The sequence below is a fragment of the Guyparkeria sp. WRN-7 genome, assembly GCF_001641825.1.
GTDB lineage: Bacteria > Pseudomonadota > Gammaproteobacteria > Halothiobacillales > Halothiobacillaceae > Guyparkeria.
In genome coordinates this window covers 1-57,671 of record NZ_LRFH01000015.1, presented here as the reverse complement: position 1 = coordinate 57,671, position 57,671 = coordinate 1, and the positions used below count along the sequence as shown (strand labels likewise).

The window sequence follows — 57,671 nt, the reverse complement described above, 5'->3', positions numbered from 1 at the left end:
GTTGATGCCACCGGCGATCTTGCTGACGATCGTCTCGTAGGAGTTGCCGTACAGCCACGCGTTGTCAGCCAGGTTCGGGAACAGACCGATCTTGCCCTGACCACCCGCACCGTGGCAGGCCGCGCAGTAGTCGCCGAAGGTGCCGTGACCGACGGACATGGCGAACTGCAGGGTGTCCGGATCTTGCTCGATCTCCTCGAAGCTCATGTCCTTGACCTTGTTGACCCACTCCTGCTGGGCGAGGGCCGACGGGCTGGACTGCATGTTCTTGGTGAACAGCGCACGGGTGTTCCAGTGCTCGGTAACGGTCTTCTCTTCACCGTTCTCGCCTTCCACCGTGTACTCGACCGTGCTGATGCCCTTGGTGTAGGTATCGCCGTACGGCCAGGCCGGGTAGAGGATCCAGTAGATCACCGAGAAGATGATGGTGATGTAGAAGGCCCACAGCCACCAGCGCGGCAACGGGTTGTTGTACTCGCGCAGATCGCCGTCCCAAACGTGCCCGGTGGTCTCGACCTGCCCCTGCTTATTTTCCGGTTGACTCATCGTTATTCACCTGTTGTTTCTCTTGTTGCGTGGGGTCGAGCTCGTCGTCGTCCAGGAAGGGAATGTCCTTGTACGACTCCAGGCGCTGCTTGCGCTTCTTCCCGGTGTAGACGTACAGGATGATTCCCACGAAGGCGGAGAAGAACAGGATCAGCGCCAGCGGCTTGCTGTTCTCCATGTCGCCCAACCACGCAAAGATATCGCCTATCAAGAAATCACCTCGATGGTGGCGGTTTTATGTATCAGCGGAACTGGTTGAAATGGCCATCTTCGTACTTCGAGAAGTCGACCATCGTTCCCAGCATCTGCAGGTAAGCCACGAGGGCATCCATTTCGGTGATCTGGCCCGGCTTGCCGTCCCAGTCCTCGGCCGCCGCCTGGTCTTCCAGCACCTGGGTGGCGTTGGAGACGTGCAGCTTGTCGGCCATCTCCTGACCGAACTTCTCGACGTTGGCGTCGTATTCCGCCTGGCTCTGCGAGTACGGCACGCCGACGCGCTTGAGCGCCACCATGCGTTCCTCGATCTGGCTGTAGTCGAGCTCGTCCTCGAGCAGCCAGGGGTAGCCCGGCATGATCGACTCGGGCACCAGCGACTGCGGATCAACCAGGTGCTGCGTCTGCCACTCGTTGGAGTACTTGCCGCCGACGCGGGCCAGGTCCGGACCGGTGCGCTTGGAGCCCCACTGGAACGGATGGTCGTACTGCGACTCGGCTGCCAGCGAGTAGTGGCCGTAGCGCAGCATCTCGTCACGGAACGGACGGATCATCTGCGAGTGGCAGGTGTAGCAGCCCTCGCGGACGTAGATGTCCCGGCCCCGCAGTTCCAGCGGGGTGTAGGGGCGTACGCCGTCGACTTCCTCGACCGTCTCCTCGATGTGGAACAGCGGGACGATTTCGACCAGGCCACCGATGCTGATCACCATCAGGGTGAGGACGATCAGCAGGCCGGAGTTGATTTCAATGCTTTCGTGTTTCATTCACCTAACCTCAATCCTTTAGCGTGCGGCGGCAGCCACGGCGTCACGACCTTCGGCGGCGGCCGGCTGACGGGCCCCGGCGATCGTCTTGCGGATGTTGTAACCCATGACCAGCATCCCCGAGAGGAAGAACGCCCCACCGATGGCACGGACGACATACGGGATGTGCATGAACGACACGGTCTCGATAAAGGTGTAGGCGAGGTTGCCGTACTGGTCGAAGGCACGCAGCATCAGGCCCTGGCCGATACCGGCGACCCACATGGCGACGATGTAGAGCACGACACCGATGGTGGCCAGCCAGAAGTGGACGAACACCAGCTTGGTCGAGTACAGGGTGGTGCCCCAGAGCCGCGGGATCAGGTGATAGAAGGAACCGATGGAGATCATCGCAACCCAGCCCAGCGCGCCGGAGTGCACGTGGCCGACGGTCCAGTCGGTGTAGTGCGACAGGGCGTTAACCGACTTCAGCGACATCATCGGACCCTCGAAGGTCGACATGCCGTAGAACGCCAGCGCGGTGATCAGGAACAGCATGATCGGATCGGTACGCAGCTTCTCCCAGGCGCCCGACAGGGTCATGATGCCGTTGATCATGCCACCCCAGGACGGCAGCAGCAGGAGAATGGAGAAGGTCGCCGCGAGGGTGGAGACCCAGTCCGGCAGCGCGGTCCAGTGCAGGTGGTGAGCACCGACCCACATGTACAGGAACGACAGCGCCCAGAAGTGGACGATCGACAGGCGGTAGGAGTAGATCGGACGACCGGCCTGCTTGGGCACGAAGTAGTACATCATGCCGAGGAACGCGGCAGTCAGGAAGAAGCCGACCGCGTTGTGGCCGTACCACCACTGGGTCATCGCATCCTGAACACCCGAGAACAGCGCGTAGGACTCGAGGCTGTTCCAGGCAACCGGCACCTGCAGGTTGTTGAAGATGTGCAGCAGCGCGGTGGCCAGGATGAAGGCCATGAAGAACCAGTTGGCCACGTAGATGTGCGGCTGGCTGCGCTTGACCAGGGTCATCGCGAAGATGGCGAAGTAGGCCACCCAGGTGACGGTGATCAGCAGGTCGACCGGCCAGATGAACTCGGCGTACTCACGGCCCTGCGTGTAGCCGGCCATGTAGAACAGCACGCCCAGACCGATCGAGAGCTGCCAGCCCCAGAAGGTGAACTCCGGAAGGATCGAGCCGCCCCACAGCCGCGCCTGACAGGTGCGCTGCACGATGTAGTACGACGTCGCGAACAGCGCACTACCACCAAAGCCGAAGATCACCAGCGTCGTGTGCACGGGGCGCAGACGGCCGAAGGTGATCTCGGCAATATTAAAGTTCAAAAATGGCCATGCCAGCTCACTGGCAATGTAGACACCGGCAAGCATCCCCAACACGCCCCAAATCATGGCCATGATGGCGAACTTCTTGACGATGCCGTAATTGTACTGCTCGGTTGCTACCGGCACTGCATTGGTGGACATCGTGACCCCTCCAGACTTTTAGGTTCATCCCGGCCGTGGGACGGCCAGACCCTTTTTCTTCGACCGCGGATGATAATCCAATCCCCCGCGGACAAAAACCTATGAATTTACTTACCTACTCGCGCCACGAGCGGCCCGCCAACACCCTTTCAACCAGTTAGGCGGGCAAGACCCTGTTCCATAAGCAAACCTGATTCGATCGCGGGGCGAGCTGCAGGTGTTGCATTAATGCGACACCCCGGCCAGCAGAGGCGAGCCAGACGCCATCAGGCGCCCACCAACCCGTGAGACGACTGAGAGACGGGCGACACACCCGTCCCCCATGCCAGGCCGTAGACGATTTCATAGGTGAGCGGAATCTGGCCATCGACAGCCTGGTCGGCAAGCGCGTCACGGAAGCGACGCCAGGCCTTCGCCCCGGTCATGCCTCGCGACCGGCCCGACTGGGTATTGCCCACTCCGACCCCGCGGAGATCGCCAAGCAGGGCATCCACCGTCGGATAGGTCACGGTCACCGCCTCCCGGTCCATGACCGGGTCGGCAAGCATGGCGCCGACCAGCGCATCGCCCAGATCGTGCATGTCGAGAAACTGGTGCACGTGGGGCGTCGGGTCCACTTCCGCCCAGGCGCGGCGCACCTCGACCAGGCTGTCGGGGCCGAGGGTGGTGAAGGCAAACGGCGCCCCGGACGACATCACCCGCGCCACCTCGGCAAACAATGCCGCCGGCCGATCGCTCCACTGCACCGCGAAATTCGACACCACCGCATCCATGCTCCCTCCGGCAAACGGCAGGGCATGCATGTCGGCCGCCACACCCAGGCGATGCCGGGACCACCAGCGTCGCCGCGGCAACCGCCGCAGCATCGCCTCGGCCAGATCGAGCCCGATCACCTCGGCCTTCGGATAGCGCTCCCGCATGGCACGCACCATCTGGCCGGTGCCGGCACCCAGATCGAGAACCCGGCTCGGCTCGAGCTTCAGCCAGCCGAAGCGCTCGTCCAGACGGCGACCGATCTCGCGCTGAACCGCGGCATGACGGTCGTAGTGGCCTGCCGCACGGTTGAACCGCTCACGGACGCGACGCTGATCAAAGGAAGGCAAGGAGGACATGCAGAACAAGGGCACTCATTAAATAACTGTGATCGGTCGACAGGACGGCAAAAGGCGACTCTGCATCAGCGCGCCGACAGACGGGCGGCAAGCTCGGCTGGTTCATGCCACCACGACGCGTGCCCGGGGCGGGTGAAGCGATGACAGCTGACCTGCGGTGACAAGGCCAGCCGTGACGGCCAGTCGACCGGCACCAGCGGATCCTCGGGCGCCAGCCAGCACTCGACCGGCGTCGTCACATCCGCAAGAACCGCCCGCAGATCCAGCCGCGCCAGCCAGTCGAGCCCGCTCACATCGGCCACATCGCCCGCCCCTCCCGGTACGTCCGGCAAGGCGAAGCGACGTCGAAACGCGGCCACCGCCGCGTCCGGATGGCGGCGCGCGGCTCGTCGCAGGCCTCGCCACTCGGTTTCCGGCACACCCGGCCAGCCCGGCGCCTCGAGAAACCGGGGTGTGGCATTGACGAGGATCAAGCGATCGGGCGCGATGCGGCCGCGACGCAATGCCTCGAGGAGCAGCGCCCCGCCGAGCGACCAGCCGACCCAGACTGACGGGTGCGGATCGTCAGGCGTCACCGCCGACTCGTCGAGCCAGTCGGCGACGAACGTCGGCCAGTCGCAGGCAAATAGCGAGGCCTCCCCCAGCTTTTGCTGAAGCGGCTGGAACACGGTGGCCGGATACGACCAGCCGGCCACCAGCCCGACACCTCCCGCCGGCGACGACTCGACAGCCGGAGCCTGGTTCACGCCACACCACCCGCGACCTGCATCGGCTGGCACCGACCGGTTTGCCGCCGACCGCTTCCACCGCGATAATGGCCGCCCCATTCAAACACCGGGATCACCTTTTGACTGCCCTCGACTGGCCCACGCTGCTCATCGTCGCCCTCGCCGCCTATCTGGTCGGCTCGCTGTCCACCGCGGTGATCACCGCGCGCCTGCTCGGCCTGCCCGACCCGCGCTCGGCAGGCTCCGGCAATCCCGGCGCCACCAACGTGCTGCGGCTGGGCGGGAAAAAGGCGGCCATTGTCACGCTGGTGGGCGACTTGCTCAAGGGGCTGCTGCCGGTCGTGCTGGTCGCCGCAGTGATCGACGAGCCGAACCGGACCGCCGCGATGGGCGCGGCCGGGCTGTTTGCCTTCCTCGGCCACCTGTTCCCGGTCTTTTTTGCCTTCAAGGGCGGCAAGGGGGTGGCGACCGCGGCCGGCGCCATGCTCGGCATGGCACCGGTGGTCGGCATCGTTGCCATCGTCGGCTGGCTCAGCACGGCCTGGGCGACACGCTACTCCTCGCTGTCGGCCCTGTTCGCCGCCGTCGTCGCCGCAACGCTCGCCACCCTGCTCTCGCCACCGTTCATCGCCCTGGCCGTGTCGGTGATGGCCCTGCTGCTCATCCTGCGCCATCACGGCAATATCCGCCGACTGATCCGTGGAGAGGAACCACGCATCGGCGAGAAGGCAGCGAAGTCCGAACCGACCGAATGACCCGGCGCCGGCGTCAGGCCACCTGACCGGGGACCGCCAACGCATCGAGCGGCCAGCGCGGCCGCACCGAGAACCCCGCCGCGGCGTCGCGCTCCCCCGCTACCAAGCGCAGGTAACCGGCCAGCGCGATCATCGCGGCGTTGTCGGTGCACAACTCGATCTCGGGAAAGAACACCCGGCCACCGCGGTCGGCCATCATGGCCGTCAGCCGTCGCCGCAACGGGCGATTGGCAGCCACCCCACCGGCCACCACCAGTCGCTCCAGACCGGTCTGGTCCAGGGCCCGCCCGAGCTTGATCTCCAGGGTGTCGATCACGGTGCGTTCGAACGAGGCAGCCACGTCGTGATGGTCGTTGCCGGCAGCGATCGCATTGGCCACCGCCGTCTTCAGTCCACTGAAGCTCAGCTCGAGACCGGGACGGTTGACCATGGGACGCGTGAACGGGATCGCTGCCGGATCGCCCTGCTCGGCGAGCTTCGACAGCGCCGCCCCGCCCGGGTAGCCGAGCCCCATCAGCTTGGCGGACTTGTCGAACGCCTCGCCGATGGCGTCATCGATGCTTTCCCCGAGGAGGCGATAATCGCCCACCTCGCGCACCTCGATCAGTTGACTGTGACCACCGGAGACGAGCAAGGCCAGGAACGGAAAGGAAGGCGGCTCGGCGCCCAGCAAAGGCGCGAGGATGTGACCTTCCAGGTGATTGATGCCCAGCGCCGGCAGACCACGCGCCGCAGCCAGCCCCTTGGCGAAGGCCGCACCGGTCATCAACGCCCCGGCCAGCCCCGGCCCGGCGGTGTAGGCGACCCCGTCCAGCGCGTCGTAACCGAATCCCGCCTCGGCCATCGTTTCGCGGGCGAGCATCGGCAGTCGACGCATGTGGTCGCGCGCGGCAAGCTCCGGGACCACCCCGCCGTAGGCGGCATGCACGTCGGTCTGTGAGTGCACCCGGTGAGCCAGCAGTCGCCCCTCGCGACCGTCATAGACGGCCAGCGCCGTCTCGTCACAGGAACTTTCGACTGCCAATACGCGCACGCGCCACACTCCTTATATAGGCTGGCAAGGATAGATCTAGGGACACGGAGGCAACGGCAAGAAGAACACTGGCCTCTTGCACACCTCCGGCAACGCTTTATACTACAACACCTTTTATTTTGGGCCGCACGGGTCCGAAGCCAAACATTTCAGTTTCAATTCAACGAGGTGGAACGCATTCATGCCTTCTGTACGTGTTCGGGAAAATGAGCCCTTCGAGGTTGCAGTTCGTCGTTTCAAGCGCTCCTGCGAGAAAGCCGGCATCATCAGCGAGATGCGCGAGCGCGAGTACTACGAGAAGCCGACCGCTGCCCGCAAGCGCAAGGCTGCTGCTGCCGTGAAGCGCAACCAGAAGCGCCTCGCGAAGGAACAAGCGCGTCGCGTTCGCCTGTACTGATCACTCGCTCGACGGACCTATCCGCATGAGCACGATCAAGGCGCGCCTGACCGCCGACATGAAAACGGCCATGAAGGGCGGCGAAAAGTCGCGCCTGGCCACGATCCGCATGCTGATCTCCGCGATCAAGCAGCGGGAGATCGACGAGCGCCGCGACGTCAGCGACGACGAGGCCATGGCGATCCTGACGAAGCAGGCCAAGCAGCGCCGCGAATCGATCGCCCAGTACGAATCGGCCGGCCGCGACGACCTCAAGGCCGTCGAGGAAGCCGAACTGGCGATCATCGAGACCTACCTACCTCAGCCGCTTTCCGCCGAGGAAATCGAGGCCGCGGTTGCCGAAATCATTGCCGCCGAACAGGCCAGTGATCTGAGTCAGATGGGCGCCGTGATGAAAGCGGCCCGCGAACGACTGGCCGGCCGCGCCGACATGGCGGTCGTCAGCCAGGTCGTCCGCAACCGTCTTTCGGCCTGAGCCGCGGGCGCGGTCACGCCCTCTCGGGCACCCGCCCCGGACGCCGCATTGATCCGAACCATCAATTCGAGAACGAGCCATGGGCGAGACTTTCCAGTTTCTGAACGTTCCGCGACGCGACCCGGAGACCACTCCGGCCGAAGAGCGCGTCCACCAGTTCAATGAAATCTACGGGCAATTCACGCCGGATCACGCCGCCGAGCAGGCGGACCGCTGCCTCGAGTGCGGTAATCCGTACTGCGAGTGGAAATGCCCGGTCCACAACTACATCCCCAACTGGCTCAAGCTGATCGCCGAGGGCAACCTGCTCGAGGCCGCGGAGATGGCGCACAAGACCAACTCCCTGCCCGAGGTCTGCGGTCGCGTCTGCCCGCAGGACCGCCTCTGCGAGGGCGCCTGCACCCTGAATGACGGCTTCGGCGCGGTCACCATCGGCTCGGTCGAGAAATACATCGCCGACGAGGCCTTCAAGATGGGCTGGCGGCCGGACATGTCGGATGTCGTGCCCACCGGCAAGCGCGTCGCGGTCATCGGTGCCGGGCCGGCCGGCCTGGGCTGCGCCGACATCCTCGCCCGCCACGGCGTCGAGGCGGTGGTCTTCGACCGCCACCCGCAGATCGGAGGCCTGATCACCTTCGGCATCCCCTCGTTCAAGCTCGAGAAGCACGTGATGGAGACCCGTCGCGAGATCTTCGAGGGCATGGGCATCGAATTCCGCCTCAATACCGAGGTCGGCAAGGACGTCACCATCGACGACATCCTCGAGGAGTTCGACGCGGTGTTCATGGGCATGGGTGCCTACAACGCCATGCAGGGCGGTTTCCCGGGCGAGGACCTCGACGGCGTCCACGCCTCGCTGCCCTTCCTGATCGGCAACACCAACCACCTGCTGGACTTCGGCGGCGACTACCCCTACATCAGCGTCAAGGACAAGCGCGTGGTGGTCCTCGGCGGCGGCGACACCGCGATGGACTGCACCCGTACCTCGCTGCGCCAGGGCGCGGCCAAGGTCACCACCGTCTACCGCCGTGACGAGGACAACATGCCGGGTTCGCGCCGCGAGGTGAAGAACGCCCGCGAAGAAGGCGCCCACTTCATGTTCAACCTGCAGCCGGTCGAGATCCTCGGCGAAGGCGGCGAGGTCACGGGCGTGAAGTTCGTCGAGACCCGCCTGGGCGAGCCTGACGAGCGCGGTCGGCGCCGCCCGGTGGCCATCGAGGGCTCCGAGCAGGTGATCGAGGCCGACGCGGTGCTGATCGCCTTCGGCTTCCGCCCCTCCCCGGCCGACTGGTTCGAGGACCAGAAGATCGAGCTGGACGCGAGCGGCCGCGTCGTGGTCCACAAGGACCAGAGCAAGCCGGAATTCCAGACCAGCAATCCGAAGATCTTCGCCGGCGGCGACATGGTACGCGGCGCGGATCTCGTGGTGACCGCGGTCTTCGAAGGGCGCAACGCGGCCTTCGGCATCCTCGACTACCTGGACGTGTGATTTGATGACTGCCCCGCTGCAGAACGACCGCCTGCTGCGCGCACTCGCGCGCCAGCCCGTCGACCGCACCCCGATCTGGATCATGCGCCAGGCCGGACGCTACCTGCCGGAGTACCGCGCTACTCGTGCGCGCGCCGGCAGCTTCATGGACCTGTGCCGCTCGGCGGATCTCGCCTGCGAGGTCACGCTGCAGCCGCTCGAACGCTACGACCTGGATGCGGCGATCCTGTTCTCCGACATCCTCACCATCCCGGATGCGATGGGACTGGGGCTGAAGTTCGTCAAGGGCGAAGGACCGGTGTTCGAGCGGCCAGTGCGCTCGGCCGCCGATGTCGCCCGCCTGCCCAAGCCCGACATGGGCACGGATCTCGGCTACGTCATGAACGCGGTGTCCACCATCCGCAAGGCGCTCGACGGCCGGGTGCCGCTGATCGGCTTTACCGGCAGCCCGTGGACGCTGGCGACCTACATGGTCGAGGGCGGCGGCACCAAGGACTTCGCCAAGGTGAAAGGCCTGGTCTACAGCGACCCGAAGGCCGCCCATGACCTGCTCGGTCGACTGGCCGACGCGGTGACCGACTACCTCAATGCCCAGATCGAGGCGGGCGCCCAGGCCCTGATGGTCTTCGACACCTGGGGTGGCGTGCTCGCACCGCACGACTACCGCGACTTCTCCCTGCAGTACATGCAGCGCATCGTCGACGGCCTGAACCGCAAACGCCCGGACGGCAGCTACGTGCCGGTGACTCTGTTCACCAAGGGCGGTGGTCAATGGGCCTCCTGGATCGCGGACACCGGTGCCGACGGCATCGGTCTGGACTGGACCGTCAACCTCGACACCATCCGCGAGAAGGTCGGCGACCGCGTCGCACTGCAGGGCAACCTCGACCCGAGCGTCCTCTACGCCCCGGACGAGGTGATCGAGCGCGAGGTGGCCCGCATCCTCGAGGAATTCGGCCCCAATCCCGGTCACGTCTTCAACCTGGGCCATGGCATTCACCAGCACGTCAATCCGGACAAGGTGAAGGTGCTGGTCGATGCGGTGCATCGCCTCAGCGCCCGCGACTGACAACGCAGTCCAGCACGCATGGCAGAAAAAACGCCCCCGGATCTCGGGGGCGTTTTTCGTGTCAGGCCGGCGCCTCCCCCTCGATCAGAGCCAGCAACTGGCTTCGGGACGCGCGCCGCAGCTTGGCGCCACCGGGACCCAGCGGAGTCTCGCGGATCCGCTCTTCGGGAAACACCTCCAGGACCACCTGCTCGTCCCCCGCGCCGAAGACGAACACCGAGACCCGCTCACTGCGCCCCCCACAGTATTCGTAGGTGGCCTCCGACTCGTCGAAGGGAATATCGCGACCGAACAGCCGCTCCATCACGGCCTCCGGCGTCGGCGCGAACAACTGCAGGACGATGGAGGAGTACTGGTCTGCCGTCCCGGAGAGCACGTCGCCCACCAGCCGGGGGCGAAATTCGGCAAAGAAATCCATCGCCTCGAGCGCTGCACGGCGCAGTTCGAGCAGGCGCTCGCCCTGCTCGGGGCGAAACGTGGCGCGGTAACGGGTCAATTCCAGCTCGAGACGCTCGAGGTCGGCGGCCAGGAATCGACCATCCAGAGATTCACCCAGCGATCGCGCCGCCGCCTCCAGCGAGGCACGCAGCGACTGTCCCGGCGCATCCGCCGCCTCGCGGGCGGCCACGCGCAACACCTCCAGCGAAGCGGGTCCCATCAGCTCCTCCTGCGAAGGCGCCGGCCACTCGTCCACCGGCGCCGTGGCTCAGAATAGACTCTCAATCACCTCGCGCGAGGTCCCCGACGACGCAGCGGGATCCTTCTTGGGCAGCTCGGCATCCGGGTTGGTGGAATCGAAATACTCCCGAATGGCGCCCGGATGACCCTCGGGCACGCGCTTGCCCGTTTTCGGATCGATCCAGGCGGTCACGATGCCCTCGGGCGGCTCCTCGTCGTCGGTCGGCGCCGGCAGCACGTCGCGCATGAAGTCGATCCACATCGGCAACGCGGCGCGCCCGCCGGTCTCGCGGCGCCCCAGTTCGCTGTTGTCGGCAAACCCGACCCAGGCGACGCCGACCCAGCCCGGGCCGAATCCGGAGAACCAGGCGTCACGCTGATCGTTTGTGGTGCCGGTCTTGCCGCCGATGTCGCCCCGCTCGAGCGCACGCCAGGCCCGGCGGCCGGTACCCTGACGCACCACGCTCTTCAGCCCGGAACGCATCAGAAAGGCATTCTGCTCGCTGATCGCGCGCGGGGCGAGGCTGGGGTCGACGGTTTCCACCGAACAGTCGTCACAGGGGCTGACCGCCGGGTGCGAATAGACCACGCCCTCGTCCGGGTTACCCACCTCGGTAACCAGGTAGGGCGACACCCGATAGCCGCCATTGGCGAACACGGCAAAACCGGCCACCTGATCGAGCGGCGTCAGGGTATAGCTGCCGAGCGCCATCGACAGGGTCGGCTTCCAGGAATCCACCGGCAGACCGAAACGACCGGCGTAGTCGAGCACGCCCTGAGGGCTCACGTCGCGTGCCAGCCGAATCGAGACCAGGTTGACGGAATGGGTCAGGGCATCGCGCATGCGCCGCATGCCGCCGAAGCTGCGCCCATAGTTGCTGGGGCGCCAGTCGATCCCTTCGCGCACGCCGTCCTCGACCACGACCGGCGAGTCGTTGATCAGGCTCGCCCAGGTGTAGCCATGCTCGAGAGCAGCCGAGTACAGATAGGGCTTGAAGCCCGAGCCGGGCTGCCGCTCGGCCTGGGTGACGTTGTTGAACTGGCTGTCGTGGAAGAAATCGAAACCACCCACCATCGCGCGAACCGCACCGGTGGCGGGGTCGAGCGCCACGAACGCCCCCGTCACCTCGGGGATCTGGGCGAGCCGATAACGGGGCTCGTCCTCGTCGCCGACTGCCTCGAGCCGGACCATGTCGCCGGGTGACAGCACATCGTCCACCCGTTTGGGCTTCGGGCCGCAGCGATCGACGTCGCGATACTCGCAGGCCCACTTCACCGCCTCCAGGTCGACGCCTACTTCACCGCGTTTCGCCATCAGCAAGACGGCCTTGTCCGCCGAGGCCTCGAGCACGACCGCGGCCAGCAACCCGCCGACCGGATCCGCTTCTGCCAACCGCTCGTCGAGCGCCTCGCGGTCTTCGAGCACGTCACTCCAGTCGGCCTCCGGCCCACGGTAGCCGTGACGCCGGTCGTAGGCGACCAGGGCCGCACGCAACGCACGGCGCGCCGATGCCTGAGCCTTGGCGTCGATGCTGGTATGCACATCGAGACCCATCTGGTAGGCCTCCTCGCCGAACCGCTCCACCTGGTCATGGCGCGCCATCTCGGCTGCATAGGGCGCCTTGGTGGCGATCTCGGCCGAGGTGAACAGCTCGCCCGGCAGCGGTTCGTCCATGGCGCGATCGAAGGTCGACTGATCGATCATGCCCAGCTTGAGCATGCGTCCGAGCACGTAGGCGCGGCGGGCCAGGGCCCGCTCCGGATTCGTGACCGGGTTGGTGGTCGACGGGGCCTTGGGGAGCGCGGCCAGCATGGCGGCCTCGGCGACGGTCAACTCCGGCAGCGTCTTGTCGAAATAGACCTGAGCGGCCGCCTTGACGCCATAGGCCCGATGCCCCATGAAGATCTTGTTCAGATACAGCGCAAGGATCTCCTCCTTGCTGAAGGCGCGATCGATCTTGATCGCCAGCAGGATCTCGTACAGTTTGCGGGTGTAGGTCTTCTCGCGGCCCAGGTAGAAGTTGCGGGCGACCTGCATGGTGATCGTCGAACCGCCCTGCGACTTCTCGCCGGTGCGGACCAGCTCGATCGCCGCGCGCGCCAGGCCGATGAAGTCGACTCCCACGTGCTCGAAGAAACGGTCATCCTCGGCGGCGACGAAGGCATCGACCACGACCGGCGGGATTTCGTCGTAGGAAACGGGGAAGCGCCGCTGGTTGCCATATTCGGCGATCAGGCCGCCATCACGGTCGTGAATGCGCATGGGCATCTGATAGCGCACCTCGCCCAGTTCGTCGACGCTCGGCAGCTGGGTGTTGTAAATATGATACAGGACCCCAAGGCCGGCCAGGCCTAGAATCAGTCCCAAACCAACCAGATAAAAAATAATCTTGATAAGCTTCATTCGGATTGCGAGAACTATGAGCCCCAGTAACCGTTATCAGGCGTGCGCTCGGGAGCCGTTGTCGACAAGCGCGGCGGTTATGCCATAGGATGCATTTCTGGGAGACAAGGTGCGTGTGTGCGAAACCTTAACGCACGCTCAAAAGGAAGGGAATGACCGTGCCACTATTCAGCGCTAAACCCGCTCGCCTCGGGGTCGACATCAGCTCGACCGCCGTCAAGCTGATTCAGCTGGAAAAACGCCGAGGCGGCTATCGAACCACCGCATTCGCCATCGAGCCCCTCCCTCAAGGGGCCGTCCAGGGCAAATCAATCACCGACACAGAGGCCGTCGCCGCCGCGCTGACGCGCGCCGTGCAGCGTGCCCGGGCGAAGAACCGGAACCTCTGCATGGCGGTGCCGACCTCCTCGGCCGTCAGCCGGGTGTTGCATATCGACAACCCCGGCGACGAATTCGAACTCGAGGAGCAGGTCCGCCTCGAGGCCGACCAGTACATCCCCTTCCCGATCGACGAGGTCAACTTCGACTTCGAACCGATCCAGACCGACATTCTCGGCAAGCAGAAGAAGCGTCGCTCCGGTGAAGCGGAAGGCGTCGACGTACTGATGGCCGCGACGCGGACGGACAACGTCGACAGCCGTGTCGCGGTGGCGGAGGCCGCCGGGATGACGGTGGATGTGGTCGACATCGAGTCGTTCGCTCTCCAGAACGCCTTTACCGAGATACTCGCTCCGACACTAGCCCCCGAGGAACGTTCACAGCCAGTGGCGGTTTTCGATCTTGGCGACACCACCACGACGCTGAGCATCTTCGTCGATGACGATATCGTCTACACGCGAGAGCACGAGGGCGGCGGCCAGCAGCTCACCGCCGAGATTGCCGCCCAATACGGGCTGTCGCTCGAGGAGGCCGAGGAGCGCAAGCGCGACGACAGCCTGCCCGAGGACTACCAGCGCAAGGTGCTGCAGCCGTACCTCGATTCCCTGGCAATGAACGTCGAGCGCTTCATCCAGTACTACTACTCCGAATCAAGCGGCAGCACCGTCAACCTGATTCTTCTCGGCGGCGGCGCGGCCAATACCGCCGGCGCCGTCGAGCGCATCAACAACGAGACCGGGGTCGCGACCCGGCTGGCGAATCCGTTCGCCGCACTCGCCAAGGGACCTGGCGTGTCTACCGAGCAGATGGCTCGGCACGGCGCCGCAATGCTTATCGCCTGCGGGCTTGCGTTAAGGAGCTTCGACTGATGAGACGAATCAACCTTCTCCCCTGGCGCGAGGAGCGGCGCCAGAAGCGACAACGCGATTTCGTCGTCCACCTCGTTCTGGCTGCACTGATCGCCGTGGGCGTGTCCTTCGGCATCCACACCTACATGCAGACGCAGATCGAGCATCAGCAGGAGCGCAATGCCTACCTCGAGGGCGTGATCAAGAAGCTTGACCGCCAGATCCAGGAGATCAACGAGCTCAAGAAGCGCAAGGCAGAGCTGACGGCACGCATGCAGGTGATCGAGAAGCTGCAGTCGAGCCGACCGACGATCGTCCACCTGATGGAAAACTTCGTCACCACCCTGCCCGACGGCGTGCAGCTGACGTCGGCCACGGTCACCAACGACGAGAAGATCAGCATCCAAGGCAAGGCCGATGCCCAGGCACGGGTTGCCGCCTATCTGCGCCGCCTGAACAGCGCCGACTACATCGGCAGCGCCAGCCTGGTGGGCTCTGGCATTCTGGCGAAGGACGCCAGCGGTGACACGAGTGCCGGCCAGTACGTGTTCTCGATCGAGGCCAAGATCACGCCGCCCAAGGAAGGCGCAGCGGACAAGGAGAACTAAGCCATGGATCTCAACGAACTGAGAAACCTCGACTTCCAGACGGTAGGGCTGACCTCGCTGGGCACACGCCTCGTGATCTTCATCTTCGTCTTCGTCTTGATCGTCGGCGCGGTCGTCTACTTCGACACCCTGCCGCAGAAAGAGCTGCTTGAACGCGCCCAGCGCGAGGAGCAGTCCCTGCTCGACAAGGTGGACCGCAAGCAGCGCCTGGCGGCCAACCTCGAGAAGTACAAGGCGCAGATCAAGGAAATGGAAGTGCGCTTCGGCGAGCTGCTGCGCCAGCTGCCGAACAAGCGTGAGGCCGAGAACCTGATCGACAATGTCGCCCAGACCTCGCTCTCCAACGGCCTGAAGAACGAACAGATCCGGCCGGGCAAGGAGGTCAAGCACGACTTCTACGCGGAGATGACCTATCACCTGTCGCTGCGCGGCACCTACCGCGAGCTGACCCAGTTCATCAGTGACACGGCCAACCTGCCCCGGATCGTCACGTTGCACAATCCGGCCATGAAGCCGCGGGACCCCAAGGTCGAGGACGACGACATCCCCCGTGAGCTCAGCATGGGCATTCAGGCCAAGACATACCGGTATCTGGAAAGCGGCGAGCAAGGAGGCGGCCAATGAAGACAGCAGCCAAACGCAACGCGGCGCTGCGGCTCGGCCTGATGGGCGCCGGCGTGATCCTGGCCGGCACGCTCAGCGGCTGCGCCCAGGACATGAGCGACCTCAAGCAGGAGGTCGCCCAACTGGAAGCTCGCCCGGGTGGCAAGATCGAGCCGATTCCGGAGATGAAACCGCTGCCCAAATACGCCTACAGCGTTCCGGAGGAAGTGCGCACGCCGTTCATGCCGCCGGAAGACGATCAGGTGGATGATGCCGATGGCCTCAAGCCGGACATCGACCGGCCGAAAGAGCCGCTGGAGCATTTCCCGCTCGATGCCCTGGCCATGCGCGGGATCATCAACCGCCAGAATGCGACCTACGCCCTGATCCGTGACGGCAACGGCGTGATCCACGAGATCATGCTCGGCGACCACATGGGTCGTAACTACGGCGAGGTCGTCGAAATTGGCGAATCCAGCGTGACGCTGGAGGAAATCGTGCCCGATGGACGGGGTGGCTGGAAGAAACAGACAACGGTCGTCAAGACTCAGAGCGGCCGGAGCTAATGATGGGAAGCAGCGATATGGACAACCTCAAGAAACCTTCACGCCTGAGCACGGGACTGCGTCGAGGGCTTGGTCTCCCTGCCATCACAATGGCCGCGGCCCTGGCTCCCTGCCTGGCACTGGCCGGCGACCTTACCGGGATTACCTACGACCGCAGCAGTGACGGCAAGGTGATGGTCAACTTCGACCTGTCCGAACCGTTGGCAGGCGATCCCGGCAGTTTCAAGATCGACAACCCGGCACGGGTTGCCATCGACCTGCCCGAGGTCACGAACAAGACCGGCAGTCGGCAGACGTCGATCGGCCTGGGCGCGGTCGAGTCGGTAATGCTCGCCGAGGCGAACGGCAAGACCCGGGCGGTATTCAACCTGGATCAGTCCGTTCCCTACGCGATCAGCCAGAACGGCGACATGGTCACGGTCACCTTCGACCCGATCCGTCAGGCGACCACGACCGAAAGCGGTCTGGCCGTCAGCTCACCGGGTGAATCCGCGGCCACGGCCATGGATGCCGGCCAACCGATCGACTTCCGCCGCAGCGCGGACGGTGCCGGCCGCCTGCTCCTGGACATCGGCAGCAGCCAGGCGCCGATGGATATCCGTCGCCAGGGCAGCCGGATCGTGGTCCAGTTGCCGGGCACCCGCCTGGAGCAGGGCCAATACAACGTCAACGACTTCGCCACGCCGGTCGAGAACATCACCGTGCGCCGCGAAGGCAACGGCAGCCGCGTGACCCTCAAGACCAACGACGCGGGCGAACACCTCGCTTACCAGACCGGCAACCGCCTGGTGGTCGAGGTCCAGCCGATCCCCGAGGAAGACAAGCGCACCTCGCTCGGCAAGAAGGAATACACCGGCGAACGCCTGACGCTGAAGTTCCAGGACATCCAGGTGCGGCCGCTGCTGCAGCTGATCGCCGACTTCACCGGCAACAACATCGTCGTCAGTGACTCGGTGCAGGGCTCGATCAGCCTGCGCCTGGAAAACGTGCCCTGGGATCAGGCCCTGGATCTGATCATGACCACCAAGGGCCTGTCGGCGCGGCAGAACGGCAACGTCATCTACGTTGCACCAACCGCAGAGATCGCCAAACGTGATTCAGCCGAGCTCGCCGCCCGCGAGCAGGCCCAGCAGCTCGCGCCGCTGATCACCGACATCGTGCAGATCAACTACGCCAAGGCGGCCGACATCGCGACGCTGGTTCGCCAGAGCTCGGGGCTCAGCGGCAAGCAGGGGGGCGAGGCCAAGAGCGACGGCAACTTCCTCAGCCGTCGTGGCTCGATCACCGTCGATGCGCGCACCAACACGCTGATCGTCACCGACACGGCCGACGCGCTCGACCGGGTACGTGGCCTGATCACCCAGATCGACAAGCCGGTCAAGCAGGTGCTGGTCGAGACGCGCATCGTGATTGCCACCGACAACTTCTCGCGCGAACTGGGCGTCCGCTGGGGCGTGCAGGCCGGCTTCGATCGGGGTGGCCAGCGAGTCGGTCTTGGTGGCGCCTCCCCCAGCCCGGGCACTCAGAACCTGCCCATCCGCACCCCGGGCAACCCGGCCCTCAACGACCAAACCTATGCCACTTCCGCGAGCGACTGGATGGTCAACACGCCGATCGCCGGCGACCCGACCGGCTCGCTCGGTCTGGCCATCCTGGGCTCGAACGTGCTGCTGAACCTCGAGCTGCAGGCGATGCAGAGCGAGGGCACCGGCAAGATCGTCTCCAACCCGAAGGTGATCACCACCAACGGCCACAAGGCGGTCATCTCGCAGGGCGTCGAGATCCCCTACCAGTCGCAGACCGCCTCCGGTGGCGGCGCGATCGCGAACATCGAGTTCAAGGAAGCGCTGCTCAAGACCGAAGTGACGCCGCAGATCACGCCGAACGACAACGTGATCATGGACATCCTGGTCATGAAGGAGGAGCCGGACTACACCCGCGCGATCAACGGCGAGCCGCCGATCAACACGCGTGAGGTCCAGACCAAGGTCCAGGTCCAGAATGGCCAGACTGTCGTGCTCGGCGGGATCTACGAGTTCGAGAACGTCACCCAGATTGAAAAGGTACCGTTCTTCGGTGACCTGCCGGGACTGGGCAACCTGTTCAAGAACCGCATCAGCGACGACTCCCGCTTCGAGCTGCTGATCTTCGTCACGCCGAAGATCGTCGATCGGGACAATCTCGCCAACTTCAATCGCGGCACCCTGATCAACAACTGATCAGACCGGACCGCGACTCACCAACCCCGCTTCGGCGGGGTTTTTTCGTTATTCGAGCCGGTATAATCGCAAGTCATGCGCAACATCATCCTGATCGGCCCGATGGGGGCCGGAAAGACCACCATCGGCCGCCTGCTCGCCAATCGACTCGGCTGGCAGTTTCGCGATTCCGACCGTGAAATCGAGAAACGCACCGGCGCGAACATTCCGCTGATCTTCGACATCGAGGGCGAGGCCGGCTTTCGCCAGCGCGAGCACGACATGCTCGCCGACCTGACCGCCGGCAACGGCACCGTTCTGGCGACCGGCGGTGGTGCCGTACTACGCGAGGACAACCGTGAACTCCTGCGCGCCAACGGCCTGGTGGTCTACCTCTACACCAGCGTGGAGCGACAGTTCGAACGCACGCAGCACGACACGCAGCGGCCGCTGCTGCAGACAGGCGACCGGCGGGCCACGCTGCAACGGCTGATGACGGAGCGGGACCCGCTGTACCGGGAAACCGCCCATGTGATCCTCGAAACCGGCGGGCAGACCCCTCGCAGCATGGCCGACCGGATTCTCGCGGCGAGCCGCGAGGCCGGCGACCCGCCGGACGCTACGTCCTCGGGTTGATGTAAACTCCCCGCAGGGCGAGCCGGCGAACCGTTGCCGCCCACCCGTCTTTCACTCGACAGGGCCGTACCGATCCATGAACGATCCAGCCGCCACCAACGCTCCGCAGCCGACCACGGTCAACGTGGACCTCGGCGAACGCAGCTATCCGATCTTCATCGACAACGACCTGATCGACACGGACCTGATCGCGCCCTTCATTCCCTCCAGCCGCGCGGTGATCGTCAGCAACACGACCGTGGCACCCCTGTATGCCGAGCGTTTCACCCGCTCTCTCAAGGCCGCCGGCAAGAGCGTCGAGCTGCTCGCGCTGCCGGATGGCGAGCAGTACAAGACCCTCGAGACGCTGGGGCAGGTCTACGACTTCCTGATGGAGAAGCAGGTCGACCGCAAGACCACGCTGATCGCGCTTGGCGGTGGCGTGATCGGCGACATCACCGGCTTTGCCGCAGCCAGCTTCCTGCGCGGCATCCCGTTCATCCAGATGCCGACCACCCTGCTCGCCCAGGTCGACAGTTCGGTGGGCGGCAAGACCGGGGTGAATCACCCGCGTGGCAAGAACATGATCGGGGCCTTCTACCAGCCTCGCTGCGTGCTGGCCGACACCGGCAGCCTCGACACCCTGCCCGACCGGGAGCTCTCGGCCGGGCTGGCCGAGGTGATCAAGTACGGACTGCTGTGGGACGAGGACTTTCTCGAGTGGATCGAGAAACACGTCGCCGATCTACGCCGTCGCGACAAGGCCGCGCTCACCGAGGCCATCCGGCAGTCCTGCCTGATCAAGGCGGAAATCGTCCGCCAGGACGAACGCGAAGGCGGCATTCGCGCCCTGCTGAATCTCGGCCACACCTTCGGCCACGCCATCGAGGCCGGCATGGGCTATGGTGTGTGGCTGCACGGCGAGGCCGTCGGCGCCGGCATGTGCATGGCCGCCGACCTCTCCCGTCGACTGGGACTGATCGATGCGGCCGCCACGCGCCGCATCGAGACCCTGGTCGCGGCCGCCGGCCTGCCCACCCGAGCCCCGGCCGAATTGTCGGCCGCGCGGCTGCGCGAGCTGATGGACAGCGACAAGAAGGTCGAGAACGGGCGCCTGCGGCTGGTGCTCCTCGGCCGCCTCGGCCAGGCACGCCTGGTCGACCGGGTCCCCGAGGAGGTCATCCTCGAGACCATCGCCGCAACCGGCGCCACCCCCTGAAACACCCAACCCCAGCCAGAAGGACTCTGACATGACCGACGCGACGGACCACGCCCTGGAACAGGCCGAACGAATCGTTCAGTACGCGAAGTACTCTGACCGCTTCATGGTCGTCGAAGGCGACTCCACCGCGGAGCGCCGAGCGTTCGTCAAACTGATCGGCCAGAAACTCCCTCGGCAGGTGCGCCCGGTGCTGCTGCGCGCCGATGCCGGCAACGGCTCGAGTGCGCTGATCGAACAGCTGAGCACGCTGCTGCAGCTCTCTGCGGGCATCGAGACCATCGAACAGCTGATCACGGCGGCTACCGCCGCCCTGGACGGACAGGACCGCCTGCTGATCGTGGTCGAAAATGCCGATCACTGGCTGGATTCCGACGGGGCGAACGCCCTGTTCGAGCTGATCAACCAGGCCCACGACCTGGCCCGCGAGCGGGTGCTGTTCCTCCTGGTCGGGGCGACCGGCCTGTGCGAGCAGGTGGAAACGGCCCAGCCTTTGGCGGGCTTGGTCGCTGACCTGCATTGCGCTCAACTGCTCGGCGCCGCCCAGAAGCCGCACGCATCGCCCGCGGCCGCGGGCGTCGCGCCTCAGGCGGATCAGGCCGGCGCGACCAGCGAAACAGCGGAAGCCCCCGCCGCGGCCACTCAGGCCCCGACACCGCCGGCCCGGCGATCGGCCCTGGCCAGCCCCACCCTCCTGATCGCGGCTGTGGTGAGTGTCGCCGTCGTCAGCGTGGGCGCCTTCGCCCTGCTGGAGCGTTCCGAGCCCGCCGCGACCGAATCGGCACAGACCGGCACGGACACCAACGAACCCGAGGCCGGCGCCGAGACGAGCAGTGATTCGGTCGCCGAGCAGGCCGCCGAGCCGGGCGACACGTCCACCGAAACCGCCATGGCCGAACCGGAGGTCGAGAAGGCGCAGACAGAACCTGCCAGCGGGGCGCCGGATCTCAGTGGCATCGACCATGGCCAGCCGCCGCACGTACCCTTCCCGACCGCCGAGGCGACGCAGGCGCCTGCCGACGAACCGGCGACACAAGCGGAAGCTCAAGCCGAGTCGGCCCCGGCGGACTCGGCCCCTGCCGAAGCGCCGGAGGCCGCGAGCGTGGATGCCGAGCCCGTGAGCGAAGAGGCCCGCGGCATCGCCGCCGCCACACCGCCGGCGGACGTCGACAACGACTGGTACCGCGACCAGCCCCGCGCCCGGGCTGCCATCCAGATGGCCGCGTTCGGCAATCTCGATGATGCCAACAAGATGATCGAGCGATTCGCTGGCGAAGGCCAGCCGCGCGACGAATGGCGGATCTACACGCAGCGGATCGACGGCAAGATCCTCTACACCGTCACGCTGGGCAACTATCCCTCCGCCGAACGGGCACGCCATGCGATCGACGAACTGCCGACCGATCTGACGAATCTCAAGCCCTACCCGCGTTCGGTGGGCGCGATCCAGGACCGGCTCGCCGACGCGACCCCCTGATCGGCTCGTCGGGCGTCATGCGCGCCGTGGGTCGATTTGCCTGATCCCCGCCGGGCCGGTAAAATTCCGGCCCATTTTGCCCAATTCCCCGATGCGGGCGCACATCGAACAACGGTCGGCAATCCCTGGCCAGCCAGCCCGCCTCGCGGCGCGCCGGCACCGCGGCCGGGCCGCCAAGCCGAGGGCGGGATGAGCGTCGCTCGCCCGGCTAGCCCGAAGATTCCAAGAGGATGCGCAACTCATGAGCCAAGCCCCCACCCAAGGTCTGTACCACCCGAGTTTCGAGAAAGAGAACTGCGGCTTCGGCCTGATCGCCCACATGGACGACCAGGCCAGCCACGGCCTGGTATCGACCGCGATCGGCGCACTGGCCCGCATGACCCACCGCGGCGGCATCTCCGCCGACGGCAAGTCGGGCGACGGCTGCGGCCTGCTGCTGAAAAAGCCGGATGCCTTCTTCCGCAAGGCGGCATCCGACCAGGGGATCGACCTGCCCGAAATCTACGCGGTGGGCGTGGTGTTCTTCTCGCGTGACGAGGCCAAGCGCGAGCGCGCCCGCGAGGCTCTGGTCGGCGCGATCGCCGAGCAGGGGCTCAACCTCGCCGGCTGGCGTACCGTGCCGACCGACCCGTCGGTGCTCGGCCAGATGTCGGCCGAGAAGCGCCCGGAGATCGAACACCTGTTCATCACACCGGCCGAGGGCATGGACGAGAAGCAGTTCAACGCCGCGCTGTTCGTCGCCCGTCGCGATGCCGAGAACCTGATCCAGGACGACCCGGACTTCTACATCCCGTCGCTCGCAAGCCAGGTCATCTCCTACAAGGGCCTCCTGATGCCCGAGGACCTGCCGCGCTTCTACAAGGACCTCAACGATCCGGCGCTGGAATCCTCGCAGGCGGTCTTCCACCAGCGCTTCTCGACCAACACCTTCCCGGAATGGAAGCTCGCCCAGCCGTTCCGCTACCTCGCGCACAACGGCGAGATCAACACCATCCGCGGCAACCGCAACTGGGCGCTGGCGCGCGCGGCCAAGTTCTCCTCGCCGCTGATCCCGGACATGAACCGCATCCAGCCGCTGGTCAACACCACCGGTTCGGACTCCTCGTCCATGGACAACATGCTCGAGGTGCTGATCACCGGCGGGCTGGACATGATCCACGCCATGCGCCTGATCGTGCCGCCGGCCTGGCAGAACGTCGAGCACATGGACGCCGACCTGCGTGCGTTCTACGAATTCAACTCCCTGCACATGGAGCCCTGGGACGGCCCGGCCGGCATCGTCATGACCGACGGCCGTTTCGTCGCCTGCGCCATGGACCGCAACGGTCTGCGCCCGGCGCGCTGGGTGATCACCAAGGACCGCCACATCACGCTCGCCTCCGAGATCGGCGTCTGGGACTACGATCCGGCCGACGTGGTGCAGAAGGGCCGCGTCCGCCCCGGCCAGATGGTCGCCGTCGATACCGCCGAGGGCGAGCTGGTCCTGCCGCCGCAGATCGACGAGCGCCTCAAGGCCCGCAAGCCTTACCGCCAGTGGCTGCGCGAGCAGTCGGCGCGCCTGAAGCACTCGGTCGCCGACGAGGAGGTGCTGTCGCTCAACGAGATGGACGAGGACGCCGTCCGCACCTACGAGAAGGCGTTCCTGCTCTCCTTCGAGGAGCGCGATCAGGTGATCCGCGTGCTGGCCGAGAACGGTCAGGAAGCCATCGGCTCGATGGGTGACGACACCCCGATGGCCGTGCTCTCGCAGACCCAGCGGTCGGTGTTCGACTACTTCCGTCAGCAGTTCGCCCAGGTGACCAACCCGCCGATCGACCCGCTGCGCGAGGCCGTGGTCATGTCGCTCGAGACCCTGATCGGCCGCGAGCGCAACGTCTTCGAGGAAACCCCGGAGCACGCCCATCGCGTGCAGCTGGAAAGCCCGATCCTCACGCCGGCGCGCTTCGAGGCCCTGACCAAGCTCGCCGACAAGGAATTCTCCTCGCAGCGCATCGAGCTCAACTACGAGCCGGGCGAAGGCCTGGAAGCGGCCATCCGTCGCATCACCGACGAGGCGGTCGCGGCCGTCAAGGGCGAGCACGTCGTTCTGGTGCTCTCCGACCGCAACATCGCCTCCGACCGCCTGCCGGTCCACGCCCTGCTGGCCACCGGCGCGGTCCACCACCGCCTGATCAAGGAAGGCCTGCGCACCGACGCCAACATCGTGGTCGAGACCGCCACCGCCCGCGACCCGCACCACAACGCGGTGCTGATCGGCTACGGCGCGACCGCGGTGTTCCCGTACCTGGCATTCGAGTCGATCAACGACATGCGTCGGCGCAAGCAGATCGACGTCAAGCAGGCCGACCGTCTGGCCAGCAACTACGTCAAGGGCATCAACAAGGGCCTGAAGAAGATCCTGTCGAAGATGGGCATCTCCTCGATCGCGAGCTACCGCGGCGCCCAGCTGTTCGAGGTGATCGGTCTGGCCGACGAGGTCGTGGATCTCTGCTTCAAGGACACCACCAGCCGCGTCGCCGGCGCCCGCTTCGCCGATCTGGAGGCCGACCAGAAAATCCTGATCAAGGAGGCCTTCACCAAGCGCAAGCTGCCGCGTCAGGGTGGCCTGTTGAAGTACATCGACGGCGGCGAGTACCACGCCTACAACCCGGACGTGGTCCAGACGCTGCAGAAGGCGGTCAAGGAAGACGACTACCAAGCCTGGGAGGAATACGCCGCCCACGTCAACGAGCGTCCGGCCGCCGCCTTCCGCGACATGTTCCGCCTCAAGGGCGACCTCAAGCCGATTCCGCTCGACGAGGTCGAGTCCGTCGAATCGATCGTCTCGCGCTTCGACTCGGCCGGCATGAGCCTCGGTGCCCTCTCCCCCGAGGCGCACGAGACCATCGCCGAGGCGATGAACCGCCTGGGTGCCCGCTCGAACTCCGGTGAGGGCGGCGAGGACCCGGCGCGCTTCAACACGCCGAAGATGAGCAAGATCAAGCAGATCGCCTCCGGCCGCTTCGGCGTCACGCCGCACTACCTGGTCAATGCCGAGGTGCTGCAGATCAAGATCGCCCAGGGCGCCAAGCCGGGCGAAGGCGGCCAGCTGCCGGGTCACAAGGTCGACGAGTTCATCGGCAAGCTGCGCTATGCCCGCCCGGGCGTGGCACTGATCTCACCCCCGCCGCACCACGACATCTACTCGATCGAGGATCTGGCCCAGCTGATCTTCGACCTCAAGCAGACCAATCCCGAGGCGCTGGTCTCGGTCAAGCTGGTCTCTGAGCCGGGCGTGGGCACCGTCGCTGCCGGTGTGGCCAAGGCCTATGCCGACCTGATCACCATCTCCGGCTACGACGGCGGCACCGGCGCGAGCCCGCTGACCTCGGTCAAGTACGCCGGCAGCCCCTGGGAGCTCGGCCTGACCGAAGCGCACCAGACCCTGCGCGCCAACGACCTGCGCGACAAGGTCCGTCTGCAGACCGACGGCGGGCTGAAGACCGGTCTGGACGTGGTCAAGGCGGCGATCCTCGGCGCGGAAAGCTTCGGCTTCGGCACCGGCCCGATGATCGCGATCGGCTGCAAGTTCCTGCGCATCTGCCACCTGAACAACTGCGCCACCGGTGTCGCGACGCAGAACAAGGTGCTGCGCCTGGAGCACTTCAAGGGCGAGGTCGACAAGCTGGTCAACTACTTCCGCTTCATCGCCGAAGAGGCACGCCACCTGATGGCGAGCGTCGGCGTACGCTCGATCGAAGAGCTGATCGGCCGCACCGACCTGTTCGAGCTGCGTGAACCGGCCACCGACAAGCAGCGCCATCTCGACCTGTCCAAGATCCTCTCGGATGCGGGCATGGTCTCGGATGCGCCCAACTGCTGCGTCGCGCCGCACAACGACCCGCACGACAAGGGCCTGTTGGCCGAGAAGATCGTCAAGGAGGTCATGCCGGCGATCGAGGGCAAGACCGGCGGCGAGTACGCCTTCGACATCCGCAACACCGATCGCTCGATCGGCGCGCGTGTCTCGGGCGAGATCGCCCGCCGCCACGGCAACCAGGGCATGAACGAGCACCCGATCAAGCTTCGGTTCACCGGCATCGCCGGCCAGAGCTTCGGCGTGTTCAATGCCGGCGGCCTGCATCTCGAGCTCGAGGGCGATGCCAACGACTACGTCGGCAAGGGCATGGCCGGTGGCGAGATCGTCATCTACCCGCCCAAGGGCAGCTCGTTTGCCACCAACGAGACCCCGATCATCGGCAACACCTGCCTGTACGGCGCGACGAACGGCAAGCTGTACGCCGCCGGCCAGGCCGGCGAGCGCTTCGCCGTGCGCAACTCGGGCGCCCAGGCGGTGATCGAGGGTTGTGGCGACCACGGCTGCGAGTACATGACCGGCGGTGTCGTCACCATCCTCGGCCACACCGGCATCAACTTCGGTGCCGGCATGACCGGCGGCTTCGCCTACGTCCTCGACGAGGCGAACGACTTCGTCGACCGCTACAACCACGAGCTGGTCGACATCCACCGCCTGCAGGCCGCCGAGCTCGAGCCGCATCGCCAGCACCTGCGCTCGATCCTCGAGGAGCACGCCCGCCGCACCGACAGCGCGCGTGCCCGCGAGATCCTGGAAGACTTCGATGCCTTCCTGCAGCGCTTCTGGCTGGTCAAGCCGAAGGCGATGGAAATCGGCGACCTGCTCGACCTGCTCGACAAGGCGGCGTAACGCCTTGCTCGGGTCGGGCCACGCTCGCACCGTGATCCAAGCAAACCGGCTCCCCCGCGGGGGGCCGGTTTTTCTCGTTCTAGCGTTGAGGAGCCCATGAGCCGCATCCCGGAAGCCTTCGTCGAGGAAGTCGTCTCGCGCTCGGACATCGTCGAGGTGATCGGCGCGCGCGTGCCGCTGAAGAAGAAGGGCAAGGAATTCGCGGCCTGCTGCCCGTTCCACCAGGAGAAGACGCCCTCGTTCTACGTCACCCCCGAGAAGCAGTTCTATCACTGCTTCGGCTGCGGGGTGCACGGCAACGTGGTGGGATTCCTGATGGAATACGACCACCTGGACTTCCCCACCGCGATCGAACATCTCGCCGGCCGCCTGGGCCTGGAGATTCCGCGCGAGAAAGGCGACCAGGAAAAACTCGACCGCATCGGCCGGTTGCGCCAGGTCACCGCCGTGGCGACCGACTGGTTCCGCGGCAACCTCAAGCGCTCGCCCGAGGCGATCGACTTTCTCAAGCAGCGCGGACTGACCGGCGAGACGGCCGCCCGCTTCGCACTGGGTTTCGCGCCTGCGGGCAATCACGTCGAGGCGGCACTGGCTGGCCGGGCAACCGCCGAGGAACTCGTCGCCACGGGGCTTCTGATCCAGCGGGACAACGGCGATCGCTACGACCGCTTCCGCGGTCGAGTGATCTTTCCCATCCGCGACCCGCGCGGGCACGTGATCGGCTTCGGTGGCCGGGTGATCGGGCCCGGCGAGCCCAAGTACCTCAACTCGCCGGAGACCGAGCTCTTCCACAAGGGCTTCGGCGTCTACGGGCTGTACGAGTCGCGACAAGTCGGTCAGCGCCCCGACCAGTTGATCGTGGTCGAAGGCTACATGGACGTGATCCTGCTGGCGCAGAACGGCGTGGCTCACGCCGTGGCGACGCTGGGCACGGCAACCACCGCCGAGCAGCTCGCCCTGCTCTTTCGTCAGACCGAGCGGCTGGTGTTCTGCTTCGATGGCGATGCCGCCGGCCGGCGTGCGGCGGTCAAGGCACTCTCGGTCGCCCTGCCGCTGATGCAGGACGGGCGCGACCTGCGCTTCGCCTTCCTGCCCGAGGGCGAGGACCCTGACAGCTACGTGCGCGCCCACGGCAAGGCCGGTTTCGAGCGCTTCGTCGAGCAGGAGGCACTCGGTTTCGATCGCTTCCTCACCCTGCACCTGGACGAGAGCATCCCCGGCGACGATACCGCCGCCCGGGCGCGCAAGAACAAGCAGGCTCACCAGCTGATCGCAAGCATGCCGCCCGGCAGCCTGCGCCGCCTGACCGAACGTCAGGTCGACCGCCATCACGGCCTGTTCGGCAAGCCGATGCGCGAGGCCGGCGAGTCCACCGGCCCGACCGCCGCCAAGCGCCCGCCGCCGTCGCGTTCGGAAGAACACATCATCCTGCGGCTGCTGCTCGCCTACCCGCGCCTGATCGAGCGCGTGCGCCCCGAATCGGTTTGGCACGAAGGGCAACCACCGGCCGTGATCGGCCGACTGCTGACCGACCAGCTGCAGCCCGACGACCGGCAGGCCGCCGAGGCCCAGGAGCTCGTGGGTATTGAAAACGAGGAAAACGCCGCCACGATGCTCAGCGACATACTGGAAAAACGGCGTCGGCGTGAGGCGCTCGAGGCGAAGAAACGGCAACTGCGATCCGGCCTGACCGGCGACTCCACGCGCCGCTGAACACCCCGATGGCGCCGCTCTCACCGGCGCCGCACATGGACGAAAGGCCGCCCACACGTTATAATTTCTTGTTCCCCAACGGGAACACCCGAACCGTCAGCCCGTCCGATCGACCGGCCCTTCGGGACACCCGCGCGAGACCCGGACGTCTCCTCGCGCCGCCAGAATCCAAAGACATGACGCCGGGACATGGCGCCCGCCAGCCCGCGGCGCGGCCGCAGACGTTTTTCATCGAATTGCCGGAGCAGGTTCCACGCCGATGCAGCAAGACCAACAGACCAGCATCAAGCAGTTGATCGCCCTGGGCAACGAGCAGGGTTACCTGACGTATGCCGAGATCAATGACCATCTGCCCGAGTCGCTGGTAGACGCCGAACAGATCGAAGTGATCATCGGCATGATCCAGGACATGGGTATCCACGTGGCCGAGACGCCGCCGGACAAGGATGACCTGGGCCTGTCGGACGAACAGCGCGTTTCCGACGACGACGCGGCCACCGAGGAGGCCGTCGCCGTTCTCGCCTCGCAGGTGGATGCCGAGTTCGGCCGTACCACCGACCCGGTGCGCATGTACATGCGCGAGATGGGCACGGTCGACCTGCTCAACCGCGAGGGCGAGATCGAGATCGCCAAGCGCATCGAGGAAGGCCTGCGCGAAGTCACCATCGCCATGGCGGCCTTCCCGCCGACGCTGGACACCCTGCTGGCCCAGTACGCCCGTGTCGAGGCCGAGGAGATCAAGCTCGCCGACGTCGTGGTCGGCTTCCACGTGCTCGACGACGAGATCCCGACCCCGGGCGGCAACAAGAACGACTCGGACGACGATGACGAGGACGAGAAGGACACCGGCATCGACGTCGAGGCGGTGCGTGCCGTCGTCATGGATCTCAAGGATCTGCACGAGAAGCGCCACGCCATTGCCACCAAGAGCCGCAAGGCCAAGACCGACGGCGACAAGATCAAGGCGCTCACCGACCAGATCGCCGACCAGCTGATCACCCTGAAGCTCAACCCGAACTTCAACGAGCGGCTGGTCAAGCAGGTGCGTGACGCCATCGCCCGCGTACGCCTGCTGGAAAAGCAGATCCTGCAGCAGGCCGTCGAGAAGGGTGGCATCAAGCGCGAGACCTTCATCCACGCCTTCCGCGGCCACGAGACCAGCAACGACTGGATCGCCGAGGTCACGAAGGGCAAGCCGACGGCCAAGTTCGCCGCCGCGCAGCCGGAGATCGAGCGCCTGGCCAAGCGGCTCGCCATGGTCGAGCGCGACAGCCAGCTCTCGGTCGGCCAGATCCGCGAGGTCAACCGCCAGGTGACCCTGGGCGAGGCCAAGGCCCGCCGGGCAAAGAAGGAGATGATCGAGGCCAACCTGCGTCTCGTCATCTCGATCGCCAAGAAGTACACCAACCGCGGCCTGCAGTTCCTCGACCTGATCCAGGAAGGCAACATCGGCCTGATGAAGGCGGTCGACAAGTTCGAATACCGCCGCGGCTACAAGTTCTCGACCTACGCCACCTGGTGGATCCGCCAGGCGATCACCCGCTCGATCGCCGACCAGGCGCGCACCATCCGCATCCCGGTGCACATGATCGAGACGATCAACAAACTCAACCGCATCAGCCGGCAGATGCTCCAGGAGATGGGCCGCGAGGCCACCCCGGAAGAGCTGGCCGAGCGGATGGACCTGCCCGAGGACAAGGTTCGCCGGGTGATGAAGATCTCCAAGGAACCGATCTCCATGGAGACGCCCATCGGCGAGGACGACGATTCGAGCCTGGGCGACTTCATCGAGGACCAGGGCGCGGTCTCGCCGCTGGACTCGGCCACCAACGCCTCGCTCTCCGAGATCGTGCGCGAGATCCTCTCGACGCTGACCCCGCGCGAGGCCAAGGTACTGATGATGCGCTTCGGCATCGGCATGAACACCGACCACACCCTCGAGGAGGTCGGCAAGCAGTTCGACGTCACCCGCGAGCGTATCCGTCAGATCGAGGCCAAGGCACTGCGCAAGCTGCGCCACCCGTCACGCTCGGAGAAGCTGCGCAGCTTCATCGACGCGAAGTTGGAATAATCCCCCCCGGGCCGGCTCACCGCCGGCCCGCGTGGTTCTCGCCACCTCCAGGGCCCATAGCTCAGTTGGTTAGAGCAGGCGACTCATAATCGCTTGGTCACAGGTTCGAGTCCTGTTGGGCCCACCACTCCCTTGCTTCAGCGCCTGGTCGGGCACAACCGATCGGCACTCGTAAAGCCGCCTCCCGTTTCGGGAAGCGGCTTTTTTTGCGTCGACGACACCGAGCAATCGCCCGGGTGAGGTGGGGCGCATGCAATGCATTCCTGCACTCGCTTGCCATGTATTGGCGGGGAAAACGCACTGGATCGGCAGATCGGAAATTCCATGTCGCGGCGACCGGGCACCGCGTCTAGACTCCCACGGTCGCCGTCCATGCCGGTACGGCGACGCCGATAAAAACAACAACGCAACCATCCCCCAAGGAGAATGAGCACCATGCTTATCGCAAGCCTGATCATCGTGGTGATCGCGCTGGTGTTCGCCACCGCGAAACTACGCATGCACCCGTTCCTGGCCCTGTTGCTGGCCGCTTTCGCCATGGCACTGGCCGGCGGGATCGCCCCCAAGGAGGCCATCGGTCTCATCAACGACGGCTTCGGCGGCACGCTCGGCTACATCGGCATCGTGATCGCACTGGGCACCATCATCGGCGTGATCCTCGAGCGCAGTGGTGCGGCCATCGTCATGGCCGAGGCGATCATCCGCCTGCTGTCGGATCGCTTCCCGAACTTCACCGTCTCCCTGATCGGTTACATCGTCTCGATCCCGGTGTTCTGCGACTCGGGCTATGTGATCCTCAACTCGCTCAAGAACGCGCTGGCGAAGAAGACCGGCATCTCGGTGGTCGCGATGAGCGTGGCACTGGCGACCGGCCTGTTCGCCACCCACAACTTCGTCCCGCCGACGCCGGGCCCGATCGCCGCGGCAGCCAACCTCGACATCGCCGACTCGCTGGGCCTGGTGATCCTGGTCGGCCTGGTCGTCGCCGCGGTCACCGCCGTGGTCGGCGCACTCTGGGCAGGTCGCTACTCCAAGGCCAACGACGAGGAACTGCTGGAGCCGGACCCGATCAGCGAGGCGGTTGGCGAGGAAATCGAGGAACCCGAACCGGACATGACCCATCGTCCGTCGACGCTGGCCTCCTTCATGCCGATCATCGCCCCGATCGCGCTGATCTGCCTGGGCTCGGTCGCCAGCCTCGCCACGCGCGACGCCGCCCCGGGCATGCTCGCCTCCACCCTGATCTTTCTCGGTCAGCCGGTCGTCGCGCTCGCCATCGGCGTGATCGCCGCCTTCGGCCTGATCAAGGGCGCGGATCGCAAGGACCGCTTCCACCAGATCACCGTCGACGGCATTCTGCTGGCCGCACCGATCATCCTGATCACTGGCGCCGGCGGCGCGTTCGGCAACGTGCTGCGGGCCACCCCGCTGGGCGACCAACTGGGCACGGCGCTCGCTGGGCTCGGCCTCGGGCTGCTGGTGCCGTTCATCATCGCCGCGGCACTGAAGTCCGCGCAGGGTTCCTCGACCGTGGCGCTGGTGACCGCCTCGACGCTGGTCGCCCCGTTGCTGCCCGACCTGGGGCTGGACTCGGACATGGGCCGGGTACTCGCCGTGATGGCCGTCGGCGCCGGCGCGATGACCGTCTCGCACGCCAACGACAGCTTTTTCTGGGTGGTCTCGCAGTTCAGCCGCATGAAGGTGTCCACGGCCTACAAGGCATTCACCACCGCCACCCTGCTGCAGGGCATCAGCGCGATGGTCACCATCTACTTGCTGGGGCTGATCCTTGTCTGATCCGCTGCCGGTCGTGCTCTGCCCGGACAGCTTCAAGGGCAGCCTGGATGCTGTCGCCGTGGCCAACGCCATGGCGCGCGGCGTTCATGCCGCCTGCCCGAGGGCTCAGATCCGTGCCCTACCCATGGCCGACGGCGGCGAGGGCACCGCGGACCTGATCACGCACACGCTCGGCTGGGAGTGGCACCTGTCGGACGTCCACGGCCCGAGCGGGGATCACGTCTCCGCCGGCTGGGGCTTCGATGCCGATGGTCGGCGAGCGGTGATCGACGTCGCCTCGGCCTGTGGGCTGGATCTGGTGCCATCGGACCGCCGCAATCCTTGGCAACTGGACAGCCGCGGCGTCGGCGAGTTGATGGCTATCGCCATCGAGGCCGGCGCGGAGCAATTGCTGATCGGCCTGGGCGGTAGTGGCACCGTCGATGGCGGCGCCGGCATGCTCGCCGCACTGGGCGTAAGTTTTCTCGATGCCGACGGCCGCGAATTGCCACCGACACCGGCGGGACTTGCCTCGCTGGCTCGCGTGGACATCACCGAACTCGTCCCGCGACTGGAGGAAGTCGAGATCGTAGTGCTCAACGACGTCGACAACCCGCTGACCGGCCCGCACGGCGCCAGCGCCGTGTTCGGTCCACAGAAGGGGCTGGCCGAGGCCGATATCGAGGCCATGGACGCCCACCTGGTCCGGCTGGCCGAGGTGATCGACGCGGCGGGCGGCCTGCACCGCCCGGCCGATGCGCCGGGCGCTGGTGCAGCCGGAGGGCTGGGCTTTGCGCTCGGCTGCGTCCTCAGCGGCACGGCCCGCATGGGTGCGAGCTACCTCGCCGATCTGATCGACCTGGACGCGGCGATCGGCGCCTCGCAGCTGGTGATTACCGGCGAGGGGCAAATCGACGGCCAGACCTCGCGCGGCAAGGTGGTCGCCGAGGTGGTTGGCCGGGCGCGGCAGCTTGGCGTGCCGGTCGTGGCTGTCGCCGGCAGCATTGCCTGCAGCGAGTCGGAACTGGCCGCCTTCGGCCTGACCGACGCCCGCGCCCTTTGCGACGGCTCGATCACGCTCGAGCAGGCCCTGGCCGAACCGGCGCGCTGGATCACGGCCCGCACGCGGGCACTGGTCCAGGATCAGCTCGCCCGAACCTGCTAGGGAAACTCTGCACGAATGCCATACCGCTCTGCGCGCCTTGACCACGAACGACTCGCCCAGCCAGAGTGGCATGGCATTCGTGCAGAGTTTCCCTATGCACCAGCCCACCCGACGGAACGCAAAGCGCCCCCGACAGAAACCGGGGGCGCTTTTTTCATACGGCGAGTGGAAAACTAGTCGCTGAAACCGGAGAGGACCAGCTTGCCGATCACGTGCCCGCCTTCCAGCGCACGATGGGCGGCTCGCAGGTTCTCGGCGCTTATCTCGCCGAGCACCTCGTGGCGGGTGGTCAGCACCCGTCCCTCCTCGACCATGGTCGCGACGGTATCGAGGATCTCGCCCTGCCGCCCCTTGTCCGCGGTGTCGAAGCGCGGCCGGGTGAACATGTATTCCCAGAAGAATCCGACACTCTTGTTGCGCAGTTCCTGGAACGGCAGCGGCGACTTGTTGCCGACGATACTCGCCAGCCGTCCCTGCGGCGCGACCAGTTCGGCCATGGCGGTGTAGTGCCGGTCGAGGTCATTGAAGCAGGCAATCGCCGGGATCTCACTGATACCGTGCTCGGCCAGTTGGGCCGGCAGGTCAGCGAAATGGTCGACCACCACCTCGGCGCCCAGATCGAGGCACCATTGCCGCGATTCGGGTCGCGAGGCGGTGGCGATCACCCTCAGACCGGCGGCACGGGCCAGCTGGATCGCCATCGAGCCGACCCCACCGGCCCCGTTGATCAGGAGTATTGGGGTACCGGCATCCTCACCATCGGGCGCCAGCCCCAGCCGATCGAACAGCGTCTCCCAGGCGGTGAGCGCGGTCAGCGGCAGGGCAGCGGCGTCGGCCGGCTCGATACCGCGCGGGGCGTGGCCGACGATCGCCTCGTCGACCAGCTGGAATTCGGCGTTGCTGCCCGGCCGGCCGATGTCACCGGCATAGAACACCACGTCGCCCGGCTGGAAACGGGTCACCGAGTCGCCGACCGCATCGACCACGCCGAGGGCATCGAAGCCCAGCACACGCGGGGCCGGGTCGGCGCGATTGTCGGGATGGTCCGGGTCCGCGTGCCGCGGCGCACGCACCTTGGTATCGACCGGGTTGACCGAGACCGCTTCCACCGCCACCCGCAGGTCGTGTGACCCGGGCTCGGGCACCGGCAGATCGAAGGCACGAAAGACCTCGGGATGGTCGACGGGCAGGTGGCGTTCGAATCCGATCGCTTTCATGGCATTCCTCGGCGGTGGCAGGCTGAAACCGAAACGTTAGGCAGCCCGCCCGCCACGATCAAGTCGACGCCGGCCTCTCGAACACCGCCACGGGCGCCTCGATCGCCACCACCTGCCAGCCACGCGCGGCGGCCAGCCATTGAAAGGTCTCGGCCCGATACAGGATCACGTGGGTGGGATCACGGCGGTAGTGCCAGTTGTCGAAGGCGGGCCGTTCGGGGACGAAACCGGTCTGGACGATCAGCCGCCCGCCGGGGCGCAGCAGCCGTTCCAGCCGCTCGAACACCGCGCTCGGGCGGTGCAGGTGTTCGACCGTCTCGGTACAGGTGATGACGTCATACGGACCTCGCTCGAGCACCTGCGCGTCGGGGCGGAACTGCGGGTCCCAGCCGGCCATCTCGACGCCCCGCTCGCGTGCCATGGCGATCAGGGCCGAGTCCGGCCCGCAACCGAAATCCAGGGCGTGCACTCCCGGGGTCAGTACGTCGGCCAGATGCGCGAAGGCGGGGGCGAGAAAGCGGCGATAGCCGGGATCGTCGGCACGATTCTCGTGCAGGCGGTAGTAGTCGGCCTCCGCCCCGGGCGAGGGCCAGGCGGCCGGGTCGCGCACCACCAGCCGGCAGCTCGGGCAGTCGAGGAAATCCAGTGTCTGACCGGCGCGCTTCGGGCCGTCGGCCACCGTGGCAAACGGTGCCAGCCTGTCACCGCAAAGCGGACAGGAATGGCCCATCTCAGCCGACGAAAGTCGTGCCTAACAGGTAGGCGGTATAGCCGGCGAAGGCCGCCAGCAGCACCACGCCCTCGATCCGGTTGATCCGGCCGGGACCACGGAAGCCATAGGCAAAGAAGAACAACGCCAGCGTCAGCGCGCCCATCACCAGCATGTCGCGCGTGAACACCTCGGGCTCGGCGGCCATGGGGTGGATCACTCCGGCCAGGCCGACCACCGCCAGCGTGTTGAACAGGTTCGATCCGATGACATTGCCCAACGCCATGTCGTGCTCGTTCTTGCGGATCGCCGCGATCGACGAGGCCAGTTCCGGCAGCGAGGTGCCGATGGCCACCACCGTCAGGCCGATGACGAGATCGCTGACACCGAAGAACTGGGCGATGTCGACCGCGCCCCACACCAGCAGACGCGAACTGACCACCAGCAGGATCAGGCCGATCGCCACCCAGATCAGCGCCTTCTTCAGCGGCATCGGGTGGCTGACCAGCTCCTGCTCGACCTCGCCGCCCAGGGCATCCACCTGTCCGCGACGTCCCTGGTAGATGTTCCAGCCCAGCAGGACCACCAGCAGCACCAGCAGAATGATCGCCTCCACGCGCGTGATCTCGCCGTCGTGCACCTGCAACGCGGCAATGGCGGTGACGCCGAGCAGGATCGGCAGCTCGCGGCGGATCACCTGCGAGTGCACGGCAATCGGCGCGATCACCGCGGTCAGGCCCAGGATCAGGGCGATATTGGCGATGTTCGAGCCATAGGCGTTACCCAGGGCGATGCCCGGGCTGCCATCGATGGCGGACATCACCGACACCACCAGCTCGGGGGCCGAGGTACCGAACCCCATGATCACCATGCCGATCAGCAGCGGCGACATGCCGAGATGCTTGGCCGTGGCGGCCGCCCCCTCGACGAACCGGTCGGCGCTCCACACGAGGATCACCAAGCCCAGCAGAACCGCCAGCACAGCAGAACCCATCAATCTTCCCTCCGGATACCTGTTCGGTCGGGACGTAACCCCGACCTGCTTGGCGGGCACTTTACTGCATCCCTGACCGCGGATGACAGCCAGCGAGACCACAAAAGCCACCCCGCCCTTGCTCATGAACGGGCACGGCTCTCGATAAACGCAAATGGTATTGGTTTGCATTTGTGCCTGCAAATGAATATGATCCCCGCCGACCTCGGGCAGGTCTGTGCGTCAGCAGATCGCCCTGCCCGGTCACCGACGCTCTTGGGGCGCGCCAAGCGCGCCGTCGGCACTGCCACGGAGGAGGCGGCGACCAACACGGCCCGGCCGCCTGCTGGTGGTAATGCCCCGTCCCGACGGGAGGCATGGTCGCCGACACCAACCGACCGCCCTTTGCCTGAAACATGGAGCCAACGACCCATGCAGCAACCACAAGGAGAATCACGTCCCGCCCGACCGGAACCTCCGACGATCGTCAGTGAACGATTACTGGGTCCGACGGGGCAGATCCGAATCCAGCACGACGGCCAGTGGTACCTGCTTCGCATCACGGCCTCGAACAAGCTGATCCTGACCAAGTAGACAAAACCGACTTAGAACGCGAGCCAGCCAGATCCCCGTCTGCGGATCAAGCCAGCCAGCCTTCGCCCTCCTGACCGCCCCTGAGCGGTCACCGATGACGACATGACTGGAGAGCCTTCATGATCCTTAGATCCGCAAGACGCGGCACACTCGCCGCCGCCATCGCCACCGTCCTCGCCACCCCGGCCATGGGGGACGAGACCACCGTTCCCGTGCCGATCGCCACCAGCCCGGTTCTCGATCGCATATCGATCGTCGGCGGAGCGGCGGCGATCCGCGACGTGGCCGGCTCCGCGCATGTGCTCGACGCCCAGACCCTCGAGACCATCCCCGGCAACGATTCGATGAAGGTATTGCGACAGGTGCCGGGCGTATACGTCACCGAGGAAGAGGGCCACGGCCTGTTCCCGAACATCTCCATCCGCGGCGCGAACCAGGATCGGAACAGCCGGATCACGGTGATGGAGGATGGCGTGATGATCGCGCCCGCCCCCTACGCGGCACCGTCCGCCTACTACTTCCCCAATATCGCCCGCATGCACTCGGTCGAGGTGCGCAAGGGCTCGTCATCGATCGAGTACGGCCCCTACACCATCGGCGGTGCCCTGAACATGACCTCCACTCCCATCCCGGGCGAGGCACAGGGTCGAGTGCGCCTCTCTGCCGGCGAGCGCGACGCCCGCCGCCTGCATGCCTGGTACGGCGACAGCGAGGAGACCTTCGGCTACCTGCTCGAGACCTACCAGGATGCCACCGACGGCTTCCGTGAGCTGGACACGCCCCGGCGCGGCGACGAGCATCCCGGCTACGAAATCCAGAACTACCTGGGCAAGTTCCGCATCAACACGCCGGCCAGCGCCGAGCGCTACCAGGAGCTCGAACTCAAGCTCGCCCGCGACGAAAAGGCCATCGAAGAGACCTACCTGGGCCTGACCCGCGAGGACTACGAGGCCGATCCGTTTCGCCGCTACGCCGGCTCGGCCAATGACCGGATCGACACCGAGCATACCCAGTACCAGCTGCGCCATTTCGTCGAGTTGAGCCCGGCGATGGACGTGACCACCACGCTGTACCGGAACGAATTCCACCGCAACTGGTACAAGCTCAACGACGTCGACGGCACCGGTATCTCGGCCATCCTCGACGACCCCGACACCCACAGCGACGAAATGAGCTGGATCACCGGCGCGAACGACGCCGACCTGCGTGGCAATATCAAGGCCAACAACCGCGAGTACGTTTCGCAGGGGATCGAATCGCGTGCCAACTGGCGTATCGCGGCCGGCGACGTCGACCACCACCTGAAGTTCGGCCTGCGCTACCACGAAGACGAGATCGATCGATTCCAGTGGGTCGACCAATACGACATGGTCGACGGTTCACTGGTGTTGACCGAGCGCGGCGAGCTCGGCGGCGCGGGCAACCGTGTCACCGAAGCGAAGACCGTCGCCGCCTTCGTTCAGGATCGGATGGACTTCGGCCGGCTGGCCGTCACGCCCGGGCTGCGTTACGAATCGATCGCCATCGACCGCACCCGCTATGCCGATGCCGATCGCACCACCGTCTCGCGCGACGACGAGTCCGCCGACTACAACGTCCTCATCCCGGGACTGGGCGCGACCTTCGACGTCAACGACAACTGGCAGCTGCTCGGCGGCGTCTACAAAGGCTTTGCCCCCACCGGTGTTGGCGGTGCCCAAGAGGAAGAGGCCGTCAACTGGGAAGCCGGTTTCCGCTACAACAACGGCGCGTTCCAGTCCGAGCTGATCGGTTTTCTCAATGACTACGAGAACCTGGTCGGTGTGTGCACCGCGTCGACCGGCGGCGGCTGTGACATCGGCGACAGCTTCGATGGCGGTGAAGTCGAGGTCCGCGGCATCGAGGCGCTCGCCCTGTACGACCTGGCCGCCGGACGCGACTGGGGGGTCAACCTGCCGGTTCGCCTTGCCTACACCTGGACCGACACCGAGTTCCAGAACAGCTTCGACTCCGACTACGGCGCCTGGGGCGACGTGCAGCAAGGTGACGAGCTGCCCAACACGCCCGAGCACCAGCTCTCGCTTTCCGCAGGCGTGGTCGGTGAGCGCTTCGGCGTCCATGCCACGGCCAATTACGTCGGCGAAAGCCGCGCGGTGGCCGGCAGCGGGCCGATCCCGGCCGGCGAGAAGGTCGATGCCCGCACCATCGTCGACCTGTCCGCGAACTACCGGCTGACCAAGCACGCCAAGCTGTTCGCCGAGGTGGAGAACCTCACCGACGAGACCTACGTCGCCTCCATTCGCCCGGCCGGTTTCCGCGTCGGCAAGCCGCGCACCGTCATGGTCGGCGCCCAGTTCGACTTCTGACGAACCGCGCATCGCGAAACGTGAAACCCCGGCAAGGTCACCCTTGCCGGGGTTTTTTCATGGCACTGCAGGTGGCGCTACTGGCGAATGCCCTCGACCGACAGCGTCACCTCGGCCTCGGTCGCGGCCGGGCCCAGGTCGTAGTCGATGCCGAAGTCCTTGAGCGTCAGCGTCGTGGTGCCGTGGAACCCGGCGCGATAACCGCCCCAGGGATCCTCGCCCTCGCCGATCTTCTCGGCCTCGATCTCGATCTCCTTGGTCACGCCACGCATGGTCAGATCACCGATGATGACGAAGCCGTCGTCGGTGGACTCGATCCCGGTGCTCTTGAAGGTGGCCTGCGGGTATTCCTTCACATAGAAGAAATCCTTCTCGCGCAGGTGCTTGTCACGCTCGGCGTGGTTCGAATCGAGGCTGGCCATGTCGATGGTCACCTCGACGCTGGCATCCTCGATCTGGCCGTCCTCGTACTCGAACTGGCCCTCGAAATCGTTGAAGCGTCCATACAGCCAGGAGTAGCCCAGATGCTGGATGCGCCACTCGATGAAGGCGTGCTGTCCCTCGGTGTCGATGACGTACTCGGCGGCCTGCGCCTGCATCGGCAGGAAAGCGGCGGGTGCGGCGAGCGCGCCGGCCAGCACGGCTGTGGTCAGTTTCTTCATGATGGGTCTCCCTCGTTGGTTGCAGAATGACTGGAGGTTGGCCGGAGCATGCGGACAAGCGTTCGGTCGCGGTCGATGAGATGGTGCTTGAATGCCGCACTCGCGTGGACGACGGTCAGCCCCATGACGGTCCATGCGAGCCAGCGGTGAATGTTGCCGGCGATGTCCTCCTGATTCGGCAGGTCGCTCAGCGTGGCCGGCACGGCGAACAGGCCGAACACGTCGATCGAACTGCCGTCGGCGGTCGAGATCAGGTAACCGGCGATCATCACCGCGAACAGCAGCAGGTAGAACAGACCGTGCACCAGTCGGGCGAGTCGACGCTCCAGCGGCCTTCCCAGCGGCCGGGGGCGCGGGTTGCCCCAGCGCCAGGCCAGCCGACCAACCAGCAGGATGAACAACAGCACGCCTACCGCCTTGTGGATCGACGGTGCCTGGCGATACCACGGATCGTAGTAGGTCAGATCGACCATCCACCAGCCCAGGGCGAACAGCCCGATCACGCCCCCGGCGATCAGCCAGTGGGCCGCGATCGACACCACGCCGTACCCCGCTGCCGTGTTCCGCCATTGCATCGATTGGTTTCTCCCTTCGCCCGGTCCGAATCTGCGCAAAGTCTGGTCGTTGCCGGCGGGGTTTTAAACCACTAATCTCTCAAAACACTGTTGCCGAGAAGAGAACAAATGGATCGCTTCAACGCCATGGCCACCTTCGCCTGCGTGGCGGACGTCGGCTCGATCAGCGGCGCGGCCGAACGCCTCGGTATTGCCAAGTCCGCTGTCAGTCGTCGCCTGCGCGACCTGGAGAACCACCTGGGCGTCGAGCTGATCCACCGCACCACCCGCCACCTGGCACTCACCCCCTCCGGCGAGCACTTCTACCACCGGGCAACCCGACTGCTCGCCGACCTGGACGAGGCCGAGGAGGCGGTCAGCCGCGAACACGGCGAACTCTCCGGCGTGATCCGGCTGGCCGCCCCGCTCTCCTTCGGCCTGCTGCACCTGCAGCCGGCGATCAACGCCTTCATGGCTGCCCACCCACGGGTGAACTTCGATCTGAACCTGGACGACAACGAGGTCGATCTGGTCGCGGAAGGCTTCGACCTGGGCGTGCGACTGGCGAGCCTGCCCGACTCCACGCTGATCGCCCGCAAGCTCGCCCCGATTCGCAACATGGCGGCCGCCAGCCCGGACTACCTGGCGCGTCGCGGCACACCGCACCACCCGTCACAGCTGACCGATCACGACTGTCTGATCTACAGCAACGTGCCGGCCAACCACGTCTGGGGCTATCGCGATGAGCAAGGGCGCTGGCAACCGGTGAAGGGACGCACGCGGTTGCGAGTGAACAATGGCGACTTCCTCAGAGAGGCCGCCATCCGGGGTGCGGGCATCGTGATCGAACCGACCTTCCTGCTGCATCATGCCGTGGCCGAAGGACGGCTGGTCCCTGTCCTGACCGATACCGAGTGGCCCGAGATAGGCGCCTACGCCGTGTACCCGCAGACACGCCATCTGGCCGCGCGGGTACGCGCCTTCATCGATTTCCTCGGCCAGCGCTTTGCCGGCGAACCCTACTGGGACCAGTTCACGCCGCCCGGGAGTGGATACCAATCGAAGTTGGACTAGGAATGATTCTCATTTGACAGCCGTTTTCGGCTCGGCTATCGTGGCTCTCGCTTTCACGTGATCAAGCCGTTTTCGTCGAATTACAATCAACGATCCACCACGAGGTTTCTCATATGTCCCGGTTCATTCGATTCGCCGCCATGGCGCTCGCCGCCTCGGGCCTCACCCTGGCCGGCTGCAGCGACAATGGCGACCAGGCCGACAACAACGGTGCCGGCGCCGAGCAAGCGGCCACCACGCTGAACGTCTACTCCGCTCGCAAGGAACACCTGATCGCCCCGCTGCTCGAACGCTTCACCGAGGACACGGGCATCGAGGCCAAGCTTCTGACCGCCAAGGCCGGCGCACTGCTTTCCCGCCTGGAAAGCGAAGGCGAGAACACCCCGGCCGACCTGCTGATCACCGTCGATGCCGGCAACCTGCACCGCGCCAAGGAAGCCGGCGTGCTGCAGGCGATCGAATCCGACGCGCTGACCGAGCGCGTGCCGGCGAACCTGCGCGACGTCGACAACCAGTGGTTCGGCCTGTCGCAGCGCGCCCGGGTGATCTTCGCCCACAAGGAGCGCGTCGAGGACGGTGCCATCACGAGCTATGCCGATCTGGCCGACCCGAAGTTCAAGGGCCGCATCTGCATCCGCTCCTCGAACAACGTCTACAACCAGTCACTGGTCGCCTCGCTGATCGCCGCGCACGGTGAGGAATGGACCCAGGAATGGGCCGAAGGCCTCGTCGCCAACATGGCGCGCAAGCCGCAGGGCGGTGATCGTGATCAGATCCGTGCGGTAGCGGCCGGCGAGTGCGACATCGCCGTCGCCAACACCTACTACTACGGCGCCATGCAGAACGGCAGCGACACCGACAAGGCTGCGGCCGATGCCGTTCGTCTGGTCTGGCCCAACCAGGACGAGCGCGGCGCGCACGTCAACGTCTCGGGTGCCGGCATGGTTGCCGCAAGCACCAAGACCGAGGCAGTCAAGACGCTGCTCGAGTACCTGACGACCAAGGATTCGCAGGAGTGGTACGCCCAGGTCAACAACGAGTTCCCGGTTCGCCCGGGCGTCCCGGCCTCCGACACGCTGGCCCAGTGGGGCGACTTCAAGGCCGACGACCTCAACCTGAGCAAGCTCGGTGAACTCAACCCTGACGCGGTCCGCCTGATGGACCGGGCCGGATGGCAGTAAGCACCGGCCACACGCCCGAATCCATGCTTGACGAGCCACTTGCCCGGCAACGGGCAGGTGGCTTCTCTGCGTGGAAAACCGGCATGATCCTGATCACCGCGCTGCTGGCCCTGCCACTCGCGGTGATCGTCGCGTCCGTGTTCTGGCCCGACAAGTCGACCTGGTCGCATCTGGCCGACACGGTACTGGCCGACTACGTGATCAACTCGGCCCTGCTCGCCATCGGCGTCGGGGTCGGGACCTTTTTCCTGGGCACCGGCGCGGCGTGGCTGCTGTCGGTGTGCGAATTTCCCGGGCGGCGGGTGTTCGAGTGGGCCCTGCTGCTGCCGCTGGCGATGCCGGCCTACATCATCGCCTACACCTACACCGGCCTTCTCGACGTGGCCGGCCCGGTGCAGTCGGGCCTGCGGGCACTGACCGGCTGGTCGGTGGGCGAGTACCCGTTCCCGGAGGTCCGCTCGCTGGGTGGCGCGATCGTCATGCTGACGCTGGTGCTCTACCCCTATGTCTACATGCTCTCGAGGGCGGCGTTCCTCGAGCAGTCCGCCAGCGCGCTGAACGTGGCGCGCTCGCTGGGGCTCAACCCCTGGCAGATGTTCCGTCGCGTCGCCCTGCCGCTGGCCCGGCCGTCGATCGTCGCCGGCCTGTCGCTGGCAATCATGGAGACGCTGGCCGACTACGGCACGGTGCAGTACTTCGGCATCCCGACGCTGACCACCGGCATCTTCCGCACCTGGTTCGGGCTGGATGACACCATCGCCGCCGCCCAGCTCTCCGCGCTGCTGCTGACCTTCATCTTCACGGTGATCATCATCGAGCGCCTCTCGCGGCGACAGGCGCGCTACCACCATCACGGCCACTGGCAGGCGCGCCCCTCCTTCCGTCTGCGCCGCGGCGCGGCCGCCCTGGCATTCGTCGCCTGCGCCCTGCCACTGGCGCTGGGCTTTCTCGTCCCCTCGCTGCAACTGCTCGCCTGGAGCATCGAGGTCACGCCGCGCAGCGATCTGGGCGATTTCGCCGTGCTGGTGGGCCGCTCGCTGGGCCTGGCCGGACTGACCGCCATCCTGGCACTGTTGCTGGCCCTGTTCCTCGCCTATGGCCACCGCCTGATGCCGGGCCGACTGACCTCCTCGCTCAGTCGTATCGCCGGGATGGGCTACGCCCTGCCCGGCACCGTCATCGCCGTCGGGGTGATCATTCCCTTCGCGGCCTTCGACAACACCCTCGATGCCTTCCTGCGCGAGCGCTTCGGCGTCTCCTCGGGGCTGCTGCTCTCGGGCACGCTCGCCGCCCTGGTCTTCGCCTATCTGGTGCGCTTCCTCGCGGTAAGCCTCAACACGGTCGAGGCGGGGCTGGGGCGCATCCGGCCGAGCATGGACGAGGCGGCCCAGTCGATGGGGTCGAGCGCCGGCCGGACCCTCTGGCGGGTGCATATCCCGCTGATTCGTGGCAGTCTTCTCACCGCCGCACTGCTGGTGTTCGTCGACGTGCTCAAGGAGCTGCCGGCGACATTGGTCCTGCGGCCGTTCGATTTCAACACGTTGGCGGTCAGGGCATTCGAACTGGCCTCCGACGAGCGACTGCGCGATGCCGCGCTGCCGGCACTGGCCATCGTGGCCGCCGGCCTGATCCCGGTCATCCTGGTCAGTCGCTCGATTACCCGCGCGAGAGGACATGAAGGCACAGCCGCAAGCCGCGAAGCCGTGGATGAGTAGTCAGCTGCAGCCAGCAACGCTGGGGGCGGAGGCCGCCACCCCGTGAACGAGAGCCTGAGTCTGGTCGACCTGACGGTCCGCTTCGGCGACGCCATCGCCGTCGACGGCGTCAACCTGCGCCTGCCGACCGGCGTGATCGGCTGCCTGCTGGGTCCGTCCGGTTGCGGCAAGACCTCGATCCTGCGTACCGTCGCCGGCTTCGAGTCGCCCAGCGCCGGCGTGGTGCGCCTGCACGGCGACACGGTGGCAGGCGCCGGCTGGGGCCATCCGCCCGAGCAGCGCCGCGTGGGCATGATCTTCCAGGACTTGGCACTGTTCCCCCACCTGACCGTGGCCGACAACATCGGTTTCGGTCTGCCGAAGAAACCGGCCGAGGCGCGCCGCCGACGCATCGAGGAGCTGCTCGAGCTGGTCGGCCTGCCGGGCATGGGCAAGCGCTACCCGCACCACATGTCCGGCGGCCAGCAGCAGCGCGTCGCCATCGCCCGGGCACTCGCCCCCCGCCCCGACATCCTGCTGCTCGACGAACCGTTCTCCAGTCTCGACGTCGAGCTGCGCGAGACCCTGCCGCGCGAGCTACGCGACATCCTGCGCGAGGCGGAAACCACGGCGCTGCTGGTCACTCACGACCAGACGGAGGCCTTCGCCATGGCCGACATCGTCGGGGTCATGCAGGCCGGCCGCCTGCACCAGTGGGATACCGCCTACAACCTCTACCACCGCCCGGAGACCCCGTTCGTCGCCGACTTCATCGGCCAGGGCACCCGCATTGCCGGCACCATGGTCGGTCCCTGCCGCGTGAAGACCGAACTCGGCCTGCTCGAGGGCCAGGTCTCGCACGAGTATCCGCCGGGGACCGAAGTGGACGTCCTGGTCCGCCCCGACGACGTGATCATCGATCCCGACGGCCCGGGTGTGGCCGAGATCGAGGAACGCGTCTTCCGCGGCGCGAACTTCCTCTACACCCTTGCGCTGCCCGGCGGCACCCGGCTGCTCAGCCTCGCGCCCAGCCACGATCATTACGCCCCCGGTGTGCGCGTCAGCCTGCGCCCGGCCTTCACCCATCTGGTGCTGTTTCCGCGCGGGAACGTCTCGAGCCATGCCGACTCGGACGACGACTGAACAGCTGACCCGGGCAGCCATTACCCTGCTGGCGGCCCTGCTGCTGTCGGCGCCGGCGGGCGCCCAGACCTCATTGTTCGACGCCCACCTCCACTACAACGCCGAACAGCGTGAGGCGATCGCCCCGGGCAAGATCCTCGACATCCTCGAGAGCAACGGCATCGAGCACGCCGTGATCACCAGCACCCCACCCAAGAACGCCCACGAACTGGCACAGCTGGCACCCGGGCGGATCGTGCCGTTTCTGGGCGTCTACCGGACCCGCGCCGACAAGGAACGCTGGATGCACCAGCCGGAGCTGCCCGAGCGGGTGACCGGCTGGCTGGAGGACGGCAACTATCGAGGCATCGGCGAGCTGCACATCTTCGGCCGCGACCGCAACAGCCCGGTGCTGGAGCGACTGGTCAGGATCGCCGCCGAGCGCGAGCTGGTGCTGATGATCCATGGCGATCTCGCCATCATCGACCGGATATTCGCGATCGAACCGCAGTCGCAGGTCCTGTGGGCGCACCTGGGCGCCGACCCCGATCCGACCATCCTGCGTGCCGCACTCGCGCGTCACCCGCACAACCTGTTCATCGACACCTCGGTACGCGACGAGCGGTTTCTCGACCAGAACGGTCAACTGCGACCGGAATGGCGCGCCCTGTTCCTCGACCACCCCAACCGCTTTGTCGTGGGCGTCGACACCTACAGCCTGCCGCGCTGGCGGCGATTCGGCGAAGTCGCCGCCACCATTCGACGCTGGCTGAATCAGCTGCCACCCTCGGTCGCGAGGCGTATCGGCCGGGAAAACGCCCGCGAGCTATTGCTCGACCCCCTGGCGCTGGATCACCTGCCGCCCGCCTTGCCCCCGGAACGGCGCTAGACTTTGCCCCGTTACCCCCGCATGCTTGGTAAATAGCACTCCAAGCGAATGGCAGAAGGCAATGGACTGACTGATGGGCATGAAAAAGACAGCCAGCCGCATTGGTTCGCCCCTCGTCATCAGCCTTGTGTACGGCCTTTTCGCCTCGCTGTGGATCCTGACGTCGGACTGGCTGCTCGCGCAGTTGCCCAGCGCCCACCCCGCCAGCGACACGATCAAGGGATTGCTGTTCGTCGGCGTCACCAGCGTGCTGCTGTTCTTCCTCGTCACGCTCCTGTACCGCGAACGTGGCGACCCGATCGCCAATGACCCTCTCGACGAGGATTTCCGCGAGGCTCCCCGCGTTCAACGGACTCTGACCGGCATCCTGGCCGTGGCCTTGTTGATCGCTCTGGCAGCGGCCGGCATCTTCCGTCTCCAGGCGCCCCAGCTGATCGAGGAGGCCAAGAGCAAGTTCGTCACCGAAGCGGAGCTCAAGTCCGGCCGCATCGCTCAATGGCTTCATGAGCGTCGGGGTGACACCCTGGTGCTTCAGGACCAGTACCACGACAACGACGAGCTGCGTGCCGTCCTCGGCGAGCAGGCGACCGCCGACGAACGTCTGCGCCTCCGGACCCACCTGCAGGCACTGCTCACCGCCTATCAGTACGAAACACTGGCATTGCTGCGTCCCGACGGCGAGCCGATCGTCACCGCCGGCGCCTGGAACGGGCTCGATGCGCCGGTGCGCCGAGGGCTGAAGCAGCTGGGCCGCGAGACGAAACGGCTGCCGATGCACCAGGGACAGGATGGCCACATTCGCCTCGACTGGCTGGTCCCCGTCCATCTGGATGCCGAGCCGGGACCGGATGCCGTCTTCCTGCTCCGCTCGGCCCCCAGTGCACAGTGGTTCCCGCTGTTACGGCAGGGCCACGGCAGCATGAACGCCATGCTGGTACGGGTGGCCAACGGCGAGGTTGTCCACCTGACGATCCCGCCGCACGAGGACAAGGACCCGCACGCATTCCGTCACCCCCTTGAGGCAAGCCCGTTCCCGATCGATGCCTTTGCGGCCGAGTCCGGGCCCACCGTGGTCGAAGGCCCGGACTTTCGTGGCGAGCCGGTGATCGCCGCGATCCACCCGATCACCGGCTCCGACTGGTCCCTGATCGTGGAGGACTCGCGCGCCGCCATTCTTGCCCCCCTGTACACCCTGATCGCCTGGGTCAGCGTGATCGGCTTCTTCGTGCTGGCCGTGATCGCCGGGATGATGGCCCTGCTGTGGCGCAAGAGTCAGCAGAACTACCGCCTGTGGCTGGCCAACCGCGCCGCCCGCCAGGACCGGCTGTTGCGCAGCTTCTACGACCTGCCGTTCATCGGCATGTCGATCACTGCCGCCTCCAGCCGACAGATCGAACGGGTCAACAGCCGCATGGCCGAGATCCTCGGCCGCCGTGCCGAGGATCTCCTCGGCGAGGACTGGTGTGCCCTGGTGCAGGACGCCGACGGACGATACCCGGAAGAGGACCCGGCCGTTCTGGATCTGCTCGACGGGCGGATCGACCACTACCGCACCGAACACCTGCTCACCCGGCCGGACGGCAAGGAGGTGATGCTGCGTTTCGAGGTCCGTGTCACCCGCGCACCGGACGGCGAGCCCGAGTACCTGATCGCCACCGCCGAGGACATCACCGAGCAGCGCCATGCCGTCGAGGCCCTGCACCATCAGCGGGATCTCTACGACTTCCTGTCCCAGACCAACCAGGCAGTCACCCGCTGCCACACGGCCGATGAACTGTTCCAGAAGGTCTGCGAGATTGCGGTGGTGCACGGGCACCTGGCATTCGCCTGGGTGGGGCTGATCGACGAATCGAGCGGCACAGTCCAGCCGGTGACCCAACACGGAGACGAGAGCGGCTATCTCGACCAGATCGAGGTCAGCATTCATGCCTGGGAACCGGCGGGTCAGGGGCCGGTCGGCCGCTGCATCCGCAACGACCGGCTGGAGGTGATGAACCATTTCCAGACGAATGCCGACTCCACCCCCTGGCACAAGGCGGCCCGCGAGGTCGGCATCAATTCCGTTGCCGCCTTCCCCATCGCCCGTCGCGGCCGCATCATCGGCAGCATGGCGCTCTACGCGCGTGAGGCCGAATTCTTCGATTCGACCATCCGGGAGACGATCAGCGACCTCGCCGCGGATCTGTCGTTCGCCATGGATCACCTTGATCGGCTCGATGATCTCTCGCGAGCCCGGGAGGCCGTTCAGGCCAGCCCGTCGGTACTGTTCCGCTGGCGCCCCGATGCCGGCTGGCCGGTGGAGTACGTCTCGGAGAACATTCAGCGCTGGGGCTATGACGCCAGCCGGTGGGAAGGCGGCCAGGTGCGGTTCGCCGACTACCTCCACCCCGAGGATGGCCCGCGCATCGCCGCGGAGGTCGCCAGTTACATGGAATCCCGGCAGCGCGAATTCGTGCAGGAATACCGACTGCGTATTGCCGACGGCAGCTATCGCTGGTTCGAGGATGTCACCCGGATGACGTTCGACGACACCGGCACGGTTCTCGACATTGCCGGGGTGCTGACGGACATTACCGACCGCCACGAGATCGAGAAACACGAGCGCCTGATGGCCCAGGTGATCGAGAACACCCGTGAAGGCGTGATCATCACCGACCGGGACGAGGTGATCGTGGAGGTGAATCCCGCCTTCACCAGCCTGACCGGCTACACCGCCGAGGAAGCCATCGGCCGTACGCCCGCCTTCCTCCAGTCCGGCCAGCACGACCGCCATTTCTTCCGCCGCATGTGGTCGACACTGCGCTTGGAGGGCTACTGGCAGGGCGAAATCTGGAATCGGCGCAAGAACGGCGAGACCTTCCCCGAGATCCTGAGCATCAGCGCGGTTACCGATACCGACGGCAGCATCAGCCACTACGTGGGTCTGTTCGTCGACATCTCCCGTCAGAAGGAAAACGAGTCGAAACTCGAATACCTGTCCAATCACGACCCGCTGACGGGCCTGCCCAACCGCGATCAACTGGTCTCGCGCGTGGAGCAGCTGATCACCACCACGCATCACCACGAGCAGGGGCTGGCCCTGCTGATGGTCGACCTCGACCGCTTCAAGGACGTCAACGACAGCCTGGGGCACGCCGCAGGGGACCAGCTGCTGATCAAGGTGGCCGACCGGCTGATGACGTCCTTCCCGGAGGTGGATGCCATCGCCCGCCTCGGGGGCGACGAATTCGCCCTCGTGCTGGCCGGACTGGACGATGACGCCGAAGCCGGACGGGTCGCCGAACGGGTGGTTCACGCCCTTGGCGCCCCCTGGGAGCTGCCGAACGGTCAGCAGGTCCGAGTGATGGCCTCCGTCGGCATCAGCCTGTACCCGCGTTTCGCCGACACTGCCCACGGGCTCCTGCAACAGGCCGACACCGCACTCTACCGGGCCAAGGAGGAAGGCCGGGCAACCTTCCGCTATTTCTCCGACGAGATGACCAACGCCGCGCGCGACCGGATCTCACTGGAGCTTGAGCTGCGCCAGGCGATCGACGAGGACCAGCTGCGACTGGTCTTCCAGCCGCAGATCAACCTCGCAGACGGGACACTGCAGGGCGCCGAGGTGCTGGTCCGCTGGCAACACCCGACCGACGGACTGATCTCGCCGGACCGATTCATCCCGGTCGCCGAGACCACCGGACTGATCTGGCCGCTGGGCCAATGGGTGCTGGAGCAGACCTGTCGCATCGGCCGGCGATGGCTTGACGAGGGGCATGACTTCGGCCGCCTCGCGATCAACCTTTCCGCCCACCAGTTGCGTCAGGGCGAGGTCGACCGGCTGGTCGAGGACGTGCTCGCCGATACCGGCATGCCGGCCAGCCGGCTCGAACTGGAGCTCACGGAAAGCGCTATCGTCCGCCGCGAGGCCGAGACCCGCCAACTGTTGAGCCGCCTGCGGGACATGGGGGTTCATGTCGCGCTCGACGACTTCGGCACCGGCTACTCGTCGCTCGGCCAGTTGCGCCAGTTCGCCATCGACGTGCTCAAGATCGACAAGCGCTTCGTCGACCTGATCGAGGAACCACACGACCGCGGCCAGATCGCCCGCGTGATCATCGACCTCGGGCACACCCTGGGACTCAAGGTGCTGGCCGAGGGGGTCGAGAATGCCGCCCAGCGCGACTTCCTGATCGAGCACCACTGCGACGTGTTCCAGGGATATTTCGCCAGCCACCCGCTGCCCGCCGACGAGTTCGCCCAACGCTACCTGAACGATGCACGGCCGGGCTGACCCGCCGTCGATACGCCACAGACTCCATGCAACCAAAGAAACGCCTGTTCATCATCGTCCTGACCAGCCTGCTCGCAGTGGGCTTTGTCGCCACCAGCCTGGTCAGCTATTTCATCGCCGAGGACTCGCTCAAGAGCCAGATCGCCGACGAATCCCTGCCGCTGACCAGCGACAACATCTTCTCGGAGATCGAACGGGATCTGCTGCGCTCGATCCTGATCTCCTCACTGATGGCGCACGACACCTTCGTGCGTGACTGGGCGCGCAACGGCGAGGACGACCCGCAGCGGATCATCCGTTACCTGGACCAGATCCAGAGCAAGTACGACACCACCACCGCGTTCTTCGTCTCCGAGGCGACACGGCGCTACTACCACCCCGATGGCGTGATCAAGACCGTTTCCCGCTCCGAGCCGGCCGATGCGTGGTTCTTCCGGGTGCGCGAGATGAACGAGCCATTCGAGATCAATATCGATCACGACACCGCCGACCCGTCCCGCCTGAGCATCTTCGTCAACTACCGGGTGGTCGACCGCGACGGCGAATTCCTCGGCACGACCGGCATCGGACTGGCAGTGGACACGGTCGCGGGCCTGATCGCCAACTACCAGCGCCGCTACGGCCGAGAGATCTACTTCGTTGATCGCGAGGGCCGAGTGACGATGCACGGCGAGGGCTACGTCGGGCCAGGCAGCATCCAGGAACAACCGGGGCTGGCGAAGTACACCACCCGCATTCTCACCAGTCCGAGCACCTCGCTGTCCTACGAGAACAGCAACGGCCGCGAGGTGTTCGTCAATACCCGCCTGATCCCGGAGTTCGACTGGTTCCTGATCGTCGAGCAGAGCCGCTCGGCGGCCGACAAGCGGCTGATGACCACCCTGGTGGTCAACATCCTGCTGGCCCTGGGCGTCGCCGCACTGGTGATCGTCATTGGCGGGCTGACCCTGCGCAGCTATCAGGGTCGCCTGGAGAGTATGGCGACCACCGACAAGCTCACCGGCGCGGCCAACCGGCAGGCCTTCGACCTGCTGTTCGAGCAGGCCCGGCGCGTCGCACGGCGACGCAACGAGCCGCTGTCCCTGATCACCCTCGACGTCGACCATTTCAAGCAGATCAACGACCAGCACGGCCACCAGGCCGGTGACGAGGTGCTCAAGACACTGGTCGCAACGGTCCAGAGCGAGATCCGCGATAGCGATACCCTGTGCCGCTGGGGAGGCGACGAGTTCCTGGTACTGATGCAGGATGCCGATCTCGAACGGGCGCGTCAGACGGCCGACCGGCTGCTCGAGGCGACGTCACGCCGACTGCGCACGCCAGGCGGCGAGCCGGTGGGTATCAGCGAGGGCGTGGCCCAGTTTCGCCCCGGCGAATCGGCCGACGCCTTGATCCAGCGCGCCGACCTCGCTCTCTACCGCGCCAAGCACGAAGGGCGCAACCGGGTCGCCACGGAAACGGTCGGCTCGGACTGACTCGGAAAGCGCTAATCGAGCAGGCGCACCACAGTACTGCCGCCAGGGCGCTCGATCTCGAACGACGCCTCGCAGTACTCGGCCTCTTCGGCCATCGGCGTGGGGTCGTTGTGGCAGGCGCAGCCGGCGACCACGCTGGAAAAGAACAAGCCGGCTCGGATACGGACATGATCGGCGTCGATATCCGCGCGGATCACCATGGCCGAGAGTCGCTCGCCGTCGGCCACGCTGCCGTGCGCCATCCCCCGCTGCAGGGGCAGCTCGTCGGGCGCCATTGCAGCAAGCTCCTCCTTGAAGACGGATTCGATCTCGGCGGGGTCGGCTTGGGCTGTGCGGGGAAAGGTGAGCATGCAACCTCAACGAGCAGGTAATGGCGAACCGTCAACGACCTTATCTCGTCGGCCGCTCTCAACGAGAACAACCCGCCATCTGGCGGGTTGTCGCATGTCGCTCCATTCGTCGCGTCACTCGTCCTGACGGAAGTCGTCGTGACACGCCTTGCAGCTCGAGCCGACATCCTTGACGGCCTTGGCAAGCCGTTCCCTGTCGCCCGATTCGGCGACGTCCTCCAGTTCGCTGGCCGTCTTCTCGAACTCGGCCACCTTGTCGGCAAACTCGTCCGGCTTGTCCCAGATGTCGATCAGCGCACCGGTCTCGCCGGCCAGGGCATCGGTGCCCTCGGGGAATTCGTCCTTCACCAGCGTGCTCATCATCTGCACGACATCGGCGTGCTTCTCGACCGCGGCCTGGTCGTACTCGATCTTGCCCTTGAGCATGTCCGCGATGGTGCTGAAATGGTACTTGGTCACCTGCATCGCGCCCTGCCGATACTCGATGATCTCCTCGGGGTCAGCGGCAAGCACGGCACCCGAGGTGCCAACGGCACAGGCGATGGCGGCCGGCAGGAGCCGCCGGCATAGCGTGTTGATTCTCATAAGGAATCCTCCCCTTCACGTCGAACCGGCAATCGACCGACGCGTTGCACCGGTCCTCGAGAACCAGTCTAGACCGCCAAGGGCATTCTGTTCCGATAACCGAGGTTCGCCCGTACCCGTCACTCAGAACATCGTGATCGGGTGATAGCCCTGCGCCTGCCAGCCAATCATCGCGACGAAACCGTCGCCGGTGAGCTCCAAACCGTCAAACAGGGTGTCGTTGTCGACACCAAACACCTCGGTGGCAACCGTGCACACTTCCAGGCGCACGCCGAGATCCGCCAGGCGCGCCACCTCCGACTCGATCCGCATCAGGGTGGCGGGGTCGGCGACCTCCTCATCGGCCTCGGTGGTCAGGAACTTCACCGTCGGGCCGATGAACACGATCACCAGATCCGGGTCGAGCCCCTGGCGCACGAAGTTCGCGTGTGTCCCGCGGATGATCTCGAGGTAGAAGGCGGTTTTCTCCGCCGCGGTGAAGTCGATCTGGAAGACGCCCTTGGCCTCCTCCACGCCGGCCAGGGCCGCCGCATCGTCAACGGGCGCAGCGGCGTGGGCCGCACCGACCGCGGCCAGCGCCAGTACCGCGCCGGCCATGAGGGACAGGACACTATGCTTGATCATGAATGACACTCCGTTCGGGCTGAAACCGACCGGGCTGGCAGGGCCCAATCGTTTAGTTAGCTGGCTAACGGAGTGTAGTCGAGCAACGGTGGCTTTTCGCTTCAGAGGAAACCGGCGATCAGAGCCAGCATCACGATCGCGCCGAAGACGTTGTTGCGACGGAAGGCGAGCACGCAGTCGGCCAGCTCGCGGCTGCGGGCGGTGCGGACGATCCAGACCGCGCTGATGCCGGCCAACGCCAAGCCGACGAAGTAGCCGGGATCGAGATCCACCATCCAGCCGACAAGTACCAGCCAGGCGAGCGTCCAGAGGTAGGAGAGCGACACGGCCACCAGATCGAAGCGACCGAACAGGATCGCCGAGGACTTCACCCCGATCTCGAGATCGTCCGGGCGGTCGGCCATGGCATAGAGGGTGTCGTAGGCGAGCGTCCAGCCGATATTCGCCAGCAGCAGCACCCAGGCGACCGCGGGGACGTGGCCGAGATGCGCGGCGAAGGCCATCGGGATCGCCCAGCCGAAGGCCAGCCCCAGATGAACCTGCGGCAGGTGATGGAAACGCTTGCCGAACGGATAGGTGGCCGCCAGGATCACCGCCACCACCGACATGACGATAGTGATGGCGTTGAGCTGCAGCACCAGCAGAAACGCCACGCCCACCAGCACGGCGAATACACCCAGCGCCTCGCGCGCCGTGATGCGCCCGGTAGCCAGTGGGCGCCCCTTGGTGCGGGTGACGTGACCGTCGACATGCCGGTCGGCGAAGTCGTTGATCGCGCAACCGGCCGAGCGCATCGCGATCACGCCGAGGGTGAAGATCAGGAAGATGAACAAGTCCGGCCGACCGCTGCCCGCCACCCACAACGCCCAGTAGGTGGGCCAGAGCAGCAGGAAGATGCCCACCGGCCGGTCCAGCCGGGTCAGGGCGAGATAGGCGCGGGTTTTCTCGGCAATCAGCGACACGGGCACGGCCTGTTGCAACATGGTTGGGTCAGCCGGTCGGTGCCGGGCATCACAGCTAGGGAAACTCTGCACGAATGCCATGCCACTCTGGCTGGGCGAGTCGTTCGTGGTCAAGGCGCGATGTCGCCGGCGTGCCGGTGGCCACGTCAAGACGTTGCAACGCGGAGCACGGGCGACTCGCCAGGCCCCGCAGGGCGCGCCTTGAGCCGGGCATCTGCTGCGTTGTCTTCCTTGGAAAGAGAATCACTCTTCCGCGGCGGACGAACGCCTTGTATCTGCCCGGCTCAAGGCACGCAGAGCGGTATGGCATTCGTGCAGAGTTTCCCTCGGGTAGAATGCGCGGCATCGACCGCAAGACCGAATTCGAGGATCCCCGCATGATACGCAATTTCCAGGCAAAGCTCCCGACCCTGGCCGAGGACTGCTGGGTCGATCCGACCGCGGTGGTCATCGGCGACGTGGTGCTCGAGGAAGGCGTCTCGATCTGGCCGAACGCGGTGCTGCGCGGCGACGTCCAGCAGATCCGTGCCGGCCGCCTGAGCAACCTGCAGGACGGCGTGATCGTTCACGTCAACCAGCCCTCGGCCACCCATCCGCAGGGCATGCCCTGTCGCATCGGCGAGGAGGTGACCGTCGGCCACCGCGCCATCCTGCACGCCTGCACCATCGGCAACCGGGTGCTGGTGGGCATGGGCGCGATCGTGATGGACGACGTGGTGGTCGAGGACGAGGTGATCATCGCCGCCGGCAGCGTGGTTTCGCCCGGCAAGGTGCTGGAGAGCGGCCACCTCTACGTCGGCGCCCCGGCGCGCAAGATCCGCCCGTTGAGCGACGCGGAGCGCGAGCATCTCGCCGAGTCGGCACGTTTCTACCGCGAACTGGCGCAGGACCACCGCACCAGCGAGTAGCCCCCCTTCACGGGCCTGGTTACTGGGCGAGCTCCGGCGCCTCCTGCCCGGCGGCCGGCAACGGCTTCAGACCCAGCAGGATGGTGCTGACGTTCTGCCGGAACAGGCCGATGTAGGTCCCTGCCGGCAGATTGGGCTCACCCAGCCACAGGCCGTTGAGTGCCGCGGCCAGCCCGACGGACTCGGGGATCGCATCGCCGCGCTGCGCCTCGAGCCATTCCTCGATCGCCCCATCGCCCACGCCGGCCACGCGGAAGACGTTGGGCGTCTGATTGCGATTGATCTGTTCGATCGCCTTCTCGCTGTCGCCCTCCTGCGTGACGTCCAGCAGCTCGAAGTAGTAGGCCTTGGCGAAATAGGCGAACACGTCGTTGTCGGTGACGAGCAGCCGCTCGCCGCGCGGCACGTCCTCCATCAGCCCCTCGGTCTCGCGCTCGAGCGACTGCAGCTCGATGTTGACCCGCAGCCGGTTGCCCTCGATCTCGCCGGCCACCGGCTCGAGACGCTTCTTCAGCCGGGTGGTCAGATGGTCGACCGCGAATTGCAGCAGCGTGGGCGACAGGTAGGTATACGGATTGACGTTGCCCTCCGGATCCTCGATCAGCCGGAACTCGGGAATACGGTCCGCAAGCATCACCCGGTCGTCGGTATCGCGCTTCTCGGCCGCGGCGATGAACGCCGGCATCAGTCCGAGACCCTGGTAGACCACCAGATCGGCGTCACGAATCGCATCGCGGTCGGCGTCGGTGACCTCGATGCCAACAGGCGATTCGCCGATCTCGGCGACCGATTCGACCTGGACGAAGTTGTCCGCCAGGTCACGCACCAGTTGCGCACTGATGGTGGTATCGGTGACCACGGTCAGCGGCTCGATGTCGCGCTCGCCGCCGGCGTACTGCAGCACCTCGTCCTGCGCCTGCGCCGCGCCGATGGAGACAGCGGCAAGCAGGGTGAACGCGATACCCCGCCACAGGCTCGGGCGAGTCGAGTGAGGATGACGACAACCGGAATCAGTCTGCACAGTGGGCCCCTTGAATGGCTCGATAACGAATGGCGGATGGTAGAAAGCGCGACGAACCCCTGCAAGCACCGCCGCCGGCCATGCTAACGTAACGCCGACATACTGCTTCCCGGACCCCCGCATGGCGAGCACCGCGTACGAGGACTATCTCAAGGCCATCTTCAAGCTGGCCGAACAGTCACCCGAGCCGGCCGTGACCACCTCGGCGATCGCCGACCGGCTCGGCATTGCCCGCGCCTCAGTCACCGCGATGCTCAAGCGGCTGCATGCCGACGGCCTGATCCACTACGCCCGCTACCAGGGCGCGACCCTGACCGATGCCGGCTGGACCATTGCCGTGGACATGATCCGGCGCCACCGGGTGATCGAGACCTTCCTCGCCCAGGACCTCAAGCTGCCGCTGGCCGATGTCGACGCCGAGGCCGAGATCCTCGAGCACGCCTTCTCCAGCCGCCTGATCGATCGCCTCTGGGACCACCTGGGCCAGCCCGAGTTCGACCCCCACGGCGCACCGATCCCGGCGCCCGACGAGGCACCGGTCGAGCGCCGCCAGATGGTCGCGCTCAGTGATCTGGCCATCGACGAAGGCGCGACGGTGGTCCGCCTGGCGGCGGCCAACGCCGCCGACCTGCGCCGGCTGACCCAGCTCGGGTTGCTGCCCGGCCAGTTCGTTCGCCGGCGCGTCAGCCAACCGGGCTCGGCGGACGTGGTGGTCACAATCGGCCGCCACGAGCGCCCGCTGGCCACCAGCCTCGCCGAGCGGGTGTGGACGATCCGCGCGGCCAGCGACTAGCCGGTCAGCCCACCATCAGCCGAGAAAGCGCTGCCGCGCCTTAAGGTAGGTGAACTCCGACCCCTCGGTCCACTCCGAGACGTCGCGACGGTAGGCCTGCAGCGAATCGAACACCTTCTTGGCGAAGGCATCCTCAGCCGTGATCTCGGCAAGCACCTCGTTGGAGGTCTCGAACAGCGCCTGCATGATCTCGTCGGAGAAGTAGCGCAGCTCGACGCCATGCTCCTCGGTGAGCGTCTTCAATGCCTGGTTGTTGCGGGCGGTGAACTCGGCCAGCATCTCGCCGGCGGCCATCTTGATCGCCCCGTCCACGATCTGCTGCAGGTCCTCGGGCAGGGCCTCGAAGGCCTCCTGGTTGATCAGGGCCTCCATGGTCGCCGACGGCTCCTGCCAGCCCGGCGCGTAGTAGTACTTGGCCGCACGGTGGAAGCCGAAGGCGAGATCGTTGAACGGGCCGACCCACTCAGCCGCGTCGATGGTGCCGTCGTTCAGGGCCTGGAACAGCTCGCCGCCCGGGGTATTGACCACCGAGACGTCCAGCCGGCGCAGCACCTCGCCGCCGATGCCCGGCAGGCGCATCTTCAG

49 protein-coding genes and 1 tRNA gene (1 of these 50 running past the window's edge) are annotated in these 57,671 nt (G+C 66.1%); 30 read left to right on the top strand and 20 right to left on the bottom strand.

Annotated elements, in window-relative coordinates; all coding sequences use genetic code 11:
- The 6 genes from ccoP to AWR35_RS07380 all read right to left on the bottom strand — a co-directional run.
- Positions 1-546: the 5' portion of a cytochrome-c oxidase, cbb3-type subunit III gene (ccoP, locus tag AWR35_RS07405; RefSeq protein WP_058575321.1), read on the bottom strand. It extends 375 nt beyond the left edge of the window; the window shows 546 of its 921 coding nt (coding positions 1-546); it begins with the start codon at positions 544-546; its stop codon lies off the left edge, out of view.
- Positions 527-757 (bottom strand): cbb3-type cytochrome c oxidase subunit 3, encoded by a 231-nt coding sequence (locus AWR35_RS07400; RefSeq protein WP_231723577.1) that lies wholly within the window; start codon positions 755-757, stop codon positions 527-529. Before AWR35_RS07400 ends, ccoP begins: the two co-directional genes overlap by 20 nt.
- 31 nt (positions 758-788) lie before the next feature.
- Positions 789-1,523 (bottom strand): cytochrome-c oxidase, cbb3-type subunit II, encoded by a 735-nt coding sequence (ccoO, locus tag AWR35_RS07395; RefSeq protein ID WP_058575320.1) that lies wholly within the window; start codon positions 1,521-1,523, stop codon positions 789-791.
- Between the two features lie 18 nt (positions 1,524-1,541).
- Positions 1,542-2,999: a cytochrome-c oxidase, cbb3-type subunit I gene (ccoN, locus tag AWR35_RS07390; protein ID WP_058575319.1), complete on the bottom strand. Its 1,458-nt coding sequence runs from the start codon at positions 2,997-2,999 to the stop codon at positions 1,542-1,544.
- A gap of 266 nt (positions 3,000-3,265) precedes the next feature.
- Positions 3,266-4,111 carry a malonyl-ACP O-methyltransferase BioC gene (gene bioC, locus AWR35_RS07385; RefSeq protein ID WP_058575318.1) on the bottom strand — a complete coding sequence of 282 codons (846 nt, stop codon included), beginning with the start codon at positions 4,109-4,111 and terminating at the stop codon, positions 3,266-3,268.
- Between the two features lie 65 nt (positions 4,112-4,176).
- Entirely contained in the window at positions 4,177-4,857 is a 681-nt protein-coding gene (locus AWR35_RS07380) for an alpha/beta fold hydrolase (protein ID WP_197408170.1), read from the bottom strand.
- A 101-nt stretch (positions 4,858-4,958) separates the two neighbouring features.
- On the opposite strand from AWR35_RS07380, the gene plsY reads away from it, so the two are divergent.
- Positions 4,959-5,594: a glycerol-3-phosphate 1-O-acyltransferase PlsY gene (gene plsY, locus AWR35_RS07375; protein ID WP_231723576.1), complete on the top strand. Its 636-nt coding sequence runs from the start codon at positions 4,959-4,961 to the stop codon at positions 5,592-5,594.
- A 13-nt stretch (positions 5,595-5,607) separates the two neighbouring features.
- On the opposite strand, the gene tsaD is transcribed toward plsY, so the two are convergent.
- Positions 5,608-6,627, bottom strand: coding sequence for a tRNA (adenosine(37)-N6)-threonylcarbamoyltransferase complex transferase subunit TsaD (gene tsaD, locus AWR35_RS07370; RefSeq protein ID WP_058575315.1), 1,020 nt, complete (start codon positions 6,625-6,627; stop codon positions 5,608-5,610).
- 181 nt (positions 6,628-6,808) lie between these two features.
- Here tsaD and rpsU point away from each other — a divergent pair, with 181 nt between their 5' ends.
- The 4 genes from rpsU (at position 6,809) to hemE (ending at position 10,057) form a co-directional block, all read left to right on the top strand.
- Positions 6,809-7,024, top strand: coding sequence for a 30S ribosomal protein S21 (gene rpsU, locus AWR35_RS07365; protein ID WP_058575314.1), 216 nt, complete (start codon positions 6,809-6,811; stop codon positions 7,022-7,024).
- A 25-nt stretch (positions 7,025-7,049) separates the two neighbouring features.
- A complete protein-coding gene (locus tag AWR35_RS07360) occupies positions 7,050-7,499 on the top strand; it encodes a GatB/YqeY domain-containing protein (RefSeq protein WP_058575313.1) in 450 nt (149 codons plus the stop codon).
- A gap of 79 nt (positions 7,500-7,578) precedes the next feature.
- Complete coding sequence (locus AWR35_RS07355) at positions 7,579-8,988, top strand: FAD-dependent oxidoreductase (protein WP_058575312.1); 1,410 nt, start codon at positions 7,579-7,581, stop codon at positions 8,986-8,988.
- 4 nt (positions 8,989-8,992) lie between these two features.
- A complete protein-coding gene (gene hemE, locus AWR35_RS07350; RefSeq protein ID WP_058575480.1) occupies positions 8,993-10,057 on the top strand; it encodes a uroporphyrinogen decarboxylase in 1,065 nt (354 codons plus the stop codon).
- Between the two features lie 61 nt (positions 10,058-10,118).
- On the opposite strand, the gene AWR35_RS07345 is transcribed toward hemE, so the two are convergent.
- Both AWR35_RS07345 and AWR35_RS07340 read right to left on the bottom strand, forming a co-directional pair.
- On the bottom strand, positions 10,119-10,715 hold the full coding sequence (locus AWR35_RS07345; protein ID WP_058575311.1) for a hypothetical protein: 597 nt from the start codon (positions 10,713-10,715) through the stop codon (positions 10,119-10,121).
- Between the two features lie 48 nt (positions 10,716-10,763).
- Complete coding sequence (locus AWR35_RS07340; protein ID WP_231723575.1) at positions 10,764-13,103, bottom strand: PBP1A family penicillin-binding protein; 2,340 nt, start codon at positions 13,101-13,103, stop codon at positions 10,764-10,766.
- Positions 13,104-13,297: 194 nt separating this feature from the next.
- On the opposite strand from AWR35_RS07340, the gene pilM reads away from it, so the two are divergent.
- The 14 genes from pilM (at position 13,298) to AWR35_RS07270 (ending at position 33,081) form a co-directional block, all read left to right on the top strand.
- On the top strand, positions 13,298-14,386 hold the full coding sequence (pilM, locus tag AWR35_RS07335; RefSeq protein WP_197408169.1) for a type IV pilus assembly protein PilM: 1,089 nt from the start codon (positions 13,298-13,300) through the stop codon (positions 14,384-14,386).
- A complete protein-coding gene (locus AWR35_RS07330) occupies positions 14,386-14,973 on the top strand; it encodes a PilN domain-containing protein (protein WP_058575308.1) in 588 nt (195 codons plus the stop codon). The genes pilM and AWR35_RS07330 overlap by 1 nt, the downstream gene beginning before the upstream one ends.
- A 3-nt stretch (positions 14,974-14,976) precedes the next feature.
- Positions 14,977-15,597, top strand: a complete 621-nt coding sequence (locus AWR35_RS07325; RefSeq protein WP_058575307.1) for a type 4a pilus biogenesis protein PilO — start codon at positions 14,977-14,979, stop codon at positions 15,595-15,597.
- Positions 15,594-16,142 (top strand): pilus assembly protein PilP, encoded by a 549-nt coding sequence (locus tag AWR35_RS07320; RefSeq protein ID WP_058575306.1) that lies wholly within the window; start codon positions 15,594-15,596, stop codon positions 16,140-16,142. The genes AWR35_RS07325 and AWR35_RS07320 overlap by 4 nt, the downstream gene beginning before the upstream one ends.
- A gap of 2 nt (positions 16,143-16,144) precedes the next feature.
- Entirely contained in the window at positions 16,145-18,361 is a 2,217-nt protein-coding gene (pilQ, locus tag AWR35_RS07315; RefSeq protein WP_197408168.1) for a type IV pilus secretin PilQ, read from the top strand.
- A gap of 75 nt (positions 18,362-18,436) precedes the next feature.
- Positions 18,437-18,976: a shikimate kinase AroK gene (gene aroK, locus AWR35_RS07310; RefSeq protein WP_058575304.1), complete on the top strand. Its 540-nt coding sequence runs from the start codon at positions 18,437-18,439 to the stop codon at positions 18,974-18,976.
- Positions 18,977-19,052: 76 nt separating this feature from the next.
- A complete protein-coding gene (aroB, locus tag AWR35_RS07305) occupies positions 19,053-20,174 on the top strand; it encodes a 3-dehydroquinate synthase (RefSeq protein ID WP_058575303.1) in 1,122 nt (373 codons plus the stop codon).
- A gap of 31 nt (positions 20,175-20,205) precedes the next feature.
- Positions 20,206-21,651, top strand: a complete 1,446-nt coding sequence (locus tag AWR35_RS07300; protein ID WP_058575302.1) for an SPOR domain-containing protein — start codon at positions 20,206-20,208, stop codon at positions 21,649-21,651.
- 241 nt (positions 21,652-21,892) lie between these two features.
- Positions 21,893-26,356: a glutamate synthase large subunit gene (gene gltB, locus AWR35_RS07295; protein WP_058575301.1), complete on the top strand. Its 4,464-nt coding sequence runs from the start codon at positions 21,893-21,895 to the stop codon at positions 26,354-26,356.
- A gap of 96 nt (positions 26,357-26,452) precedes the next feature.
- Positions 26,453-28,069, top strand: coding sequence for a DNA primase (gene dnaG, locus AWR35_RS07290; RefSeq protein WP_058575300.1), 1,617 nt, complete (start codon positions 26,453-26,455; stop codon positions 28,067-28,069).
- A gap of 235 nt (positions 28,070-28,304) precedes the next feature.
- Positions 28,305-30,140 (top strand): RNA polymerase sigma factor RpoD, encoded by a 1,836-nt coding sequence (gene rpoD, locus AWR35_RS07285; RefSeq protein ID WP_282096953.1) that lies wholly within the window; start codon positions 28,305-28,307, stop codon positions 30,138-30,140.
- Positions 30,141-30,190: 50 nt separating this feature from the next.
- Positions 30,191-30,267: transfer RNA gene (locus tag AWR35_RS07280), tRNA-Ile, on the top strand.
- Positions 30,268-30,575: 308 nt separating this feature from the next.
- Positions 30,576-31,937: a GntP family permease gene (locus AWR35_RS07275; protein ID WP_058575479.1), complete on the top strand. Its 1,362-nt coding sequence runs from the start codon at positions 30,576-30,578 to the stop codon at positions 31,935-31,937.
- Entirely contained in the window at positions 31,930-33,081 is a 1,152-nt protein-coding gene (locus tag AWR35_RS07270) for a glycerate kinase (protein WP_082663993.1), read from the top strand. The genes AWR35_RS07275 and AWR35_RS07270 overlap by 8 nt, the downstream gene beginning before the upstream one ends.
- Positions 33,082-33,254: 173 nt before the next feature.
- Here AWR35_RS07270 and AWR35_RS07265 read toward each other — a convergent pair whose 3' ends face one another.
- Genes AWR35_RS07265 through AWR35_RS07255 form a run of 3 tightly spaced genes read right to left on the bottom strand, consistent with a single transcriptional unit; the run spans position 33,255 to position 36,001 of the window.
- A complete protein-coding gene (locus tag AWR35_RS07265) occupies positions 33,255-34,298 on the bottom strand; it encodes a zinc-binding alcohol dehydrogenase family protein (protein ID WP_058575298.1) in 1,044 nt (347 codons plus the stop codon).
- 58 nt (positions 34,299-34,356) lie between these two features.
- Positions 34,357-35,028 carry a class I SAM-dependent methyltransferase gene (locus AWR35_RS07260; RefSeq protein ID WP_058575297.1) on the bottom strand — a complete coding sequence of 224 codons (672 nt, stop codon included), beginning with the start codon at positions 35,026-35,028 and terminating at the stop codon, positions 34,357-34,359.
- A gap of 1 nt (position 35,029) precedes the next feature.
- Positions 35,030-36,001, bottom strand: a complete 972-nt coding sequence (locus AWR35_RS07255) for a calcium/sodium antiporter (protein WP_058575296.1) — start codon at positions 35,999-36,001, stop codon at positions 35,030-35,032.
- Positions 36,002-36,412: 411 nt separating this feature from the next.
- On the opposite strand from AWR35_RS07255, the gene AWR35_RS10655 reads away from it, so the two are divergent.
- Together AWR35_RS10655 and AWR35_RS07250 are read left to right on the top strand one after the other, a co-directional pair.
- The gene (locus tag AWR35_RS10655) at positions 36,413-36,574 is read left to right on the top strand and encodes a hemin uptake protein HemP (protein WP_082663992.1); all 162 of its coding nucleotides are present in this window, start codon (positions 36,413-36,415) and stop codon (positions 36,572-36,574) included.
- 119 nt (positions 36,575-36,693) lie between these two features.
- On the top strand, positions 36,694-38,919 hold the full coding sequence (locus AWR35_RS07250) for a TonB-dependent receptor (protein ID WP_058575295.1): 2,226 nt from the start codon (positions 36,694-36,696) through the stop codon (positions 38,917-38,919).
- A gap of 77 nt (positions 38,920-38,996) precedes the next feature.
- Here the strand turns inward: AWR35_RS07250 and AWR35_RS07245 are convergent, their stop codons facing one another.
- Positions 38,997-39,581, bottom strand: a complete 585-nt coding sequence (locus AWR35_RS07245) for a YceI family protein (RefSeq protein ID WP_058575294.1) — start codon at positions 39,579-39,581, stop codon at positions 38,997-38,999.
- Positions 39,578-40,156, bottom strand: coding sequence for a cytochrome b (locus tag AWR35_RS07240; protein ID WP_058575293.1), 579 nt, complete (start codon positions 40,154-40,156; stop codon positions 39,578-39,580). Before AWR35_RS07240 ends, AWR35_RS07245 begins: the two co-directional genes overlap by 4 nt.
- A gap of 108 nt (positions 40,157-40,264) precedes the next feature.
- Here AWR35_RS07240 and AWR35_RS07235 point away from each other — a divergent pair, with 108 nt between their 5' ends.
- The 7 genes from AWR35_RS07235 to AWR35_RS07205 all read left to right on the top strand — a co-directional run bounded on the left by AWR35_RS07235 (position 40,265) and on the right by AWR35_RS07205 (position 51,843).
- Positions 40,265-41,209 (top strand): LysR family transcriptional regulator, encoded by a 945-nt coding sequence (locus AWR35_RS07235; protein ID WP_058575292.1) that lies wholly within the window; start codon positions 40,265-40,267, stop codon positions 41,207-41,209.
- Between the two features lie 113 nt (positions 41,210-41,322).
- A complete protein-coding gene (locus AWR35_RS07230) occupies positions 41,323-42,390 on the top strand; it encodes a Fe(3+) ABC transporter substrate-binding protein (RefSeq protein WP_058575291.1) in 1,068 nt (355 codons plus the stop codon).
- A gap of 83 nt (positions 42,391-42,473) precedes the next feature.
- The gene (locus tag AWR35_RS07225) at positions 42,474-44,105 is read left to right on the top strand and encodes an iron ABC transporter permease (protein ID WP_231723574.1); all 1,632 of its coding nucleotides are present in this window, start codon (positions 42,474-42,476) and stop codon (positions 44,103-44,105) included.
- A gap of 54 nt (positions 44,106-44,159) precedes the next feature.
- A complete protein-coding gene (locus AWR35_RS07220; RefSeq protein ID WP_058575477.1) occupies positions 44,160-45,227 on the top strand; it encodes an ABC transporter ATP-binding protein in 1,068 nt (355 codons plus the stop codon).
- On the top strand, positions 45,205-46,095 hold the full coding sequence (locus AWR35_RS07215) for a TatD family hydrolase (RefSeq protein ID WP_058575289.1): 891 nt from the start codon (positions 45,205-45,207) through the stop codon (positions 46,093-46,095). The genes AWR35_RS07220 and AWR35_RS07215 overlap by 23 nt, the downstream gene beginning before the upstream one ends.
- 79 nt (positions 46,096-46,174) lie before the next feature.
- A complete protein-coding gene (locus AWR35_RS07210; protein WP_197408167.1) occupies positions 46,175-50,368 on the top strand; it encodes an EAL domain-containing protein in 4,194 nt (1,397 codons plus the stop codon).
- Between the two features lie 26 nt (positions 50,369-50,394).
- A complete protein-coding gene (locus tag AWR35_RS07205; protein ID WP_058575287.1) occupies positions 50,395-51,843 on the top strand; it encodes a sensor domain-containing diguanylate cyclase in 1,449 nt (482 codons plus the stop codon).
- A gap of 11 nt (positions 51,844-51,854) precedes the next feature.
- Here AWR35_RS07205 and AWR35_RS07200 read toward each other — a convergent pair whose 3' ends face one another.
- From AWR35_RS07200 to ubiA, 4 genes are all read right to left on the bottom strand, one after another.
- The gene (locus AWR35_RS07200) at positions 51,855-52,193 is read right to left on the bottom strand and encodes a hypothetical protein (protein ID WP_058575286.1); all 339 of its coding nucleotides are present in this window, start codon (positions 52,191-52,193) and stop codon (positions 51,855-51,857) included.
- A 114-nt stretch (positions 52,194-52,307) separates the two neighbouring features.
- Positions 52,308-52,778 (bottom strand): cytochrome c, encoded by a 471-nt coding sequence (locus AWR35_RS07195; RefSeq protein ID WP_058575285.1) that lies wholly within the window; start codon positions 52,776-52,778, stop codon positions 52,308-52,310.
- Between the two features lie 123 nt (positions 52,779-52,901).
- Positions 52,902-53,402 carry a DsrE family protein gene (locus AWR35_RS07190; RefSeq protein ID WP_058575284.1) on the bottom strand — a complete coding sequence of 167 codons (501 nt, stop codon included), beginning with the start codon at positions 53,400-53,402 and terminating at the stop codon, positions 52,902-52,904.
- Positions 53,403-53,503: 101 nt separating this feature from the next.
- Complete coding sequence (gene ubiA / locus AWR35_RS07185; RefSeq protein WP_156413960.1) at positions 53,504-54,385, bottom strand: 4-hydroxybenzoate octaprenyltransferase; 882 nt, start codon at positions 54,383-54,385, stop codon at positions 53,504-53,506.
- Between the two features lie 356 nt (positions 54,386-54,741).
- Between ubiA and AWR35_RS07180 the strand changes: the two genes are divergently transcribed.
- Positions 54,742-55,272: a gamma carbonic anhydrase family protein gene (locus AWR35_RS07180; RefSeq protein WP_058575475.1), complete on the top strand. Its 531-nt coding sequence runs from the start codon at positions 54,742-54,744 to the stop codon at positions 55,270-55,272.
- Positions 55,273-55,291: 19 nt separating this feature from the next.
- On the opposite strand, the gene AWR35_RS07175 is transcribed toward AWR35_RS07180, so the two are convergent.
- Complete coding sequence (locus AWR35_RS07175) at positions 55,292-56,293, bottom strand: zinc ABC transporter substrate-binding protein (protein ID WP_197408166.1); 1,002 nt, start codon at positions 56,291-56,293, stop codon at positions 55,292-55,294.
- Positions 56,294-56,414: 121 nt separating this feature from the next.
- On the opposite strand from AWR35_RS07175, the gene AWR35_RS07170 reads away from it, so the two are divergent.
- Entirely contained in the window at positions 56,415-57,086 is a 672-nt protein-coding gene (locus AWR35_RS07170) for a metal-dependent transcriptional regulator (RefSeq protein ID WP_058575282.1), read from the top strand.
- Between the two features lie 15 nt (positions 57,087-57,101).
- Here the strand turns inward: AWR35_RS07170 and dctP are convergent.
- Positions 57,102-57,671 (bottom strand): TRAP transporter substrate-binding protein DctP (gene dctP / locus AWR35_RS07165; protein ID WP_197408165.1); only part of this gene is annotated, 570 nt, incomplete at its 5' end.

Excerpts from the sequence above, each read along its gene's own strand:
- AWR35_RS07215 (WP_058575289.1), top strand. The coding sequence starts at position 45,205 with ATGCCGACTCGGACGACGACTGAACAGCTGACCCGGGCAGCCATTACC.
- AWR35_RS07210 (WP_197408167.1), top strand. The coding sequence starts at position 46,175 with ATGAAAAAGACAGCCAGCCGCATTGGTTCGCCCCTCGTCATCAGCCTT.
- AWR35_RS07205 (WP_058575287.1), top strand. The coding sequence starts at position 50,395 with ATGCAACCAAAGAAACGCCTGTTCATCATCGTCCTGACCAGCCTGCTC.
- AWR35_RS07255 (WP_058575296.1), bottom strand. The coding sequence starts at position 36,001 with ATGGGTTCTGCTGTGCTGGCGGTTCTGCTGGGCTTGGTGATCCTCGTG.
- ubiA (WP_156413960.1), bottom strand. The coding sequence starts at position 54,385 with ATGTTGCAACAGGCCGTGCCCGTGTCGCTGATTGCCGAGAAAACCCGC.
- aroB (WP_058575303.1), top strand. The coding sequence starts at position 19,053 with ATGAACGATCCAGCCGCCACCAACGCTCCGCAGCCGACCACGGTCAAC.
- AWR35_RS07345 (WP_058575311.1), bottom strand. The coding sequence starts at position 10,715 with ATGGGACCCGCTTCGCTGGAGGTGTTGCGCGTGGCCGCCCGCGAGGCG.
- aroK (WP_058575304.1), top strand. The coding sequence starts at position 18,437 with ATGCGCAACATCATCCTGATCGGCCCGATGGGGGCCGGAAAGACCACC.
- AWR35_RS10655 (WP_082663992.1), top strand. The coding sequence starts at position 36,413 with ATGCAGCAACCACAAGGAGAATCACGTCCCGCCCGACCGGAACCTCCG.
- AWR35_RS07330 (WP_058575308.1), top strand. The coding sequence starts at position 14,386 with ATGAGACGAATCAACCTTCTCCCCTGGCGCGAGGAGCGGCGCCAGAAG.
- AWR35_RS07265 (WP_058575298.1), bottom strand. The coding sequence starts at position 34,298 with ATGAAAGCGATCGGATTCGAACGCCACCTGCCCGTCGACCATCCCGAG.
- AWR35_RS07260 (WP_058575297.1), bottom strand. The coding sequence starts at position 35,028 with ATGGGCCATTCCTGTCCGCTTTGCGGTGACAGGCTGGCACCGTTTGCC.
- AWR35_RS07355 (WP_058575312.1), top strand. The coding sequence starts at position 7,579 with ATGGGCGAGACTTTCCAGTTTCTGAACGTTCCGCGACGCGACCCGGAG.
- AWR35_RS07360 (WP_058575313.1), top strand. The coding sequence starts at position 7,050 with ATGAGCACGATCAAGGCGCGCCTGACCGCCGACATGAAAACGGCCATG.
- AWR35_RS07320 (WP_058575306.1), top strand. The coding sequence starts at position 15,594 with ATGAAGACAGCAGCCAAACGCAACGCGGCGCTGCGGCTCGGCCTGATG.
- AWR35_RS07245 (WP_058575294.1), bottom strand. The coding sequence starts at position 39,581 with ATGAAGAAACTGACCACAGCCGTGCTGGCCGGCGCGCTCGCCGCACCC.
- AWR35_RS07190 (WP_058575284.1), bottom strand. The coding sequence starts at position 53,402 with ATGATCAAGCATAGTGTCCTGTCCCTCATGGCCGGCGCGGTACTGGCG.
- AWR35_RS07275 (WP_058575479.1), top strand. The coding sequence starts at position 30,576 with ATGCTTATCGCAAGCCTGATCATCGTGGTGATCGCGCTGGTGTTCGCC.
- AWR35_RS07170 (WP_058575282.1), top strand. The coding sequence starts at position 56,415 with ATGGCGAGCACCGCGTACGAGGACTATCTCAAGGCCATCTTCAAGCTG.
- bioC (WP_058575318.1), bottom strand. The coding sequence starts at position 4,111 with ATGTCCTCCTTGCCTTCCTTTGATCAGCGTCGCGTCCGTGAGCGGTTC.
- AWR35_RS07240 (WP_058575293.1), bottom strand. The coding sequence starts at position 40,156 with ATGCAATGGCGGAACACGGCAGCGGGGTACGGCGTGGTGTCGATCGCG.
- AWR35_RS07195 (WP_058575285.1), bottom strand. The coding sequence starts at position 52,778 with ATGAGAATCAACACGCTATGCCGGCGGCTCCTGCCGGCCGCCATCGCC.
- hemE (WP_058575480.1), top strand. The coding sequence starts at position 8,993 with ATGACTGCCCCGCTGCAGAACGACCGCCTGCTGCGCGCACTCGCGCGC.
- pilQ (WP_197408168.1), top strand. The coding sequence starts at position 16,145 with ATGGGAAGCAGCGATATGGACAACCTCAAGAAACCTTCACGCCTGAGC.
- rpsU (WP_058575314.1), top strand. The coding sequence starts at position 6,809 with ATGCCTTCTGTACGTGTTCGGGAAAATGAGCCCTTCGAGGTTGCAGTT.
- ccoO (WP_058575320.1), bottom strand. The coding sequence starts at position 1,523 with ATGAAACACGAAAGCATTGAAATCAACTCCGGCCTGCTGATCGTCCTC.
- AWR35_RS07200 (WP_058575286.1), bottom strand. The coding sequence starts at position 52,193 with ATGCTCACCTTTCCCCGCACAGCCCAAGCCGACCCCGCCGAGATCGAA.
- dnaG (WP_058575300.1), top strand. The coding sequence starts at position 26,453 with ATGAGCCGCATCCCGGAAGCCTTCGTCGAGGAAGTCGTCTCGCGCTCG.
- AWR35_RS07250 (WP_058575295.1), top strand. The coding sequence starts at position 36,694 with ATGATCCTTAGATCCGCAAGACGCGGCACACTCGCCGCCGCCATCGCC.
- AWR35_RS07325 (WP_058575307.1), top strand. The coding sequence starts at position 14,977 with ATGGATCTCAACGAACTGAGAAACCTCGACTTCCAGACGGTAGGGCTG.
- ccoN (WP_058575319.1), bottom strand. The coding sequence starts at position 2,999 with ATGTCCACCAATGCAGTGCCGGTAGCAACCGAGCAGTACAATTACGGC.
- gltB (WP_058575301.1), top strand. The coding sequence starts at position 21,893 with ATGAGCCAAGCCCCCACCCAAGGTCTGTACCACCCGAGTTTCGAGAAA.
- AWR35_RS07300 (WP_058575302.1), top strand. The coding sequence starts at position 20,206 with ATGACCGACGCGACGGACCACGCCCTGGAACAGGCCGAACGAATCGTT.
- AWR35_RS07180 (WP_058575475.1), top strand. The coding sequence starts at position 54,742 with ATGATACGCAATTTCCAGGCAAAGCTCCCGACCCTGGCCGAGGACTGC.
- AWR35_RS07230 (WP_058575291.1), top strand. The coding sequence starts at position 41,323 with ATGTCCCGGTTCATTCGATTCGCCGCCATGGCGCTCGCCGCCTCGGGC.
- AWR35_RS07225 (WP_231723574.1), top strand. The coding sequence starts at position 42,474 with ATGATCCTGATCACCGCGCTGCTGGCCCTGCCACTCGCGGTGATCGTC.
- AWR35_RS07235 (WP_058575292.1), top strand. The coding sequence starts at position 40,265 with ATGGATCGCTTCAACGCCATGGCCACCTTCGCCTGCGTGGCGGACGTC.